Origin of the sequence: Bacillus sp. DJP31 (assembly GCF_049310945.1) — a bacterium.
GTDB lineage: Bacteria > Bacillota > Bacilli > Bacillales > SA4 > Bacillus_BS.
The window spans coordinates 1-45,221 of sequence record NZ_JBMERO010000029.1 but is presented as its reverse complement, the minus strand read 5'-3'; the positions used below and the strand labels follow the sequence as shown (position 1 = coordinate 45,221).

Annotated in this window: 49 protein-coding genes, 7 pseudogenes and 2 riboswitches; of the genes and pseudogenes, 19 read left to right on the top strand and 37 right to left on the bottom strand. The window is 37.2% G+C overall.

Annotated features, from left to right (window positions below; genetic code table 11):
* From ACOI1C_RS19140 to ACOI1C_RS19105, 8 genes and pseudogenes are all read right to left on the bottom strand, one after another.
* A pseudogene (locus ACOI1C_RS19140) lies at positions 1-379 on the bottom strand (hypothetical protein); the annotation flags it as partial.
* Complete coding sequence (locus ACOI1C_RS19135; RefSeq protein ID WP_422512178.1) at positions 327-2,027, bottom strand: DEAD/DEAH box helicase family protein; 1,701 nt, start codon at positions 2,025-2,027, stop codon at positions 327-329. The pseudogene ACOI1C_RS19140 and the gene ACOI1C_RS19135, both read right to left, overlap by 53 nt.
* Before the next feature lie 495 nt (positions 2,028-2,522).
* Entirely contained in the window at positions 2,523-2,747 is a 225-nt protein-coding gene (locus ACOI1C_RS19130; protein WP_422512177.1) for a hypothetical protein, read from the bottom strand.
* A gap of 356 nt (positions 2,748-3,103) precedes the next feature.
* Entirely contained in the window at positions 3,104-4,102 is a 999-nt protein-coding gene (locus ACOI1C_RS19125) for a hypothetical protein (RefSeq protein ID WP_422512176.1), read from the bottom strand.
* A gap of 96 nt (positions 4,103-4,198) precedes the next feature.
* Positions 4,199-4,849: a YiiX/YebB-like N1pC/P60 family cysteine hydrolase gene (locus ACOI1C_RS19120; protein ID WP_422512175.1), complete on the bottom strand. Its 651-nt coding sequence runs from the start codon at positions 4,847-4,849 to the stop codon at positions 4,199-4,201.
* Between the two features lie 378 nt (positions 4,850-5,227).
* Positions 5,228-5,821, bottom strand: a complete 594-nt coding sequence (locus tag ACOI1C_RS19115) for a phosphotransferase enzyme family protein (protein ID WP_422512184.1) — start codon at positions 5,819-5,821, stop codon at positions 5,228-5,230.
* An 87-nt stretch (positions 5,822-5,908) separates the two neighbouring features.
* On the bottom strand, positions 5,909-6,061 hold the full coding sequence (locus ACOI1C_RS19110) for a hypothetical protein (RefSeq protein WP_422512174.1): 153 nt from the start codon (positions 6,059-6,061) through the stop codon (positions 5,909-5,911).
* Between the two features lie 64 nt (positions 6,062-6,125).
* The gene (locus ACOI1C_RS19105) at positions 6,126-6,992 is read right to left on the bottom strand and encodes a LysR family transcriptional regulator (protein ID WP_422512183.1); all 867 of its coding nucleotides are present in this window, start codon (positions 6,990-6,992) and stop codon (positions 6,126-6,128) included.
* A gap of 137 nt (positions 6,993-7,129) precedes the next feature.
* Here ACOI1C_RS19105 and ACOI1C_RS19100 point away from each other — a divergent pair, with 137 nt between their 5' ends.
* The 3 genes and pseudogenes from ACOI1C_RS19100 to ACOI1C_RS19090 all read left to right on the top strand — a co-directional run bounded on the left by ACOI1C_RS19100 (position 7,130) and on the right by ACOI1C_RS19090 (position 8,947).
* Positions 7,130-7,726 (top strand): DJ-1/PfpI family protein, encoded by a 597-nt coding sequence (locus ACOI1C_RS19100; protein ID WP_422512173.1) that lies wholly within the window; start codon positions 7,130-7,132, stop codon positions 7,724-7,726.
* A 20-nt stretch (positions 7,727-7,746) separates the two neighbouring features.
* Complete coding sequence (locus ACOI1C_RS19095) at positions 7,747-8,298, top strand: cysteine hydrolase family protein (protein WP_422512172.1); 552 nt, start codon at positions 7,747-7,749, stop codon at positions 8,296-8,298.
* A 4-nt stretch (positions 8,299-8,302) separates the two neighbouring features.
* Positions 8,303-8,947 (top strand): annotated as a pseudogene (locus ACOI1C_RS19090) (LysE family translocator).
* Here ACOI1C_RS19090 and ACOI1C_RS19085 read toward each other — a convergent pair.
* The 3 genes and pseudogenes from ACOI1C_RS19085 to ACOI1C_RS19075 all read right to left on the bottom strand — a co-directional run.
* Complete coding sequence (locus tag ACOI1C_RS19085; protein ID WP_422512171.1) at positions 8,939-9,115, bottom strand: hypothetical protein; 177 nt, start codon at positions 9,113-9,115, stop codon at positions 8,939-8,941. The pseudogene ACOI1C_RS19090 and the gene ACOI1C_RS19085 sit on opposite strands and share 9 nt — an antisense overlap.
* A gap of 17 nt (positions 9,116-9,132) precedes the next feature.
* Positions 9,133-9,783 carry a Panacea domain-containing protein gene (locus ACOI1C_RS19080; protein ID WP_422512182.1) on the bottom strand — a complete coding sequence of 217 codons (651 nt, stop codon included), beginning with the start codon at positions 9,781-9,783 and terminating at the stop codon, positions 9,133-9,135.
* A pseudogene (locus tag ACOI1C_RS19075) lies at positions 9,769-10,068 on the bottom strand (type II TA system antitoxin MqsA family protein); the annotation flags it as partial. The gene ACOI1C_RS19080 and the pseudogene ACOI1C_RS19075, both read right to left, overlap by 15 nt.
* 522 nt (positions 10,069-10,590) lie before the next feature.
* Positions 10,591-10,704, top strand: a riboswitch (SAM riboswitch).
* A 119-nt stretch (positions 10,705-10,823) separates the two neighbouring features.
* On the opposite strand from ACOI1C_RS19075, the gene ACOI1C_RS19070 reads away from it, so the two are divergent.
* The 3 genes from ACOI1C_RS19070 to ACOI1C_RS19060 all read left to right on the top strand — a co-directional run bounded on the left by ACOI1C_RS19070 (position 10,824) and on the right by ACOI1C_RS19060 (position 14,485).
* The gene (locus ACOI1C_RS19070; RefSeq protein ID WP_422512170.1) at positions 10,824-11,930 is read left to right on the top strand and encodes a sugar ABC transporter substrate-binding protein; all 1,107 of its coding nucleotides are present in this window, start codon (positions 10,824-10,826) and stop codon (positions 11,928-11,930) included.
* A 73-nt stretch (positions 11,931-12,003) separates the two neighbouring features.
* On the top strand, positions 12,004-13,509 hold the full coding sequence (locus ACOI1C_RS19065) for a sugar ABC transporter ATP-binding protein (protein ID WP_422512169.1): 1,506 nt from the start codon (positions 12,004-12,006) through the stop codon (positions 13,507-13,509).
* A gap of 1 nt (position 13,510) precedes the next feature.
* On the top strand, positions 13,511-14,485 hold the full coding sequence (locus ACOI1C_RS19060; protein WP_422512168.1) for an ABC transporter permease: 975 nt from the start codon (positions 13,511-13,513) through the stop codon (positions 14,483-14,485).
* Positions 14,486-14,661: 176 nt separating this feature from the next.
* Here ACOI1C_RS19060 and ACOI1C_RS19055 read toward each other — a convergent pair whose 3' ends face one another.
* Together ACOI1C_RS19055 and proA are read right to left on the bottom strand one after the other, a co-directional pair.
* Positions 14,662-15,003: a YppG family protein gene (locus ACOI1C_RS19055; protein ID WP_422512167.1), complete on the bottom strand. Its 342-nt coding sequence runs from the start codon at positions 15,001-15,003 to the stop codon at positions 14,662-14,664.
* A 147-nt stretch (positions 15,004-15,150) separates the two neighbouring features.
* A pseudogene (gene proA, locus ACOI1C_RS19050) lies at positions 15,151-15,405 on the bottom strand (gamma-glutamyl-phosphate reductase); the annotation flags it as partial.
* A gap of 181 nt (positions 15,406-15,586) precedes the next feature.
* Between proA and ACOI1C_RS19045 the strand changes: the two are divergent.
* Positions 15,587-15,790, top strand: coding sequence for a hypothetical protein (locus tag ACOI1C_RS19045; protein ID WP_422512166.1), 204 nt, complete (start codon positions 15,587-15,589; stop codon positions 15,788-15,790).
* A gap of 405 nt (positions 15,791-16,195) precedes the next feature.
* Positions 16,196-16,468: a hypothetical protein gene (locus tag ACOI1C_RS19040; RefSeq protein ID WP_422512165.1), complete on the top strand. Its 273-nt coding sequence runs from the start codon at positions 16,196-16,198 to the stop codon at positions 16,466-16,468.
* 888 nt (positions 16,469-17,356) lie between these two features.
* On the opposite strand, the gene ACOI1C_RS19035 is transcribed toward ACOI1C_RS19040, so the two are convergent.
* The 5 genes from ACOI1C_RS19035 to ACOI1C_RS19015 form a co-directional block, all read right to left on the bottom strand.
* Entirely contained in the window at positions 17,357-17,872 is a 516-nt protein-coding gene (locus ACOI1C_RS19035; protein ID WP_422512164.1) for a hypothetical protein, read from the bottom strand.
* A gap of 13 nt (positions 17,873-17,885) precedes the next feature.
* Positions 17,886-18,032: a hypothetical protein gene (locus ACOI1C_RS19030; RefSeq protein ID WP_422512181.1), complete on the bottom strand. Its 147-nt coding sequence runs from the start codon at positions 18,030-18,032 to the stop codon at positions 17,886-17,888.
* 58 nt (positions 18,033-18,090) lie between these two features.
* Positions 18,091-18,423 (bottom strand): PadR family transcriptional regulator, encoded by a 333-nt coding sequence (locus ACOI1C_RS19025; RefSeq protein ID WP_422512163.1) that lies wholly within the window; start codon positions 18,421-18,423, stop codon positions 18,091-18,093.
* A gap of 228 nt (positions 18,424-18,651) precedes the next feature.
* Positions 18,652-19,293, bottom strand: a complete 642-nt coding sequence (locus tag ACOI1C_RS19020; protein ID WP_422512162.1) for a VanZ family protein — start codon at positions 19,291-19,293, stop codon at positions 18,652-18,654.
* A gap of 440 nt (positions 19,294-19,733) precedes the next feature.
* A complete protein-coding gene (locus ACOI1C_RS19015; protein WP_422512161.1) occupies positions 19,734-19,955 on the bottom strand; it encodes a hypothetical protein in 222 nt (73 codons plus the stop codon).
* A 263-nt stretch (positions 19,956-20,218) separates the two neighbouring features.
* Between ACOI1C_RS19015 and ACOI1C_RS19010 the strand changes: the two genes are divergently transcribed.
* The 5 genes from ACOI1C_RS19010 to ACOI1C_RS18990 all read left to right on the top strand — a co-directional run bounded on the left by ACOI1C_RS19010 (position 20,219) and on the right by ACOI1C_RS18990 (position 23,384).
* Positions 20,219-20,821 (top strand): MBL fold metallo-hydrolase, encoded by a 603-nt coding sequence (locus tag ACOI1C_RS19010; RefSeq protein ID WP_422512180.1) that lies wholly within the window; start codon positions 20,219-20,221, stop codon positions 20,819-20,821.
* A 95-nt stretch (positions 20,822-20,916) separates the two neighbouring features.
* Entirely contained in the window at positions 20,917-21,363 is a 447-nt protein-coding gene (locus ACOI1C_RS19005; RefSeq protein WP_422512160.1) for a hypothetical protein, read from the top strand.
* A gap of 1 nt (position 21,364) precedes the next feature.
* Complete coding sequence (locus tag ACOI1C_RS19000) at positions 21,365-21,589, top strand: helix-turn-helix transcriptional regulator (RefSeq protein WP_422512159.1); 225 nt, start codon at positions 21,365-21,367, stop codon at positions 21,587-21,589.
* A gap of 57 nt (positions 21,590-21,646) precedes the next feature.
* Positions 21,647-22,396, top strand: a complete 750-nt coding sequence (locus tag ACOI1C_RS18995) for a DUF4386 domain-containing protein (RefSeq protein WP_422512158.1) — start codon at positions 21,647-21,649, stop codon at positions 22,394-22,396.
* Between the two features lies 1 nt (position 22,397).
* The gene (locus ACOI1C_RS18990) at positions 22,398-23,384 is read left to right on the top strand and encodes an NAD(P)-dependent alcohol dehydrogenase (RefSeq protein ID WP_422512157.1); all 987 of its coding nucleotides are present in this window, start codon (positions 22,398-22,400) and stop codon (positions 23,382-23,384) included.
* 147 nt (positions 23,385-23,531) lie between these two features.
* Here ACOI1C_RS18990 and ACOI1C_RS18985 read toward each other — a convergent pair whose 3' ends face one another.
* The 5 genes from ACOI1C_RS18985 to ACOI1C_RS18965 all read right to left on the bottom strand — a co-directional run bounded on the left by ACOI1C_RS18985 (position 23,532) and on the right by ACOI1C_RS18965 (position 26,136).
* Positions 23,532-24,134, bottom strand: coding sequence for a hypothetical protein (locus ACOI1C_RS18985; RefSeq protein ID WP_422512156.1), 603 nt, complete (start codon positions 24,132-24,134; stop codon positions 23,532-23,534).
* Positions 24,135-24,192: 58 nt separating this feature from the next.
* Positions 24,193-24,573 carry a hypothetical protein gene (locus tag ACOI1C_RS18980; protein ID WP_422512155.1) on the bottom strand — a complete coding sequence of 127 codons (381 nt, stop codon included), beginning with the start codon at positions 24,571-24,573 and terminating at the stop codon, positions 24,193-24,195.
* Positions 24,574-24,677: 104 nt separating this feature from the next.
* Entirely contained in the window at positions 24,678-24,899 is a 222-nt protein-coding gene (locus ACOI1C_RS18975; RefSeq protein WP_422512154.1) for a hypothetical protein, read from the bottom strand.
* Positions 24,896-25,102, bottom strand: coding sequence for a hypothetical protein (locus ACOI1C_RS18970; protein ID WP_422512153.1), 207 nt, complete (start codon positions 25,100-25,102; stop codon positions 24,896-24,898). The genes ACOI1C_RS18975 and ACOI1C_RS18970 overlap by 4 nt, the downstream gene beginning before the upstream one ends.
* A 194-nt stretch (positions 25,103-25,296) precedes the next feature.
* Complete coding sequence (locus ACOI1C_RS18965) at positions 25,297-26,136, bottom strand: glycerophosphodiester phosphodiesterase (protein WP_422512152.1); 840 nt, start codon at positions 26,134-26,136, stop codon at positions 25,297-25,299.
* Between the two features lie 110 nt (positions 26,137-26,246).
* On the opposite strand from ACOI1C_RS18965, the gene ACOI1C_RS18960 reads away from it, so the two are divergent.
* Positions 26,247-26,498: an alpha/beta fold hydrolase gene (locus ACOI1C_RS18960; RefSeq protein WP_422512151.1), complete on the top strand. Its 252-nt coding sequence runs from the start codon at positions 26,247-26,249 to the stop codon at positions 26,496-26,498.
* Between the two features lie 132 nt (positions 26,499-26,630).
* On the opposite strand, the gene ACOI1C_RS18955 is transcribed toward ACOI1C_RS18960, so the two are convergent.
* The gene (locus tag ACOI1C_RS18955; protein WP_422512150.1) at positions 26,631-27,236 is read right to left on the bottom strand and encodes a TetR/AcrR family transcriptional regulator; all 606 of its coding nucleotides are present in this window, start codon (positions 27,234-27,236) and stop codon (positions 26,631-26,633) included.
* A gap of 179 nt (positions 27,237-27,415) precedes the next feature.
* Between ACOI1C_RS18955 and ACOI1C_RS18950 the strand changes: the two genes are divergently transcribed.
* Positions 27,416-28,243, top strand: a complete 828-nt coding sequence (locus ACOI1C_RS18950; RefSeq protein ID WP_422512149.1) for an alpha/beta fold hydrolase — start codon at positions 27,416-27,418, stop codon at positions 28,241-28,243.
* 180 nt (positions 28,244-28,423) lie between these two features.
* Here ACOI1C_RS18950 and ACOI1C_RS18945 read toward each other — a convergent pair whose 3' ends face one another.
* The gene (locus ACOI1C_RS18945) at positions 28,424-29,863 is read right to left on the bottom strand and encodes a plasmid pRiA4b ORF-3 family protein (protein WP_422512148.1); all 1,440 of its coding nucleotides are present in this window, start codon (positions 29,861-29,863) and stop codon (positions 28,424-28,426) included.
* Positions 29,864-30,075: 212 nt separating this feature from the next.
* Between ACOI1C_RS18945 and ACOI1C_RS18940 the strand changes: the two genes are divergently transcribed.
* Entirely contained in the window at positions 30,076-30,426 is a 351-nt protein-coding gene (locus ACOI1C_RS18940) for a hypothetical protein (RefSeq protein ID WP_422512147.1), read from the top strand.
* A gap of 535 nt (positions 30,427-30,961) precedes the next feature.
* Here ACOI1C_RS18940 and ACOI1C_RS18935 read toward each other — a convergent pair.
* Together ACOI1C_RS18935 and ACOI1C_RS18930 are read right to left on the bottom strand one after the other, a co-directional pair.
* Complete coding sequence (locus tag ACOI1C_RS18935; protein ID WP_422512146.1) at positions 30,962-33,691, bottom strand: MBL fold metallo-hydrolase; 2,730 nt, start codon at positions 33,689-33,691, stop codon at positions 30,962-30,964.
* Positions 33,692-33,719: 28 nt separating this feature from the next.
* A complete protein-coding gene (locus tag ACOI1C_RS18930; RefSeq protein ID WP_422512145.1) occupies positions 33,720-33,941 on the bottom strand; it encodes a hypothetical protein in 222 nt (73 codons plus the stop codon).
* A gap of 77 nt (positions 33,942-34,018) precedes the next feature.
* Between ACOI1C_RS18930 and ACOI1C_RS18925 the strand changes: the two genes are divergently transcribed.
* Positions 34,019-34,612, top strand: a complete 594-nt coding sequence (locus ACOI1C_RS18925) for a Uma2 family endonuclease (RefSeq protein ID WP_422512144.1) — start codon at positions 34,019-34,021, stop codon at positions 34,610-34,612.
* A gap of 168 nt (positions 34,613-34,780) precedes the next feature.
* Here the strand turns inward: ACOI1C_RS18925 and ACOI1C_RS18920 are convergent.
* Together ACOI1C_RS18920 and tnpA are read right to left on the bottom strand one after the other, a co-directional pair.
* Positions 34,781-35,110: pseudogene (locus ACOI1C_RS18920) on the bottom strand (carbon starvation protein A); the annotation flags it as partial.
* Between the two features lie 75 nt (positions 35,111-35,185).
* Positions 35,186-35,621 (bottom strand): annotated as a pseudogene (gene tnpA / locus ACOI1C_RS18915) (IS200/IS605 family transposase).
* A gap of 316 nt (positions 35,622-35,937) precedes the next feature.
* Between tnpA and ACOI1C_RS18910 the strand changes: the two are divergent.
* Both ACOI1C_RS18910 and ACOI1C_RS18905 read left to right on the top strand, forming a co-directional pair.
* Entirely contained in the window at positions 35,938-36,393 is a 456-nt protein-coding gene (locus ACOI1C_RS18910; protein WP_422512143.1) for a tripartite tricarboxylate transporter TctB family protein, read from the top strand.
* 120 nt (positions 36,394-36,513) lie between these two features.
* A pseudogene (locus tag ACOI1C_RS18905) lies at positions 36,514-37,898 on the top strand (tripartite tricarboxylate transporter permease).
* 135 nt (positions 37,899-38,033) lie between these two features.
* Here the strand turns inward: ACOI1C_RS18905 and ACOI1C_RS18900 are convergent.
* The 8 genes from ACOI1C_RS18900 to ACOI1C_RS18865 all read right to left on the bottom strand — a co-directional run.
* The gene (locus ACOI1C_RS18900; RefSeq protein WP_422512142.1) at positions 38,034-38,483 is read right to left on the bottom strand and encodes a flavodoxin domain-containing protein; all 450 of its coding nucleotides are present in this window, start codon (positions 38,481-38,483) and stop codon (positions 38,034-38,036) included.
* Positions 38,473-39,516, bottom strand: coding sequence for a ribonucleotide-diphosphate reductase subunit beta (locus ACOI1C_RS18895; protein ID WP_422512141.1), 1,044 nt, complete (start codon positions 39,514-39,516; stop codon positions 38,473-38,475). Before ACOI1C_RS18895 ends, ACOI1C_RS18900 begins: the two co-directional genes overlap by 11 nt.
* Positions 39,517-39,529: 13 nt before the next feature.
* Positions 39,530-41,821 (bottom strand): ribonucleoside-diphosphate reductase subunit alpha, encoded by a 2,292-nt coding sequence (locus ACOI1C_RS18890; RefSeq protein WP_422512140.1) that lies wholly within the window; start codon positions 41,819-41,821, stop codon positions 39,530-39,532.
* A gap of 133 nt (positions 41,822-41,954) precedes the next feature.
* A riboswitch (cobalamin riboswitch) is annotated at positions 41,955-42,131 on the bottom strand.
* A 402-nt stretch (positions 42,132-42,533) separates the two neighbouring features.
* Positions 42,534-43,808 carry an IS4 family transposase gene (locus ACOI1C_RS18885; protein ID WP_422512139.1) on the bottom strand — a complete coding sequence of 425 codons (1,275 nt, stop codon included), beginning with the start codon at positions 43,806-43,808 and terminating at the stop codon, positions 42,534-42,536.
* A 152-nt stretch (positions 43,809-43,960) separates the two neighbouring features.
* Entirely contained in the window at positions 43,961-44,398 is a 438-nt protein-coding gene (locus ACOI1C_RS18880; protein ID WP_422512138.1) for a hypothetical protein, read from the bottom strand.
* A gap of 23 nt (positions 44,399-44,421) precedes the next feature.
* Positions 44,422-44,610 carry a hypothetical protein gene (locus ACOI1C_RS18875; protein ID WP_422512137.1) on the bottom strand — a complete coding sequence of 63 codons (189 nt, stop codon included), beginning with the start codon at positions 44,608-44,610 and terminating at the stop codon, positions 44,422-44,424.
* A complete protein-coding gene (locus ACOI1C_RS18870) occupies positions 44,561-44,818 on the bottom strand; it encodes a hypothetical protein (RefSeq protein WP_422512179.1) in 258 nt (85 codons plus the stop codon). Before ACOI1C_RS18870 ends, ACOI1C_RS18875 begins: the two co-directional genes overlap by 50 nt.
* A gap of 37 nt (positions 44,819-44,855) precedes the next feature.
* Positions 44,856-45,221: hypothetical protein (locus tag ACOI1C_RS18865; protein WP_422512136.1), on the bottom strand; the 366-nt coding region annotated here is incomplete at its 5' end.

Here is a 45,221-nt window from a genome sequence, read left to right as displayed (position 1 = left end):
ATAATAAGGTGAATGAACTCTTACTGTTTTCTGCCTGCTTAATCGCATATTCTAAGTCTAATTTAAAACTACTTCGGTTCAATAACTCCGTAAGTGAATCTTTATAAGCCAATTCTCGATATTCCATCATTAGCTTCTTATTCTTTTGGGTGATATAAAGGTGCTTTCCAATAATCAGGAAGAAGACTAGTCCTAAACCTACTCCAAGGGTATTGATCTGCCATTTATTGCTGTGAAACTCCAGCACGAACAAAAGTATCGTCGTGATATAAGGAAAGATAGATACCTTATCATCAATAATAGCCTTTATTTCAATCAATCCTTGCTTATTTTTTCGAGCAAACAAACCGGCAAAGCCGATCAATAACTTCAGTGTCAATATTGAATTGACAACCTTCAGGCATACTTTGTTCAATTAATCGAGGCTCTGGTACGCCAACATATGTTGGATTGAAGACGCCCCATTTTATATCAGCATTTCGATAGTTACCAATCAAATCAATAATGACGCAGTGGTCTTTTCCATCGGTAATACGTAACCCACGTCCAATTTGTTGAGTAAAGACTGCAAGCGACTCAGTAGGTCGAACAAACAGTAATGTATCGACACGTGGTATATCAACGCCTTCATTGAATAGATCCACAGTAAAGATAATATCAAGTTTTCCAGTATTCAACTGGTCACGTGCAGCAAGACGTTCTTCATTTGGTGTATTGCCATTTAATGAAATAGAACGAAATCCAGCTTGTTGGAAGTGACGATTCAGGAAGTCAGCTTGTCTGATGGAAGAACAGAATGCTATGGTTCTTGATTGCTTATGATCTATCCATTCCTGCAAGATTTTCTCTGCCATCTCTGTGCGTAATTGCACCCTAGCCAATTCTTCTTCATCATAACGAGTACCAAGCCAGCGTATCTGCGAGTAATCCGTATCGTCATAAATCCCGTGGTAACGGAAGGGGGCAAGCCATTGATTCTTGATGGCATCGAGAAAATGAATAGAAATTGCAACGTTCCCATCACAAAGCCCAAAAACATCTTTATTATCAAGACGATAAGGTGTAGCTGTGATCCCTAAAAGAAATCTTGGTTTGAAGTATTCCAAAATACGCATGTAGCTTGGTGCGCTCGCATGATGGAATTCATCCACAACAATCAAATCAAATGTATCTGGTTTAAAGCGGGATAGATGGTGCTGTTGATTTAAGGTCTGAACAGAAGCAAAGACGAAATTTGAATCCAGCTTTTGATCTTTAGCATTGTAAAAACCAGTAGATGTATCAGGATGTACATGTTTAAAGGAATGTTGGGCTTGAATTAAAATTTCTTCACGATGAGCAACAAACAGAACCCGTTTAAAGTCTTCTGCGAAGAAAGCGGCTAAATAAGTCTTGCCGAGCCCGGTTGCCATAACGGCTAGAGCCTTATCGTAATCGTCTTTTATAGAATCCTTTAAGGCCTGTAAAGCTAAGACTTGTGCAGGACGAGGGAGTAGTTCTTCTTGAACAATGTATGGCTCTTTTGTTTCAACTACTACCGGTTGATCCACTGAAGTTCCATACATGACTTCTTGTTCCTCTTGTTCAGACCATGCCTGACTAAAAGGTCTTTGTATATTATGTATATCAAATTGTTCACGATAAAGAGCTAATGTTTCCTCATTTAATGGTATGGTACGTTCTTCATAAAACTGCTTCATAAATTCTTCTGCAGCCACGTCAAAAAGAGATTCTTCTAAAGGTGTAGGAACATGTAAACTCCACTCTATTCCGCCAGTCAAAGCAGACTTGGATAAATTAGACGAACCGACGATCACATGGTTTTTATCGTTGCCTCTAAATAAATAGGCTTTCGGATGAAAGGATTGTCCTGCACTACGGAATAACCGCAGCTCAATACCAGGAAGCTCCCTTAGAAGTAGCTCCAGTGCATCAGGTTGGGTAATGTACAAATAATCACCAACAAGCATTTTAATCTCGCAACCACGCGCAGAAGCTGCTTTTAACTGTGGCAACACAAGTTTCACACCGGATGTCACCATTTCCAAATTACTAAAAGGTTATTATCCTTTTTATCTGTGTGACGAAGTCAAAAGATTGCTAGAAAGCATTCCTCTTTCTTTGAGGTCGACATATGGGAGGAGGGCATTCCGAATCAGTAGATTTAATCTATAAATCATTGTTTTTATAGCCTATTCGGTATATGCAGTAAAGCATATTTGTTATGAATCGGAAATTTAAACCTCGAACTTTGAATGTGTTTGAGACTAAACCCTCGCTCCAAAAAAATGTTTAGATCTGATTGTATGAAAATGAAACTGAACCCATTCCTACTTCCTTTTCCATAGAAACCAAATAGTTTATTTTGAATCCAAATAAAGAGCCTAAATAATTTAGGCTCTTTGAATTTTATTTCTTTCTTATGAACTAACCTGCTGGGTTAATTCATAAGAAAAAGGGGGTACTTTATAGTTTCAGCTAAGCACTCCGTTATTTTAAGTGTATTATTCTAAATATTCACTTTACTTACCTATAAAATAAACAGTGAAAATTAATCCATTCATTACTAATGCTGCTAAAGGAATTAGGGTGAAAAATGCAGAAATAACTAATTCTCTCTTGATTCTATTTGAATTAGCTTTAACAATACTAAATAACGAAGTTAAAATTAAAATAAATACAGTTATAGTGCTAACTAACAAGATGCTTCGATTCAATTCACCAGTTACATTTGCAATATCTTCCACGAAAAATACTGCTATTAGCCCTACAATCCCCAATATAAATGAAACTATAAACCATTTCATGAATTTATCTATTTTGATCACCCCCTAAACAGTTCTTTTCTTAATTATTGATGTAAAGTACATCTTACCTTCTTATACTAATCTACCCCTTTAGCTATCTATGTAGCTTAAAAATAATAGCTACATCACAGAAAATGAAAGAATATTAATCTCGAGTTGAATAACTATATTTTTTTTATTTTACCTTTTCAAAAAGAATCCTTTTTCATTTTCTTATTTAACATATCCTGATTGAACCGCTGAGTTAGTATAGTCTCTCTCCACAAGGACACTTGTTTAATTCTACTTAAATTAAATTAAACTTTTTTTTCTAAAATCAAATCCGTTGGAGTTTTATTATTTTCATTTAGATAAATGGTTTCAATTAATTCAAATTTTTGATTTAGTTTTTGAACTTGGAATTTTTTGGTTGCAAAATCTCCAGATAGTAAGTAAAAAACTCTTTTCTTTTCGTCGTATTCAAAATCAATAAGTGTCTGATCATTCTTATATTCGACTTTTATGTTTTTTGAGTTATCTATAGATATGATTGAATAGTTATTTAAAATTATGTTATAGCCATCTATTTTTAAAATTTTGCTTACCCATATAACTGGAATATCAGATTTAATAATTAGCTTTGATTCAAAATTTTTAATATTTAAAGAGTAGGTTGTTAAATCTTTTTTAACTTCACTAGAATTACCATAAATTTCAATTGTATCGCCAAATTTTTCCATGTGGAAACCAAAAGTAAGTTCTTCCATTTCAGTAAAATGTAACGTTTCTAAGGTTGTCAAATTAAACACATATACTCCAACAGTTCTATTTTGTTCTAAATCATATTTATTTGCTAAAACATAGATTAAATTATTAATAATTATAAAATTCCTTGCATAACCATCTGTCTTGATACTTTGATTTGTCACATTATAATTGTTGTCATAGACTTGTAATTGGAAAGAATTTATTCCTTCATTATGTAAAGCAAAATTTTTGTTGTTAAATTTTTCAATTTGTAACGGATTTTTTTTAATTTTAAAATTTTTAACTTTTTGATTAGCTATTGTGATTAATTCATTTCCGTATTTATTAAACATTACTTTTTCATTTTTATTATTATTTATAATCTCTACACCGCCTATTTGATAGACGTCTTTATTTACTAAATGGTTGCCTCTATAGGTATATATTTCTGTAATATCGTTAACATAGTCCGTTGCTAGAACCTTAAAACTTGGTTTTGAATCAAATGCAAGCAACACAACAACAATTGTAGATACTACTATTGATAACACTAACATTTTAATTTTCAATTTTATTTCCTCTCAGTTATACCACAAGTTTTTTAAAAATTGCACAAAGTAATCCATAATTGGTTTACTTTATGCAATTAAATATAAATATTCGTTTTAATAGAATACTGTAGTTAATGGTGAGTCTAAAATATCACCTGGAGTTACGTGAGTTCCACGCGTTTCAAGATTTCTGCCTTCAAGATCAAAACCTTGTCCGTACCAAGCGCGCCAGACAAGTTTACTACAGTACCACTCATCTGTAGTCCATCTCCCACTGTATATGTTGTATCCTTCGCCTAACTGGGCTATAGCATAATTTACTGCATTCGTTTTATTTGTACTAGTAGCACCTGAAACTCTCATCCCTTTAATTTGTGTATATCTTTCTTTCCAGTTATTATCACGGTACGCTACATCTCCACCTGGATTATCTGGATGTGATTCTATTAAGATATAAGTATCTTTTACTAAAGCAACATGATCTGTTATTGAATCTAGAGCTATAAGAATGTCACCTTTGCTTCCTATTCCCGTATAACCAGGATCCACCCCAAAGGTTCCCACTTCTTCTTTTCCGTTGCTATTCAAAACTTCCACATTATGTTTTCCCCACATTTGTCTTAATTCAGCTCTTTGTTCAGCTTCAATGTTTTTTGAATCCGAACGATTCATATTTTCTGACGAACTTGAAGATGTTGCTAAGACAGGTTGAGCAGATAATAAAATAATTAGCGCTAATGGTCCAAGGCTTTTTACAACTTTCACAATAATTCCCCCTAATAATAAGTTTTATTTTGTAATAGCTATTACTACATAATTGTAGATTAATAATCTTTTTACGAATAGAGTGTAAAAGTTGAGAAAATTTTAAAAATTAAGTCGCGAAATAACTCAAAACTAAATCTATATAGGAAAATTTTCACGAAAAATCTATTTGTCATATATCTAACATCCTTAACACTTACAGGTCATACCTTGAAGGTGTTCCCCAACCAATTGAGCCACTTCAGGTCCTGTTAAATCATCTATTTTAATCTCCAAAATAATCACTCCCTGGAATCTATCGTTTAATTGCAACAGTTACAGATAAATAGATAAATCGTCAATCCCTGCATACTGCACTTTGTTCTTAATTTTCTCCTGTTAGTCATCTAAAGTAAATCTTTGCCACTCCTCTAATTGATTTAAATCCCACTTTTGAATAAATAATTGATACAAAAAGATTTCTCTCAGTTTTAGAAATATAGGGATTTGTTTAATCATTTCTGGTTGAATCATCTTTTCTGCCTGATACCCTGCAAAAAAACAGCTATAAAACGTCTTGGTGAATCTATCGACATTTACATTGTAAGTTTTATTCTGCCAGTATGCGTGATAGAAGGCTACCGCAATATCTTGGGCAAACCAATTATATGAACATTCATCAAAGTCAATTGTTGTTATCGTTCCCTCTTTAATAATTAGGTTCCCTTGATGAAAATCATTATGGATTAGCCCATATGTCTCAGGGGTGATGTCGAAATGACAAAGACTGATCATCAAATTATCGTATTCTTCCCTTATCCATGGTGCTACCCTCCCCCTAATACCCAAGACATCCGTATTTTCTATGGACCATACAGGTCTATGTACTTCATCCAGATGAAATATTTTGGATAAAGCATGCATTCTACCCAAAATCATCCCCCACTGCTCAAAATTTTCTTCATTCCAGTGAAGTTTGTTAGTTACATCAATCTGTTCACCTTAGATAAATGTAAAATATGCTCTGACCCGTCCATCTTCTTTTTCTAAAGTCATGTCGGGTTTGGATACTGCAAAACCTTACTCATATAAGAAATTCATCCATTCAATTTCTTGATATACCATTTCCATTGTTTTTTCATTATTGGAAAGCCTAACAACCTTTCCTGTCTCCTTGATATGAAACACATCGTTATGAAAACCACCACTTAAACTAGTACGATTTTCATCCATCTTGCTTTTCATCCTTAACACTCAACTTTCATAATAATTTTTCTAAAGGTTTGCCAGGATCTATCTAACAAACTCCCAAAACCATCTCAATCAACTTCTTATGAGCATTCGACAGCCATTTGTTTTTGTGATGAGAGATTTGCGCATAGAAAGTAGGGTTTTCACAACTTGATTCTATGACTTTCAGTTTTCCGTCTCGCAACAGTGCTTCTACACTTATGAATGGCATCAAGCTAATTCCTAATCCACTTACAACACACTGTTTGATGGCTTCCATACTAGTAAAATCTAAATGATTAAGAGTATTGATTCGCTTCTCAATAAGGTACCCTTCGAAAAATTTTCGTAACCCACAATTAAGATCCGCCGTAAAAATAATACACTCCCCGTCCGCCTCCTCTATTTTATTCAAGGAATGGTTTCTTTCCCCAATAAATACTAAGCGTTCTTCCGACCAAATGGCTGTCGTTAGTTGAGAGTCATTTACAATAGTAGGTTCTAAGGTTATCGCAATATCTAATTCTCCTGTATGAAGTCTCTCTCGAAGCGGAATACAATTATCATTAATTAGGGTAATCGTGACCTCTGGATAAAGCTTTTTATACGTTGATATCACTGATCCTAACCTGTATATGGTCATCGTTTCGGATGCACCAATACGAATTTCACCCTTCATTGTATGATCGTCTGATGAAATATGTTGGATCTTTGAATAGACCGCTAGTAATTCATCTGTATATCGATAAAGTTCCTTCCCCATCATCGTTAATTCTATTTGTTTTCCCAATCGGTCAAATAAAGGAAACCCAATCTCCTCTTCAAGCTGCTGAATATGAGAAGTGATGGATGCTTGTGAGTACTGAAGGGTTTGAGCGGCTTTGGTAAAGCTATTTAAATCGGCTACTGTCTTAAAAGATTGAAGTTGACGGATTTCGATTGTAATCCCCCCTTAAAATGTTACCATCAGAAAATGTTACCATCAGAAATTCTGAACATCATATTTAGTTATTTCAATTTTACTAATGTTTAATTTTAACATACAATTCTAGTAAGGAGCTGATTAAAAATATGAAAAAAGTTTGTTTACTTTTACCAAATGGATTTGAAGCAGTTGAGGCAAGCGTGTTTACAGATGTGTTTGGATGGAACCAAGAAGAAGGCGATGGTTCCACTGAACTCATTACAGTTGGAACTCACAAAGAACTAAAATGCACTTGGAATTTTACTATCCTTCCTGAACGGGTACTCTCAGAGGTAACCGCCGATGAGTTTGATGCTTTAGCTATACCAGGTGGGTTTGAGTTTGCTGGGTTTTACGAGAATGCTTTTCGAACTGAGGTGCTTGACTTCATTCGTGAATTCGATAAACAAAGGAAACCCATTGCCTCCATTTGTGTCGCCGCATTAGTGATTGGAAAGAGTGGCGTACTACAAGACAGAAATGCAACGACCTATAATTTAAATGATCGCAAGCGACAGCGACAATTAGCAGAAATGGGAGCCAACGTGATCCCAGATCAACCGATCGTAATCGATAATAATATTATTACTTCCTACAATCCCTCAACCGCATTTGATGTAGCTTTTACACTTCTTGAATTAATGACTTCCAGAGATAATGCAAACGAAGTAAGAAGATTAATGGGATTTAACCCAACAATTTAATGACACTAGGAGGAATTTATATGAAACTATCAACTAACACAGCTTTAATATTGATCGATGTTCAAAATCATTTTGATAATCCGGAACTAGGGAACAGAAATAATCTAAACGCGGAAGAAAACATGGCAACTTTATTACACGTGTGGAGAGAAACAAATCGCCCAATCGTTCACATTCAACACATTAGTAATCCCGCCCTGCCTCATCATCCTGGACGCGATATAAAAGAAATCGTAGCCCCTCTACCAGGAGAACCTGTGATGATCAAAAATGTAAACAGCTCTTTTATCGGTACAAATCTTGAAAATCATTTAAGGGAAGCCAATATTGAAACCCTAGTGATTGTAGTCTTAACAACCGACCATTGTGTTTCCACAACAACAAGAATGGGCAAAAACCTTGGCTTCACTCCATACATTGTATCGGATGCTACCGCTACTTTTGAACGAGTGAGTTTTGACGGAAAGCTCTACAGTGCGGAAGAAATACACACTTTGGCTCTCGTCAGTTTAAGCGATGAATTTGCAACAGTCATTGATACGTTGGGTGTTCTAGAATTGCTAGAAGGTTAATGATTTGGAATTATTAGTTCAACACGTATTTCTTGGTATTACATTAGCCATTTCCATTGGACCAGTTAATTTAGAACTGATTAAGCAGGGAGTGACGAAAGGTTTCGTTCCTTCCTGGCTAGTTGGAATAGGGGCTACGACTGCTGATTTCGTTATTATATGTATCATCTATTTAGGTTTAGGACACTTTTTCACTTCAATACTGCACAGATTATTCTAGGATTTTTTGGTTCAATGATGTTAATTTATATCGGCATTCAGAGCACAAGAAAATAAAAAGACGAATCTAGATCACCACACACCTTCCAATGTAAAAGAAAAGAAATCCTTTACTACTGGTTTTTTTCTTGCCATAGCTAATCCTTTGAATCTCGTATTCTGGACAGGAATTTATGGTTCATTGCTATCCGTAAAAACGACTACCTTCACTTCTCCGTTATGGTTAGTCGTATATATATTTCTAGGAATCTCAATTTCGAACATTACTCTAGCCATCATGTCAGCATTGGGGAAATCCTACGTCAAGCCTTCCAGTCTTAGATTCATATCTAGTACATCAGGTATTATTTTAATCGGCTATGGGGTTTGGATCGGATTTTCAACGATGTCCTCGAATTTACAGATTGATTTACTTTCTTTTCTATCTTAAATAGACTAAAAATAGGAGTGCCAGCCAGCTTCCATTGATTGGTTGGTACGTGGCACTTATTTTCTGTTCTTTATGATGATCCTTCACATTAGGGTAAACTGCATCAAAAACAGCTTCGCGCGCAATAAATGCAGAAGCTGTTTTACCTATTAATTTGAGAATTATCATATTCGAATTGTTTATGCTTAGTCTAGTTTAAGATTTTCAGCAAAATCATAAGGGATAATCTTATTTACCTCTGTATGATTCCAACCATCCTCATCATGGGAAAAATCACTTATCCTTTTAGAACCATAACCATCAAAAAATTCTTGAACTTCATTTAGAACATTCAACTCATGTAACTCAAAAAAATTTGAATCAAATTCCTTTTTTGACTTAATAGTTGTTCGAGTATATTCTTCAAAGTATTCTTCTTCAATCTCAATGTGTCCAGTTTCTTGTAAAGTATCAAGTAACAAGTTATATTTCATTGGTACAGGACCATGTTTATATTTTATATAGGTTAATCCACTTATTGATAGAAGGGATCTTTTAAAGTTCAAAAAGTCTGCATAAAATAAATGTTTTAACAAAACAGTCTTATTAAGACCATCCTGCGTGAAGAATAGAATCATCTGAATGACTTTATCCATTGAAAATGTATTAAATCCTGCTTCAATTGTTTTCTCATACTCATGGTAATATCTTTTAAGAGTATCAATTAAGTTTCGTTGGAAAACCTCAAAATCAAAATCTTGAAAGGCCCTTTCAATTTTTTGTTGTTCTTTTTTAGAAAACTTATGATTACTCTGAAGATAGTAATTTCCTAGCTCTTCCGGATTATCTTTTAGTATTTTTAAAATAGTAATGTGAGAAGATGACGGTACCTTTCCAACTTCATATCTCACAATGGTCGCTTTACTCCAACCAAGTATTTCTGCAAATAGATCCATAGAAAGACCTAACTCAGTTCTGATCGTTTTAATCTCTTCAAAGGATATTCCCATCCGTTCCATATATATCCTTTGAACTTTATGCATAATAGCTCCATCAAGTTGTTCATCAGGTAATTCCGATTCACAATGAGGACAAATGGCTACACTTGCATTTACTTCAATGGACTCTCCTTTATAGGCATATAACTCATTTTTTTTGAATTATGTTGTATGACTGCACCTCCTCCTGGCACATTTCACACCAAATGTTCTTAGACATTAGGATATCTATCCTTCTTACTATTTTATATTAGAATTTTCTTCTTTAACCTAAATTACCAAATTTAACCACCCCTCAGTGATATGATTTTATCCCCAGTCTCTATGAAAAGAAATACAGACACAACCACGTTTATCCGTCTTTAACTTTATGTATGCGTCAAAATTATTTATCTTCCTCTTAAAAACCCACACATCATTACCATCGTCCTTTTACGCCTTTTTAATCTTCATTCTATTTTTCATATATTTTTTGCGCTTATGTTCCCATTTTTGTTTTATGTGAGCGTTTTTTTAGGTTAGTTCATATTCGGTATTATTTGATACCGTATACTCTCATCTTACAAGAACGAATCATTCTTACATGTTATTATTTTTATATTGACATCCACCCCACAACCCATTAAAGTAAGGAATATAAATTTTCTTAATAATTAAATACGTAATCTCTTATCTAGAGAGGCGGAGGGACTGGCCCTATGATGCCCGGCAACCGTTCCATTTCATTATGGAATTGGTGCTAAATCCTGCAAAACATTTATTTGTTTTGACAGATAAGAGAGGAACATCCGATATATTGCGATGAAACCTCTCTTTGAGAGGTTTTTTTACGTTTAAACGCGTGAATCCTCTCCTAATCTAGTAACCACAAAATCAGAAATTAAAGGGAGACAATCAACATGAGAAATTCAATCATTAAAACAGCTTTCACTTCAGCACTAGCATTATCAATACTTTTAACAGGATGTTCGTCAGGTGAAAAGGCAAGTACAAATGAAAAAGTATCCTTTGAAAATGTACCAGAACGATTTGCAAATGGTGAAGGGGCGAAAATTAAGGTGATCCGCAAAATTGGTGGAGATGACCATACGGCTCAATTTTTAGCTGGAGCGAAGGAAGAGGGAGAAGCATTAGGCTTTGAAGTGGATGTGTTCACGGCTAACGGGGATTCAGCTAAGTTCCACGATGCGATTGAGCAAGCTTTAACACAGGATTATGATGGGTTTATTATTTCACACGGTGATGATGCCGCGACGGTTGATGGAGTTAAAAAGCTGACTGAAGCTGGAAAGAGTGTGGTAACTTTTGACTCGAACCCTGACATTGCAACGGTTGAAGGGGTGACGTTGACTTCTCAAAATGATGAAGAGTTAGCCAAATTAGCACTTGATCAATTGGTGAAGGAACATAATGGAGAAGCCAATATCGTGTACTTATGGGTTGATGGATTCCCTCCAATGGTCAGACGTAACGCTGTTTACCAAGATACGCTAAAGAGTAACCCTGGAATCAAAGAAGTTGAGCGTTTCGGTGTGGCGGCTGCTGATACATCTGTCCAAACTCAAAATGCAGTAGCTGCTATGCTAAACAAGCATCCAAAGGGTGAAATTGATGCGATTTTTGCCTCATGGGATGCCTTTGCGATTGGGGCAACACGTGCGATTCAAGAAGCAGGTCGTGACGAGATTAAAATCTATGGAATTGATGTTTCGAATGCAGATCTTCAAGAAATTCAAGCGAACCCAAGTCCATGGAAATACACAGCAGCAGTAGATCCCAAACTAATTGGTGCTGTCAATTTGAGATTACTAGCGAAGAAACTTGCTGGTGAAGAAACGCCCCCAACATATGATTTAGAAGCATCATTAATTTCCCAAGAAGATTTACGTAAATCAGATGGGGCCGTTAACATGGTCAACCTTGCTGACATCGTTGAAGGCTGGGGAACTTCTACTGCTTTTGAAGAAGAGTGGATGAAGGTATTAAAGGATCACTATAAAAAATAGCGTTTACCCGTATCGGGACACTCTCTTTACCTAGTAAAGAGAGTGTCTACTTTTATGAAGGGAGGAAAAAATAATGACGGCTACAGTACTTCGAATGAACAACATCTCCATTGAGTTTCCAGGTGTGAAGGCATTAAACAATGTGGATTTTGTAACAGAGACAGGCAAAGTACATGCCTTAATTGGGGCCAATGGCGCTGGAAAATCTACTCTCATGAAGGTTTTATCTGGGGCATACAGTCACTACAGTGGCGAAATTACTCTTGATGGAAACCTACTTCCCATTCGTACCCCTAAACATGCCCAAGAGTATGGAATTCAAACTGTGTATCAAGAAGTCGATACCGCATTAATTTCGTATCTATCAGTTGGAGAAAACATTATGCTAGGAAAAACGGTAAATGAGAGTAAGCGTAAGCAGTTCATTAACTGGAAGGAACTTCATACAGAAGCAATCAATGTTTTAAAAAGATTGAATATCAACCTATCTTCTAAGAAATTAGTTAGTGAACTAACCCTTGCTGAGAAACAAATGGTGTTAATCGCAAAGTCTATAGCAACAGATTGTAAGTTTCTAATACTTGATGAACCAACTGCCCCTTTAAGCCAAACAGAAACTAAAGAGCTTTTCCGGATTGTGAAAGACTTAAAGAATAGAAACGTAGGCATTATTTTCATCTCTCACCGGCTACCCGAAATTTTTGACATCTGCGATGAGATCACCGTGATGAGGAACGGAGAGTTTGTTTCAAAAGAATTAACATCCGCTACCTCTCAAAATAAAGTTGTTGAACAAATGCTTGGAAAAAAGCTAGAGGAGCAGTTTCCTCCAATTAGCTTTAATATTGGTCAAACGGTGTTGGAAGTGAACAATCTCTATGAATCTTCTAAGCTTAGAAATATTTCCATCACGGCTGCTCAAGGAGAAATTGTCGGGATTGCAGGACTTGTTGGAGCAGGAAAAACTGAACTCTGTAAAACTCTTTTTGGCCTCTCGAACGTTACAGCTGGGGACATCGTTTTGAAAGGGAAAAAGGTAAAACTTAAGAGCCCGTATGAAGCAGTGAGGAATGGACTGGCACTCGTTCCTGAGGAAAGAAGAAAAGAGGGAATACTAGTTACCGAGACTGTTGCTACAAACTTAACAGCTGCGAATTTAGGGAAGTTCACCAAAGCGTTTGGTTTTTTAGACAGGAAATCAGAACAGAAGGAAGCCGTTGAACTCATTAACAGCCTTGGAATTAAAACACCCTCCGCAGATACACTCGTCCAAAATCTCTCTGGTGGAAATCAGCAAAAAATTGCGATTGGAAAATGGTTGATCACGGAAGCTGATGTGTACATCTTTGACGAGCCAACAAAAGGTGTGGATGTTGGGGCGAAAAAGGATATCTTTGAGTTAATTGTTGCCTTAGCAGATCGAGGAAAGGCAATCCTTTATGCATCCTCTGAAACATCAGAAATCATGGGCATCACCAATCGTATGTATGTGTTATATGACGGACAAATTGCACGTGAGCTAGCGACATCAGAGACGAACGAAGAAGAAATATTATACTACTCAGCAGGAGGCCAGTAGCATGGGCGCATCAATAAACTCGAACTCCATCTTCAATTTTTTATATAAATACGGAACCATCTTAACGATCATTGTGTTGATTGTGGTATTCGCAGTGGCCAACCCCTCTTTTATACAAGGAAACAACATCATCAATATTTTACGATCCATCTCTATCGTCACTATTATCGCAATTGGCATCACGATTTCGCTTTCTGTTAATGGATTTGATTTATCTGTGGGATCCGTTGCCTCCTTATCAAACGCCATTGTTATTTCCATGTTTGTATGGTTCTCACAAAATACATTCATCGCGATTATGGCAGCCATTGCTGCAGCCTTATTAGTTGGAGCGTTAAATTCCATACTGATCGTAAAAGTGAAGATTCCCGATATGCTCCTCACACTTGCGATGATGTTTATTATTCAAGGAATTGCCCTTACCTACACAAGAGGTGCAACCATTTCGCAAAACATGGTTATGCCTGATGGAAGCTTTGCTGAGGGTCTCATCTCTCCACTCTTTGGGAAAATCGGCCAGGTTCCTTGGATTATCATAATCATGATTATAGTCGTTCTCTTCGTACACGTTTTTCTAACGTACACAAAGCACGGTAGGTACATGTATGTCATTGGGGGAAATGCTGAAGCAGCCAAGCTTTCAGGAATTCCAGTTAACAGATACAAAGTAGTTGCCTATCTTATGTCTGCCTTCTTTGCATCCATTGGTGGAATTGTATTAGCATCACGGGTCATGACAGCAGAAATCAATGCAGGATCTCCCTACTTAATGGATTCTGTTGCTGCCGCCTTCATCGGATACTCCGTATTAGGCGCAGGTAAGCCAAACGCATTCGGAACCTTCGTAGGCGCCGTCCTCATTGGAGTCCTTCAAAACGGTCTTGTGATGATGTCTGTCCCTTATTATGCAATGGACATTGTTAAGGGGGGAGTTTTAGCGTTGGCGTTGGGGATTACGTATTATAAGTTGAGATAGGTGCCAGAACCCATCCAGATACTACACTTATAGGTACCTGCACCTTTTTTACAGATGTTTTACACAAAGAGGTAACACCCCTCCATTCTTTGGATGTGTGTTACCTCTTTCTTTGGAATCTAGTGCAACAAGCACCTTCCTTGATCGACTGCTAAATTAATTTTAGACAAAGTCAATTATCTTCCGAAAAACTTTGTGATCATTGGAGCAATACCTGAAACTTGGGTATACATTCCTCTCATTTGAGATGCCGTTGAGGTTATTTTTCCAAAATCAATCTTTCCATCTGATTTTCTGAAATAGGACATTAAGTCCCCCTTATTTTGCCCAACAGGTTTAGGTTGATTTTGTAATGTTGGGCCCCTTCTTGATAGTCCAAGAGGTGCCCTTGCTCCAAATGGAGACCTTCCTGGTGGTCCAAAAGGCGTGTTTGCTCGTGCTCCAAATAGTTGCCTTCGCCCTATTGGATTTTCCGGATATCTAGATAAAAATGGATTCGCTCTTTGCTGCGGGAACATTCATTTTCCTCCTTTTTACGTATTTCTACATAATATGTGTTTCGGAGGTTTTGGAATGGACAAAGCGACCATCTACGTGACAAATTGAAAACTGGTCAACCATAAAACACAAAAAAACCTCACCCAATGGATGAGGTTTCTTCTTACCTATCGTATTTGCCCGTCACCTGTCATTAAAAATTTAATCGTTGTTAGTGCAGGTAAGCCCATTGGTCCTCTGGCGTGAAGCTTTTGGGTGGAGATTCCAATTTCAGCACCGTATCCGAGTGCTCCTCCGTCGGTAAAACGTGTTGAGGCGTTATGATAAAGAGCAGACGCATCTACTAAACTCATAAAATAACGTGCGGTTTCTTTGTTTTCCGTAATAGTCGCTTCAGAATGCTTTGTACCATACTGATCTAGGGACGAGGGGACAGGTTCATTGTCCCACCTCAAATCTGGGACGAGGTGCCTGTCCCCTCGTCCTACAAAAATTTTTATTAATGTAAAAATAATCTAAATTTTGTGTCATTAAATCAAGTTTCATGTTAATATATAACTATCTTGTAAATAAAAGGATAAATTATGAATAAAAAAGGTTGTATTGTTATTTTTATCCATAGTACTATTCTTTGTAGGTGTTTCAAGTAGCTTTTCTACAGAAGCTGTAGCAGCATCAAACTCTGCAAAAAAAGAAGACAAATTTGATATTAATAGTATAGACACAGAAGAAGAAGCCCAAGCTGTTCTAAAAGAGTTAGAAAAATATTTAGTGTATGATGATGAAAACAAAGTGTCATTTAATTAGAAAAAGGCATTAAAGAAAGGTGCATCTATTTCAATATTAGAAATTGGTAGAGAGTTAAACACTATATCAGCTTATAATGCTGATAGATTAGTAGATAATAATAATTCTGATATACAGGCTTTAGGTCTTCCTGTTCATGGTAATTGGTGTGGTCCAGGTCACGGCGGAGGAAAAGCAGTAGATGTATTAGATGCCGCATGTATGATGCATGATAAATGTTATGGTTCTAAAGGCTATTTCACATGTAGTTGTGATGATGTTCTAATAAGAAATATTACATTTGGTTTACCATTTATGACATGGGGAGTAAGAGTTAAGGCTCTAGCAGTTATGGCATATTTTAATATTCAACCGTGCATTAATAGGTAGGTAATAGTAAAATTCATCTTTTAAGGAGCGATATAATTGAATCTCAAGAATCCAGCCTCACGGAGATGGACTATTTTATCAATTACTTGTTTTGTGATAGGAATTATAGTTTGGATTCCTAATCTTGTATTCAATCAATCAGAAAGTTTTTGGTTACTAACATTTATCGTTAATCCATTAGGAATCTTCTTCGGTTATCTTGCAAAAAGTCACTTTGGAATAATATCGAATTCAGTTATGACAGCTAGTTTCTTCTTATTGATGTTCTTTGGATATCTAATTTCGGCTCTCTTTGGATTGAAGCCGTAAGTTTTCTTACTCTGTATCTCCTTTCTTAGGGGATTGAAGTGCCAGACACCTCCATTTAATTGGATTTTGCCTGGCACTATTTTTTTATCTATATGATTAACAGTTGGGAAAAGGTACCACTGTTCATAAAAAAGAAGCATCCCTATACAATTCCTAATACGGTCTAGCTTGTGTAAGAACGCATATTATAGTGTAAGTCTGAGTAACTAATGAAGTCTAGAGGAGCTGAATTGGCTAAATGTTGGTGGCAGCGATCTTATTTATAGTGGGTTATGCATTAATAGAATTACTAGTCTATTTCTTATTAATCTTAAATATTGAAGGGATCAGGAATAAGAAGATTGGCTCTTTATACAATTATGCAAAAATGAAGTTAGGGAAGAGATTTTAAGGCAAAGGGTAGAGGGGACAGGTACAGTGTCCCACTTCCTTAACCTTCCAATGTCTTTACAGCCTTTTCAATCGCATATAATACATCCAAGTTCTTGTTATAAATGAAACAAAAATTATTATGAAAAATACAAACATTAAAAAGTTAGTAATATTGAATCTCGTTGGATGATTAAACATATAATCTATTGATGTCCCTATATAAAAGCCATTCATCATTACTATAGGAAGAAACATAAGCGTATAAGCCAGCGCTACCCGCCTAGCTTGTTTTAGGTGAAACATCTTGTCACCGAAAAGAAGTGGTTTATCCGTCCCTTCGGTATATACCTGACTCCATAATGTCCATTTTTGGAATGAGCCCCTGGAGATAAAAACACTTTTCAAGCCTGCCTCTCTGTGTATTTCAAAATAGCCTTCATCCGAGATGTTTTGATAATCTGCGGCATAACTTACTTTCAGGGGGTTGCCAAGAGTAAAGTAGAAAACAGTCCCTATTTAACTGACTCGATGAAGATTAAACCCTTTTTGCTCCATTTTTTCAAGCCACTCTTCCAGCTTATCTGGAGCATACATCCATCCAAATTTTCTTTTTACAACTAATTTGCCTGAACGCTTTAAGTCCTTTTCCTGTTGCTTCCTTAGTTTTTCTTCCTTCTGATTACCAGATTGAGGCTTGGTTTGTTTTTCATTAATCAGCTTCTTCTTCGTTTTATACAATTTACCAATCGAATAGATTGCTAGTAAATAGAGCGCGATGGACATACCCAAAACTGTGTAGGTCAAAATCCACAAAGGACTCTCAACAACTGTCACGAGTACATCTAGAAACTGAGTAGGGATAATCAAAGCCAACATATTAACAGCCATAAATGATAGATAAATGATCGTACCTATGAATATATGGATGATTAGCCGATTACGTTTAATTATGCCTTCACGAACAGAAGAGGTTTTGATTTGTTCATGTGATTTTTCAATCATGATGACATGCCAGTTCCCTCTTTGATACACCTTGCTCCAACCTTCATCTAACTAACGACCTGGACAAAAAATCTCCTACCCTTTTATCGTAAACTAGTCGGTACGTTATCGTTTTGGGCTCGCCCTCTCGAAAGAAAAAGCAACGGGTCCACCGATTTAATTTTACAAAATAGTATCCTTTGCTAGCCATCTCGGCAAGCCAGCCTTCTGTCTTCATTACATCGTAGCTCCAAAAAGGCCGAAATACTTTAATCATAAAAATTCACCTCGTATTTTATTGCATTTTGGTGTAACTCTTTAAGTCTGTTGATCTCGGCAGTGATTAATTTCTTCCCAATATCCGTAACCTCGTATACAGTTTTTCTTTCTTCATCAGCAAATACAGAGATTATTCCATCCTTTTGCATTTTAGTTAGCGTGCCGTAGACAGTTCCCGATCCTAATTTAATTCGTGTTCCTGAAATCTCCTCAACATGCTTAACAATCCCATACCCATGCCGCGGTTCTGATAAGGAAAGAAGTATATAAAAGGCTGTTTCTGTCATAGGCACGTACTTTTTCAGCACTTTTTCAATGTCCAATACAAGACCACCTCTTTCTGTATTGATTTATGTGAATATGTTATGTCACAAATAGATATATCTTAACTCGACTGTATCACGTTGTGATATAGTATTCAAGAGAACTCTTCCTGTTTTTCAAAATTTTACCCAGATGCCGAAGCTCATAAGTTGATTCTTCATTGAAAACGAAATGAAAAAAAGCAGCTTCGCACGAGATAAGTGCTTAAACTGCTTTTCGAAAGTAAATTATCCTCTTCGTATAAACATTTCCTTTGATTTTATCCGTAAGTCTTTAAGCTGATATTTATAACCTACTATTTGAGTAACATTATAAATTAGGTAGCCTATACACGTACCTATCACATTACAAATTACATCATCAACGTCAACCGTTCGGACCCTTCCTCCTGCTAGTAGTTCTAAGAACTGGATAGTTTCAATACTGATTGACGTTAAAAGACCCAATAGCAAAGTATTTTTTATACCTATAAACTTATCGGATAACAGGGGTGCTAATACACCCAGAGGCATTAATAGTAAGATGTTACCTCCTACATTTCTAAGGATTAGTCCAATCATGAATGCCACATCGCCATCATAAGCTATGCCTATTAGTTTAATATCTTTTACAATAGATACAATCGGAATAAGATTTAAGCCCCTTTTTATACTTTCTACATTAAAATCAATCCATAATGCTAACGGAAATAAGGTCACTGAAACAACCATAAGTATGTAAGAAATGAAGAGGAATCTTACAGTCTCTTTGAACCAAGATAATGGACTGTTCCTACTAAAATTGATAGCTAGACTAATCCCACGTCCAAGAATATAACTTATTACCCCAAAAAAAATAATTGTGCTGCCATTAATTAAGTACAATTGCATATTCACTTCTTTCCTAACTATTCAGTGTGCCAAGGAGCCAGAATTCAAAATTCTCTACCTTAGTTGTCCAACCGCCCATACCAAATTTTATATAATTTCCCTGTTAAGACTTTTAAAAATAGTGAGGGTATATTGGACACTGTCCCTTATTTTGGACTCCTTCATCGAGTGACATATTAAAGCAAAAGCCTTACTCCTTATAGAAGTAAAGCACCCGTTAGTAAAAAACTTTATGTTCTCACAATTTTTTTTATGCTTTTAAATAAGTTGGTAAAAGACCAAAAGAAGTCTTTTTAATGTACTCTAAATGTCTTTGTAAGTTCAAATCGGCTTGTCTTAGTTTTTCATCAAACCATATTTGCACCTGAATCAATCCATTCATTTTTTTATTTTTCATTATGAAGAGAACTGACAAATCTTGAGGATTTTTAATAATATATTCAGTCAACTTTTTTTATACTAATGATGCTTGATTCAGGATCTAGTTGAATAGGAGATGGTTTGAAAAAGATTTCTTTAAAAAATACAAAAAGAAAAAGAACAATAAAGAGTAAAGTAGCCATTACAAAAACATCTAAATTGCGACGTTTCCGATCTCCATTTTCTTGAACCAATTCTCTATATTTTATTTGCAGTCGTTTTCTTTCCACATCAACCTTCATAGACACACCACCAAATCAATTTATATTTATTTTACCATAAAACACCTGTTGTTTTGCCCGGAAATGATATAAAAAATAAAAAAATAGTGCCAGAAACCTTCCATTTTATTGGATGGTGCCTGGCACTTATTTTGGCACTTATTTTCAAATCCACGCTTGATTAAACACCACTATAATATTTTCAGGGAGAATCAAGCTCCCCTCCATATATTAAGGTCAAGTGAAACTTCATGAAAAAAAGCTCGGTACTTTAGCAAGCTTACATATGGTGCTTAGCTGAAAATATTGATGCCGTACTCTTAACCCATTTGCATTTTGATCACTTCGATAGAATGGCAAAAAAGGTGCTTTACAAAAGGATCCCCGTTTTTTGTCAACCTGCCGATCAAAAGAAAATTGAATCTTGGGGCTTCCATAACGTCTTTTCTATAGAAGAAACCTTTCAGTGGGGTGAAATCGATTTTAGAAGAATTAGTGGTCATCACGCAAAAGGGATCGTATCTATACTGCTAGGTCCAGTGTCTGGTTATATTCTTAGCACCCCAGAAGATGGTTCACTATACATCGTAGGGAATTGCATTTATACGGAGCAAATCAGTACGGTGATTAAGCAGTATAAGCCCAGAATTTGCATAGTTAATGTCCCAAGGGCTCAGTTGATATTGGGGACTATTATTACAATGACACCTAAAGATATTATTAAAATTCTGAATATATCTCCCTTGACGAAAATTATAGCCGCCGTTCATATGGATGCCATTAGTCATTGTACGTCAACACGAAAAGATCTGTATCAATACCTTGAAACTCATCATGCGCTAGATTCTGTGATCATTCCAAAAGATGGTGAACTAATTTATATTTAGGCGTAAAATAAACTTTACTTTATGTATAGTTTTTAATACACTGTGCATATAATACTTTACAAAGTGTAAAATGGAATGTACAGGAGGAGTAAACCGTGACCTATCAAGAAAAGAAGAGCATCGTATCGTTAATTAGCACCATACTCATTTTTGGATTTTATTGCTTGTACATGTATCCGCAGTATCCCCATGGGTCACTGGAGATGACCGAAACCTTTCACTTTTGGGGTTCCTTCGTCCTCATTCTGACTTTGATTTCAATATCTGCTCATATCATTGTCAGCATTATTTTTAACATCGTTTTTAGAATTACGACCAAAGAAAAGGAACCAAATTTTGCAGATGAACTCGATAAGCTCATTGATTTGAAATCTTACCGAAATTCTTTCTTTGTGTTTATCCTCGGCTTTCTTCTTGCCATGGGATCACTCGTCCTTGATCATCCGTCACAGGTGATGTTCATGATCCTGATCGCTTCCGGATTCATCTCTGATGTGGTCGGCTCCGTTTCGAAACTTTATCACTACCGGAGAGGAGTCTAATATGAGCAAAAAACTTGTCGGCAATCACATCCGAAAATTACGATTCAACCATGATGAAATGACACAACAGCAGTTGGCTGACAAGGTGGGCGTAACAAGACAAACGATCGTGGCCTTAGAAAAGGGAAACTACTCCCCATCTCTGGAACTAGCTTTTCGTCTTGCACTGGCCTTCAACTTACCGCTTGAAGAGGTTTTCTTTTATGGGGACAACAAAATGATGTAAGGACGATGACTGTTATGCTTTACTGTTTTTAAACTTATGTAAAGTGGGGGATAAGAAATGAATCCAAACCAGAAAGCTGCAAAAATTGTAGGAGTACTGTTTATTCTTGCATTTGTTACGGCGGTAGCAGGTCTTACTTTATACGATCCTATCTTAAACGGTCCTGATTACTTGATTAAAGGTTCCATTCACGCCAACCAGGTGATATTGGGAGCATTAATGGAGTTAATTCTCGTTGTATCAGTGATTGGCACTGCAACAACAATGTTCCCAATTTTAAGAAAGTATAATGAAACAATTGCTCTTTGGCACGTTTGCTTCAGGTTTCTAGAAGCGATAATCATAACTGTTGGTGTTATTAGTGTGCTGTCTCTATTGACCTTAAGCCGGGAGTTTGTAGCAGCAGGTGCCACGGATGCCGCATCCTTTCAAGCTTCAAGTATCGTATTAAAAGCAGTACATGACTGGACTTTCATGCTTGGCCCCCTTTTCATGTTAGGAATAAATACAATGATGTACAGCTATATCTTTTATAAATCCAAGCTTGTTCCCAGGTTTATATCGATCTTGGGTATGACCGGAGCAACTCTTGTCTTTATTTGTTCCTTGTTAGTCATGTTTGGTGTCATTCAACAGGTTTCTGCTTGGGGTGCTATTTTGGCGCTGCCAGTAGCAGCAAATGAAATGATTTTAGCCGTATGGCTCATTGTGAAAGGATTTAATGAATCTGCCTTTGCTTCCTTTTCTTCCAAAAACGAACGCGACGAGCTAGTAGTAACACACCCTTCTAAAAAGGCGGGATTCTAAGATGAAAGCAATTGTAGCAACCAAATACGGATCACCAGACGTTCTACAGCTCAAAGAAGTCGAAAAACCAATGCCCAAAGACAATGAAATTTTGGTAAAAGTGCTTGCGACAACCGTCAATGTCGGGGACTGTAGAATGCGAAGCTTTACAGTTCCCCCCCTTTTCTGGCTCCTTGGTCGAATTGCTTTAGGTTTCAGAAAACCAAGAAGCCCGATATTCGGAATGGAACTTGCGGGTGTTGTTGAAGAAGTGGGCAAAGATGTAACGCGGTTCAAGGCGGGTGACCAGGTGTTTGCATCAACTTTCAAGGTAAACTTTGGTGCTCACGCCGAGTATAAATGTCTTTCCGAAGAAGGGGCGGTGGTAGAAAAACCGAACAATATTTCCTATGAAGAAGCGGCCACTCTTTCTATTGGAGCAAATACTGCACTGTATTTTCTCAAAAAAGGCAACATCCAGCTGGGAAATAAGGTTCTCATCATTGGTGCTTCGGGTAGTGTAGGTACTTTTGCGGTACAGCTTGCCAAGTACTTTGGGACAGAAGTTACAGGAGTATGCAGTACCGGGAATGTTGAAATGGTGAAATCTCTTGGAGCCGATAAGGTCATTGACTACACGCAAGAGAATTTTACGAAAAACGGCGAGACCTACGATATTATTTTTGATGCGGCAGGTAAGACTACCCTATCACAATGCAAAAGTTCGCTGAAAAACAAAGGTTATTATCTTCACACTGGAATGGTAGGATCAGAGGTAAAAGTGCTATGGGATCGGGTAACAACAGACAAGAAAGTCATCGGTGGAACAGCAGTTCCAAACAAAGAAGAACTAATTTTTCTCAAAGAGCTTACTGAGACTGGCCGGCTGAAACCAGTTATTGATCGCTGCTATCCGCTGGAGCAATTGGCCGAGGCACACCGTTATGTCGATCAAGGCCACAAAAAAGGAAATGTTGTTATAACTTTGAATCATTCTAACAAAACCTAAGACGCAGCAGGACGAGGTGCCTGTCCCGGGACAGGGGGACAGGTTCATTGACCCACCTCAAATCTGGGACGAGGTGCCTGTCCCGGGACAGGGGGACAGGTTCATTGACCCACTTCAAATCTGGGACGAGGTGCCTGTCCCCTTGTCCTACCCTTGTCCTGGAATAAACAATCCGCCAATCGCCATGGCCGTTAAGCTTTCCCACTCACTTGCGACGAGAAAATGAATCATAGCCCCACTGCCTGTCAAATACTCAAAGATGACTCCAGCCAGCCATAATACGATAAATTGATTCCGAACTGGATGAATGGCTGTGAATATCAATTGATGGGTACGGTAATTAGATTCATTCGTCCCCATCGACGACCAAATGAGAATAGGCCAAATCCATGTAAAGGGTAAAACAAAATTTACTACGTTATCGATTGGCAAAAATAATCCTAGTAGAATTAGGACCAGTGCGATTACGTACCACCATAAACGTAATCCTTTGAGCATAAGACGCAGTTCCATGGATAATGTATTGAAATAATTAGATTGACCTTTTCCATTTGAAAATGGTGTTAACTTTATTTCAATGTTATTCCTATGTACAGGCTTACTATTCAGTTCCGCGTTACCCATTTCTTTGGGTTTACCTTTTTTATTTATTTTGGCAGACCGTGTTAGATCAAATCGATGAAAAAAAACAGAAGCTACTGCTACAATCCCTACTGCCACAGCTAACCAAAGATAACGTTCTAAAAACATCAGTAAAGTCCAATCTACACCGTCCAATCGTATGTTAGTAAATCTCCCTTTAACGGGCTTATACCTGAAACATGGTCACCCTCATTTTGGGAGACCTCGCATTCGCTTCGCTCGTCAGTCTGTTAACGATCGGAGAAAGTCCTAGCATATCCTGGCTAGAATGAATTGCTGTCGTCGAAAATTTAATCACTGATCCCCATAAAATTAAATAAATAAAATTTCCTATTCCATTACGTAACAATGGTACAGATTCAAAAAAGATCGCTATTGAAGCAACTAGAGCCATAGTCGGCAAGGTGGAGTAAATAAACGGAAGCAAGAGTTTCACCAAATCAATCGTATACTCTTCCCCTCTAATCAGTTGCATGGCAAGAGCAGATACAAATAGAACCGCAACAAGCGACATCAAGAGAACAAAGTTACTCCACATTTTGCCCATGGCGTATATCCACTTGCTGATCGGGGTCGTTGCAATTATTTGTCCCACTCCAGTTTGCACATCTCGTTCAATTGTATTTTTCGCGAGATAAAATGCAGGTAGACTTAAGAGCATGCTAATACGGCAATCGCACTGCCTATCCAAGCGGAGTTATATATGCCACGTATATCGTGTAGTGATAAAGTTAAATAATTGTCACTACTTGAAGGAATGTACTTAAACACAATAAAAACCGATAGAAGTACTGTAATCAAAAAGCTGTATCTACGAACCCTTTCTAAATAATCAGCCTTCATCATATGGTAAAGTATACGAAGCGATGTCATACCGTTGTTCCCTGCTTATTTGCGGAAATGTAATACAAATAGGCATCCTCCAATGTCGGTGTCACCAAGCGACTTTCTGCTGAAGGCTGAATATCGGCAATAACCCTCAAACGCACACCTTCACTACTTTGAATGGTGCTGCTAATTAACAATTGATTGCGCACTTTAAGCCATGTATCATTCGCGATCAACCACTCCCACACTTTCCCCTCCGCCGCAGCTATTAATGTGCTTGGAGCAGCCTGGATCACGAGCTGTCCTTTATTAACAATCGCGATATCAGTTGCGGTTGCCTCAAATGGTTTGTGGGTGTTACCTCTATTAATTTGTTTCTAAACTCAGTGGGTCAAGGTACCTGTCCCTATGGTCTTCCTATGGTCTTTAAGAACTCTGTAAGCTAATAAATACGTTGAAAATCGGTACCAGGATGGTCGGTGACTATACCATCTACGTTTAATTGCTGTAAATATATAACCATTTCACGAGACGAAACGGTCCAGGTAAAAACTTGCCAGTCCATTTGTTTTGCTAATTTCATAAACTGAAAGTCTACTGCATGTTTATAAATGCATACAAACGTGGCATATTCATCTATCTCTTGTATTTTCTTTTTAGATAAGCCAGTAGTGTCGCTTATAATAATTCCTTTAGGAATAGAGGGGAGAAGGGTGTGGAGCTCTTGAATTGCTTGATGATCAAAGGATTGAACAAGAATAGGAGCATTTGTGGAATTGACTATGACCCGTTTAGTTAGTACACTTGCAAGTTGTTGCGTGATTCCGGGATAGAGAGAGGGCTCTTTCAGTTCGATTAAGATGCCAATTTTTCCTTCGTAGCGATCTAATACAATACTAAGTGTTGGTATTCTTTCTCCAGCAAAACGTTCACTGTACCAAATTCCCGCATCGAGCTTTGCTAATTCTTCATAGGTGAAATCCTTCACCATCCCCTTACCGTTTGTGGTTCGGTCTACCGTAACATCATGAATGATGACCAGCTCTCCATCCTTTGACATTTGAACGTCAATTTCTATATAATCTGCTTTCATTGTAATAGCCTTGTCGAATGCCGCTACCGTATTTTCTGGCGCTAATGCCGACGCCCCTCTATGAGCAATGAGCAACGTATTTTTAGTGATGTCAACCTTATAACTTTTACCTTGAAAAGTTACACCACTCAAAACAATAAATAAGGAGAGCGCCAGGAATATTAAAAGGAATGTTCTAATAATAACCATCCTCTCAATTTGACATATGATTCATGGTTCTATAGCCTGTTTTGATTGTCTTTTTTCTGGAATAACTCTTAATGAGATCGCACATCTTTAGGGGGGATTACTGCAACAAATTGCGAGTATTTTCATCAAGAAATTCATCCTATAATCATCTATATGCATGCCCTCCTACAAAAGTTCGATATTTAATAGGTAAAAAGAACGAGCACGATTCCTATATACATCCAGAATATGGGCTAAAGTTAAAAAACGAGGAGTTGCCGCATGCGTCTTATCACCTTATTCCGGGCGTAGGTCATTTCACACCTTTGGCAGCTACTAAAGAATTCATTGCCATTCTTACCCAACATCTAAACCATACGTAAGGACTAATCTTTTTCGTGTCTGTTTCACAAAACACAGTCAAAACAAAAAGGTAACACCCCCTCCATTCCATGGTTTGTGGGTGTTACCTCTATTAATTTGTTTCTAAACTCAGTGGGTCAAGGTACCTGTCCCTATGGTCTTTCTGTGTTTAACATCTGATCATCAATATATTGGATTACATTATTTGTGCAATGTCGAATGTACTTGCTATCATCAAATAATTTACTTAGCATTATGCCTCCTTCTATCACAGCAATCATATAGCTACACACCTCTTCAGGATCTATATCTTCTCTAAATTCTTTATTCTCGATTCCTTCAATAATGATTGCCGTTAACTTTTCCATGAATATTCTCATTGCATGTTGAGCGCGTTTTTTTAGGAGTGGGTGTCCATCATCGCTTTCTATGGCTGTATTTAACATCGGACAGCCTCCTTCTAAGGAGTTCCCTTCAATAATATCTATATAAACGTCACATATTGACAGCAGTCTCTCTTTTGAGTTTGAGGCAATTTCTAGTGCTTTGGAAAGAGAAGCGAGAATTAGCGAAAATGAATAGTCAAAAGCTGCTAGGGCAATTTCATCTTTATTTTCAAAATGATTATATATTCCGCCTTTGCGAATACCGCAACGATCTATAATGTCAGATAGGGAAGTGCCGGTGTATCCCTTTGTATTAAATAATCCAGCAGACTCACGTATGATGTGTTCTTTGGTTATCTGTCCTTTATTCATGTTAAAACCTTCTCTCAGAAAAAGTACCATTTGGTCTTAAATAGTATACTACTTTTTGAAAAGCAAGCAAGAATACATAGACTTGGTCATTTTAGTATGAAAAAATAGATTGCAGAATGGTTTTAAATATGTTATTTTAAAACAGACCGGTCGGTATTAAAAATAAAGAGGAGCTGTTCATGATGCAAAAAAAAGGCATTACTGTTCGAGGAAAAGAAACGTACTATCTGGATTCTGGCAAGTTGGATTCTCCAACCGTTCTCTTTTTACATGGTTTCCCTGAATCCTCATTGCTTTGGGAAGAAGCCATGATGGCACTCCAGAAGGATGGCTACAGAGCTATTGCCCCTGATCTTCCTGGTTTTGGACAAAGCGAATCCTTCGATGAACCGTCTACTTGGGAGCGTTATATGGAATTTATAAGTGATTTCACTGCAGAACTCGCCATTGAACAGTTCCATCTTGTCACACATGACTGGGGGGTCCTTATCGGAACAAGGTGGGCATGCATACACCCCGAGCGTGTGCAAAGCTTAATCATTTCAGATGCTACCTTTAGTCCTGATTATTTATGGCATAAAGATGCATTAAGTATTCGTTCTCCTTTCGGAGGGGAGCAATGGGTTGCCTATCTGCAAAACAAACCAGTATTTAAAGGTTTTATGGAAAAATCCGTTCCGAATGTATCTCAAGCCATTGTTGAGGATTTTTATCAGTTGTTTTCAAATCCTAGTAAAGGCAAAATCATTCTAGAATTATATCGCTCAGGAGATATGGAGAAGCTCGAAACGTATCGTGGACGCCTAGCTGAAGTTCTTTCCATGCCAATCACCATTATTTTCGGGGAGCACGATTCCTATATACATCCAGAATATGGGCTAAAGTTAAAAAATGAGGAGTTGCCGCATGCGTCTTATCACCTTATTCCGGGCGTAGGTCATTTCACACCTTTGGAAGCTAATAAAGAATTCATTGCCATTCTTACCCAACATCTAAACCATACGTAAGATATCCTGGATGATGGACTAATCATTTTCGTGTCTGTTTCACAAAGCACAGTCAAAACAAAAAGGTAACACCCCCTCCACTCCATGGTTTGTGGGTGTTACCTCTATTAATTTGTTTCTAAACTCTCAGTGGGTCAAGGTACCTGTCCCTATGGTCTTCCCTATGGTCTTCTCCCCCTGCTATTCATCTTCAAAATCATCTTCTCGATACTGCACAGGCGCTTTCCCTTTTCCAATCTTTAGATAAGGCTGAAATGGCACTGATTCTAGCTCGCGAATATGTTCCATTTCAACAGTAAAGGTCCATTCATCACCATAATCGAATAAATACAAAAACCTTTGACCTGATTCTAATCCAATATCACCAATTCTTATTTTAGACGCATTAGGGTGCCCAAAATTATCATATTCACAAGCAATACAGTCATTCGACCACTTTATTCCATCCATAAAAAATGAATAAAGATGATCATTATCAAAATTAAATGAATCAATGATCACTTTGTGTAAGTGATTCATCGTATGTTGACCGGATAAAACAACCTTTCGCCATATCCCACTCGTTAAAGACACCTTAAAGGTATAGTGACCATCAACAAACATCCACTTCTTCCTTGGCAGAGTTCTTTGAATTGATTCATTTGGAAAAAGGCCAGTAAAAGGCTGAAAAAAAGATTCGGAACTTTGGTCCTCCTCCATCATCTCAAAGATAGCATCGACCATTTTCTGGGGTATCTCTCCAAACATCATATCTTCCAATTCAGCTCCAGGAATCGGATTAATCTCTCCACTCTCTCGTCTATGAGGAATATTCCATAGTCCAAAATTCCGGTTCAGTAGTAAAACCGGGATAACTTTTGCTCCAAACTCTGTTAACTGAATTGATTTCGCAAAATATTGATTCTTTAACCAATACGAAGCAATACGTTCTTGATTAATCTCGCACACCCATAATCCTAACCATTCAAAATAAAGCAGAAAATAGCTCCAACTATCTAACTGGTAGTCTTGATTCACTCTTGTCATCTTTTCGTCATCATATAACAGGAGAGAGTATCCGGATTTCTTTTTGCTTAATACGTAGAGTACCTTCTGAAGTGAGAAGAATCGTGTATTAGTACGTTCATTGAGAATCCTTGCCCAATTCACATCTACCCAAAAAGTTTCAAGTAAAAAGAAATATTTCTCAATATCTAGTAATTCCTTGAATTGCTCTGCTCTTTCCGATTCTTTTAATTGTAATTTCCCCGCTTTACCGGGTACTTTCTCCAATATCCTTCCGCCTAGGGCAATATAATAGAGAAAGTGTATGTATGGGTAATACTCTTGATCCATATAGGGTGTTGCATCCTGATTCTTTACAGATAGCTGATCATTAATAGCAATCAAGTGCTTTCTTGAAATATACTCATTCGTTTTTGTTAGCTCTACTTTATGACTTCGAATATAATCGACAAACCGCTCAAAATCCTTAACAAGAGAGATTGGAAAAAAGCTAGATTCTATAGGGTGTACTAACTTCGTTTCTTTTCCAATCTCACTTTTCTTTTCCGAAGCTCCAAAATCACCCCATAGATCTTCCAAAGACATCTGTTTCGTATTCTTATTATTGTTATTCATCTCAATTCCGCCTCTCAAACGGTATTATAACAAATGAACCTGTCCCCATGTGCGACGAAATTAGAAATAACAGGTTTATAAAAACCACACTTAAGTAAAAAAAGAGAGTATTGGTAATTAACTCACAAATAAGTGGTGACCTGTTAAAATATGTTATATACTGAACAAAAAATGTGTAATAAGAAATAAGTAATCAATGAGGAGGTAAAAAAATGTATTGGGAGACTCTTCCTACCTGGTTTTGGATCATTTACTACTTATGTTTGTTAACTTCCTTGGGAACAGCAATTTTTAGTGTTATTCGAAAGAAAATTATAGGTTTGTCTATTATCGCCATTTTTCTTACAATGACTGTCCCCCTAATTAGTTTTCTCAACAGCATGGGACGAGCGGAGGGGCTCAATGAATTTGAACATTTAGTTAATCATTTACAACAGGGATCTGTTTGGTCTTTTTATACAATCTTAGGTTACGTTTATTTACTTATTTGGTGGGTCTTGCTCTTAAACAAAAGCAAAAACGTGGCACCCTTGGTTAGGAGCGAGATGAATGACCGTCAATAACTCAACCTGCTGCGGGCCAAGCTGCATGTCAGCTACTTGTTCACCAATCGGCCCATCATGAACAAGTCCTGTATTTCCAACGATTTGAACGGGCATTTCAGTGAGGGGAGATGGATTAAACAGAACCTAAATGTCCCTGTTTTATTTGGCCCGACTGAAAATGCCGTTTTTAATCAACTCTTTTCCGCTTTAATGGCTTATGTTCTATTCAAAGACATCTAAAGGTAGAGTATTCGACAAATTATCGTTTATCTCTTTTCAAAGACAGCTACTAAAAGACAACTTGCCTATTGACTGGCGTTTTAAAATGGCTCTTATTTTGATTAAATACAAAAAATCCCAAGTTATAAATCTGTATAATTCCGGATAATTAACACCCGTGACATATTATTATACTTGAAATTGATGACTATTGGCATCGAATTAGTCGAAGATTAATAGATTTTTTAGAGTGCGGAGGAAGGGCTGCATTACCTATCAATCCTGTCCTCCGACTTTCTATAAAACAGAGTGATAAGCACCAAAATCATTCTATTTACCCGACAATTTCTAATGAATACCCTGTCATTTTCTCGATTTCTGTACTTACTTTCAATTTTTCAGCTTCGCTGGGAATCGAAGTTACTTTGACAGTAACCAGCGATTTACCAATATGGATGGAAGGGTTTTTTACCATTTTCCAACTTTCAGGGATGAATTCTGTCGTTATACGGATGATTTCATTTTGCTTCGGTTGTTGAGCAAACGTTACAGGCATTCCAATTCGATATGAGAGTTCTTCTAAGTCAGGTTCGTGGTGCATGGCAACTTCTGGCGAGATGAAGTGAACTTCCATGAAAATTTCCCCATTTTGATCCCTTATTCCTGTTTTATAGATCGTTATTCCCCTATCTAGAGCCCACATCTTCGCTTCTTCAATGGCCTTATTATTTTCCATTCGTTTTGAGGGAGTATTTGCTTGGTATGCATGCTTGTTGGTAGAAGTTTGTATGGATAATCTTTTATCCTCTTTAAAATGCAAATCAAACCCTGTGTCCTTTTTAAACTGATCAATAATTGTTTGAGCATCTGTTGTTGGTCGAGACACAGGAATCACAACTGTTCGTTCATTTAGGTGAATAGATAGAGAACCTAACGATTTACCTAACATTTTAGAGAGCTTTCCTTGTAATAAATCCTGACGAACGCTATCAGAAAAGTCGATCTCCCAGCCTGTCGTCTTCCGAATAGCCACAGCAGCTTCGATCCGCTCCAGCTCAGATACTGCATCTGGAAAGTCAAAGTAAATCGTTATCCTTTCCTGTGAAGTCCCAAGGGAGTCAACTCCACAACGGATAAATCTTGCGTGATCTCCCATATACACACGAACAGCATCCATTGCAAGGTTTGGATTTACCTTAAGCCCTTGAATAGGAAGATTCAAGTCCTTTACTAATTGCTTAACTTTTATGTTGAAGGTATAAAGTCCAAATCCACGCTCATCTGTAATTCGATATTCATTAGGCAAACCTTGTAAAACCAAACCAACTGCCAGTTGTTCCTTTAGTGATTCTACCTGTAATCGTTGGAATACTTCTTGAAGTGAAAGGGTTTGTTCAGGCAATACACTCCAATCTATCACCTCGAGATAGGGTCTACTAAACGTAAATACTTGATCAGCCGCCTGTTTTAACTCATCCATTGAGCGATTCCAGCTTCCGAATGTTTCTACGACTTGTGACAAATTTAACTTCACTTGTTTTCCTTTTAGAGTCTGGCAAAATAATATGCTTGCTTTTAAGTTGAAGCCTGTACAAATTGCAAGTTTAAATGTATTTTCACTTTCAGGGCGATACAACAATAGATGACCAACCTTTTCCTGGAGTTTTGCGTTTGATTGGTTGCTCTGATAACGTTTCCCTTTTACACCTTTTCCCGAATCTCTTTTCTCAAAAGGGTACGTTTCTCCGTTTTCTACTAGAATAGGATGATGTTTCGGGTCAATTTGACTTGCTAGTTGACTTCTAGCTTCATCATCACCATGAACTAGCAATACATAGGTTGGATCTAGTGACTCAATAAAGCGTTTGATCTCGTTTGAATCAGCATGTGCCGAGAGACCGTATTTCCCAATTCGGCACTTAACTGGGTAACTTGTTCCATTTAACTCAAGAAAATCCCCATTCCCTTCAGCAATGTTTAATAGTCTCCGCCCAGGGCTCTCCTCATCCTGATATCCCGTTATAAAAATAGCATTCTTTTCATCCGATATAAGCCTCTGTGCATACCACGAGCTTGCTCCACCTATTAACATTCCGGATGACGCAACAATACATCCTGGCTTCCCCTTTAGAATTTCATCTCGTTCCTTTGGGGACACCGCCTTACACCTTCCCTCGGTTAAAAAAGCATCACCGTTGTTTTTAATACGATGGGCAACAGGCCCTTTCAGGAAGTGAGGATAATTTTTATAAATTCGGCTAATCGGTGTGACAAGTCCATCCACATAAATAGGAAACTCCGGAATAAGTCCTTTATCCATGTAATCTTGTAGCACTAATAATATTTCTTGTGCACGCCCAAGAGCAAATGCTGGAATAAGAGCAAATCCACCGTCAGAAATCACCTCAGAAATATGATTAGCAAGATTTCTTTCCTCTGTATTTCGATCCGTGTGAATTCTATTTCCGTAAGTAGACTCCATCACAACCACATCAGGGTTAATTCCGTGTGGGACTTGAGCTCCTGGGATGGTTCGACCCGCATTAAAGCTTAGATCACCCGTAACTAGAATGGTTTCACCATCGCCCTCAAGAAGAATCATAACGGCACCCAAAATATGTCCTGCCCGGTAAATAGTAACGTTAACATTCCCAATCCGTAGAACTCCACTTGCAGGAAAAAGGAGAAGAGACCCAAGTAAGCTGTTAACCTGATCTTCCGTGTAAGGAATTAGTGTATTTGTTTGAATACAACGTTGTTCCAGAATTTTATATGAATCCTTCATCATAATTTTCATCAAATCAGCAGTTGGTGGCGTAGTATAAACAGGCGCTTTCGGATAGAGCGAATGTATGACTGGAAGTGCTCCAATATGATCGGCATGTGCATGAGTAACAAGGACAGCATCAGGATCACCAAGATTTTCTAGCATTCCAAGAGCTGGCATCGGATCATCCGCATGCATTCTCATCCCCGCATCAATCAATAGGTTCGTCCCCGCTATCTCAATGTGCAAACAAGTTGCACCAACCTCATTTCCGCCACCTAAAATACTTACCTTCAAATTCCTTACCCCTTTCAATGATCAAATTTTATGTCTTATGGTAGTGTATTTCCAGCCGTACGATAAGCTCGTACCATTCTTCCCTTGTTAATGTAATTTCATAAGCTTTCGCGATGTCTCTTAAACGCCCTAGTTTCATGGAACCGACAACAGGTTGGATTTTTGCAGACCTGCCATCCTCATGCAACCTAATGAAATTTCGCCTACCTCTATTTGACGCTCGACTCTCCTTTTCTATAAATCTCGACATGTAACTTAACACAACCTTTTTCTATTTTCAATAGTTTTTATGATATAGTTAAGTTAAATCAAAAGGAGGTTTGACATATGAAAAAATCAAAGGATCCAGCCATTACTAAGCAAGTTAATGAACAGTCCCAGCCTTATTCTGACATAAATACTGACCCCAGCCGTGCTTTGATTGATGAGCAATATGAAATCATAAACGGAATCCGCTATGACTTACTACCATCCCCTACCGTTAAACACCAACTTCTTGTCACGGAAATTTTGAATGCTCTCCACATCACGTGTCACTCAAATGGGATACTCCTTGTCGCTCCAATCGATGTTTATTTAGACGAAAAAAACACATTTCAGCCTGATGTTATTTTTATTATGAATGAGAACATATCAATCATACAAGACGATAAAATAAGCGGTGCACCAGACCTTGTTGTTGAAATTCTTTCACCAAGCACAGGCAAGAGAGATAAAACAACGAAAAAGGAAACCTATGCCCGCTTTGGTGTGAAAGAATATTGGATTGTTGATCCGATTCATCAGACCCTTGACCAGTTTCTTCTAAACAACCAAAGCTTAAACCTGTACGCGACACTTATTCCTGGTGACTCGTTGAGATCTCCACTCTTTTCTTGCATCAATATTGACATTGATACACTCTTTCAAGATTTACTTTAACGGATATCCCTCCACTTAATTTTCATTAAAAAATTTGGAGATGGGCTATCAAATGGGGAGAGCAAGACAAGATTAATAGAGAATAAGTCAATTTTAATGGATGATGGTTCAATCATCGGCGGGTAAACATAAAAGAGCTTGGGAATCCCAAGCTAATTTATTTATTAATTAGGAAGATTTTTCCAATACATCTTCATCTAGCTGTACGTTATTATTACGAGCTTTGATTGCTGCTTTGAAGAAGATCGCAACAATTGCTACAGTAATAATTGCAGCAGCAATGTATGAAATGGTCATTGATAAGCCAAATCCAATTTGTGCGTTTAGGATATAAGTGAATACTGTCATGGTCATGAAGATTGCTGGGATCATGGCAATCCAGTATTGTTTCTTCGCGATGAATAAGTACATTGCACCAACCCATAGGGCAATAACAGCCGTTGACTGGTTAGCCCATGAGAAGTAACGCCATAAAATCGTAAAGTCAACAAATGTTAAACGACTAAAGTCGTATATCAAGACTGAAGTCTTCTCAAAGTCCTTGTGCTAAAAGCATACTAAATTAGACTAAACTCATTCTTCAATCTTGAATATTTCATCTTTTCCCTCACTAAACTGGTTAGCTATATAGTTTCTAATAATTTCCTCAGTGACATTGCCAACTGTTGCACAGAAGTACCCTCTTGCCCACAAATGTTGTCCCCAGAATCTTTTCTTTAGTTCTGGAAATTCATCTTGTATAAGCCTGGATGATCGTCCTTTTAGGTACTGCATAATCTTACTTGGCGCAAGGCTTGGAGGACACGATAATAACAGGTGGATGTGATCTTTGCCCACACTTCCCTGCAGAATAGTGATCCCTCTGGCTTCGCATCCTTGCCTTATTAGCTCTCGTGTTCTTTTGGCAATTAATTGGACCATGCAAAACCTTATACCTATATTTTGTGACCCAGATAACGTGGTATTTTATATCAAATACAGCATGACTACTTTTTTGATAACCGTCCATACTTCACCTCTATTGTAGTATGGACATTTAAAGATAAGGCTAAAAGCGTATACCGTCTAAAGACGGTGGATTTAAACCACGCATTTGTAAATTAAAGTATAAGCGAATTTATGTTTTATCTAGCATCTTGATAAATTTCAAGATGCCTTTTTTGTGAACAAAATGAACAAAAAACACTTTACGATTTTTATACGATTAATTTTGAAAACGGTTACATTTCTATGTCGAAACTTTTAGAATACTTATAAGAGCTTTAGTTACAGAAAGGACATGGAGGTTCTTTATTAAAAATAAAGAAAGGAAGGAAGATGATAGCATGGGGTTTAAAAGATTGATAATACCGATTGTATTTATTTTAATTACCCTTTTATTTTTTATCGGAACACTTAATTTACCTAAAGCAAGGCTTGGGGATCCAGAAGGTCCTATGTATTTTCCAATGATGGTTAGTATATTTTTATTTATTGTTAGTGTCATCTATCTCATAAAGGAATATAAAAATTCGTATCCTCAAAATGAGGAAATACAATTGCTTTTTAAAGGTAGAGCCCCTTTATCTTTATTAATTGTTTCAACATTAGTATTATCCTTTATTTATGCACTTATCTTTGAAAAATTAGGATTTTTAATTTCTACGATACTATTTTTGATGGCCATATTATTTATCGTAAATGGAAGAAAAAAGTGGATTGTAAATATAAGTGTATCTGTGCTTTTTAGCTTAGGAACGTGGTATGCGTTCGGTACACTTTTAGGTGTTAGTTTACCATAGTATAGGGGGGAGAACATGGGTGTAGAATTTCAACAAATACTTGATGGTTTTGGCACGGTGCTTCAACCAGAAAATATTTTATTCATCGTTTTTGGAGGATTTTTAGGAACAATCGTTGGTATGCTTCCAGGATTGGGACCAGCAACAGCGATTGCTGTTTTGATTCCTGTTACATTTGGAATGGATCCTACTAGTGCACTAATTTTAATGGGAACCATCTATTATGGTGCAATGTATGGTGGGTCATTAAGTTCCATATTAATCAACACACCTGGTGATGGATCCGCCATTGCAGCCACATTTGATGGTTATCAAATGGCAAAACAGGGACGAGCCGGCCCAGCGATTGCTATTGCTGCAATTGGTTCACTTATCGGTGGTACGTTTGCCATTATCGGCTTTATGTTACTCGCAAAACCACTTTCTGATCTAGCTATACAATTTGGACCTGCTGAATACTTTTTATTAATGTTGTTCACCCTTTCAGCTGTCGTATCTTTATCAATAGGTAATATGACTAAGGGATTTATTTCTATGGCGTTAGGATTGTTACTAAGTACAATTGGGATTGATTTGCAAACTGGAGTTTATCGATTTTCATTTGATATCGTCCACTTAACTGACGGAATAGACTTTTTAGTTATTATTATTGGAATTTATGCTGTAGGTGAAATACTCTACAACTATTTAACCATTGATAATCCCCTGGGTGAGAAAAATAAACTTGGACGAATCTGGATTACAAAAGAAGATTGGAATCGTACTACAAAGTGGCCAATGCTTCGTAGCTCGCCTTTAGGTTTTTGGTGGGTATTTTACCCGGTGCTGGTGGGGCGATTGCTTCGTTACTTGCTTATAGTACAGAAAAGCAATTATCAAAGCATCCTGAAGAATTCGGGAAAGGTGCCATTGAAGGTGTTGCGGCGCCTGAAACAGCTAACAATGCGGCATCAGTTGGTGCATTCGTTCCACTTCTAACAATGGGGATTCCTGGTTCTGGAACAACAGCCGTCATGCTTGGAGCCCTTGTTATGTTAGGTGTAAAACCAGGACCTCTTTTGTTCGAGAGTGACCCAAATATGGTATGGAGTTTGATTGATAGTATGTTTTTAGGGAAAATATTCCTAGTTCTTATTAATATTTTAATGGTTGGCGTTTTCGTGAAAATTTTGGATGTTCCACCGAAGGTTCTTTATCCAATCATTTTAGTCCTGGCGTTCATTGGAGCCTATACAATGAAATACAGTATGCTAGACTTCTACATTTTAATTATTTTTGGAGTTATTGGATTGTTTATGAAACTCTATGACTTCCCAATTGCCCCTCTCATTCTTGCATTAATTGTAGGAACTGATATGGAGCAAAATTTCAGAAAAAGCATAGTAGCTTCGGACGGCGGTATTGGAATTTTCTTTGAATCGCCGATTTCCATTATTTTATTGATTCTAACTGCGCTGTCACTTTTCTATCCTCTTATCGTCAATAAAAGAAAACAAAGAGCGTGAAGAAACCAATAGAAAGAGAGCGACTGCCCAACTGGACGGTCGCTCTCTTTCTAAATTTATCTTCAAGTACCATCTTTTTTTCTTCTTCATAAGACTATCTATGAACACTGGTATTCTTTCTTAATGAACGAGTATCTAGTATCTTACCTTTACTCGCTGCAACACTTTTTCCACAAACCTCTTACAATTTTCCTTATCCTTTTGCTGAGGCATTAGCTCTATCTTTAGGGTTACGGCCAAATTTGAGTGGACATGAAGCATATCTCTAAACAGGTCGACTGCACCACAATAGTAGGGATAGCATTTATCTCCTGTGCCAAAAACTCCCGTGACGGAACGAGTAAGCTCTCCCTTTTCAAATTTCTTATAAAGAGGCAGCATGTCCTTTGGTATTTCTCCGCTTCCCCATGTGTACGATCCGATGAGAATCATATCATATTTCTGCAAATCTACCATTGTAAGCTGATTGATAGGGAGCATGTCTGCCACCAGGTTCTCTTCTAGTAAGGAATCATAGATCATTTGTGCTAGTGTGTAAGTGTTTCCTGATACAGATGCATAAATAACAACAACTCTATAGCTCATCGAATCCATTTGCTTGGGAAACCTTTGTATAATTCCTTGACTTTTGCTCAAAGAAATCTGACTTTGTTCCATTTATCATCTCGTCACTAAAAACTTGAATCCACGGCATCGGGTTGTCACGATCCTCATAGTAATTCGCTAGTCCAAGCTGACGAAACCTTTTATTAGCCAAATACTCGAGATAACCTTCAAACTCAGTTAAATTAATATCGGTCATATCCTTTAAAATATGCTTCGACCATACCTTCTCTAACTGGACGGATTGGTCAATTGTTCTGTAAATATATTGGATGTTAGCTCGACTATTTAACTTTGGATTTTCCGTTAAAAGAATACGGATAAATTGAGAGATGAAATAGGCATGCTGCATTTCATCCCGCTGAATATAGCTAATCATCGTACTGGTTTTAAGCATTTTCTGCTTTCGGGCAAGGCTATAGAAAAAGGCAAACCCAGAATAAAAGTAAATTCCTTCTAAATTAATTGAATTAACAGCTAGTTCAAATAAATGCTGAGGGGATGGTTGCTCCCTGAACCTTTCATAGGCATCTAAAATTAATTCATTACGTTTTTGTACGATTGGATCATCTTTCGCCTCGTTAAATCGCTCATTTTGTTCACTTAATGGGACAAGTGAGCTCAGAACATAGGAATAGGATTCATTGTGTACAGCTTCCTGCTGTGAAATGACAGCAAATATCGCTTTGAAGCTTGGGTCGGTCACATAATCCATCACCTGACTCATCATTGGTGTTTGCAAGCTATCAAGTGAGGCAAGCTGTGTATTTATCCGTAAGAATACATCCTTTTCCACTACAGATAATTGATCCCATTCCTTTACATCATCTTGCATATTAATTTCTTGTGCTTTCCAAAAGTTTGATAACAGAATTTGGTAAAAGTCGTACATCTGGGGGTAAGCAATATCGTTCCAATTCAGAATACCTGAAGCTTGTCCATTTATAATCCCCGTTGATTTATTTGGAAACTCTGGGTTCAGTAGTTTTATTTTTGATAAAATGCTTGAATTCATATTAACCTTCTCCTTAGCTATGACAAGATTCACATTCTTCTATTTCTGATTGGGATGTACTTCTGACGTAATACGTCGTTTTCAGTTTTTCCTTCCAAGCAAGCATGTGTAAATGTAATAGATCTTTTGCCTTTATATCATGGCGGACGTACAGGTTAAAGCTAATCCCTTGATCAACATGTCGCTGTCTCGCTGCATTTTGTCTAATACTCCACGTTTGATCTAGTTCATGTCGGGCTCGTCGATAATAGTTATATGTGACATGATTTAGATCTGGTGCAGTTACTTTAAATTTAAAGTTCTTCTTTTCTTCAGCATATTCAACAGCATACAATGGGTCGATTCCATCAGTGGATCCTCCAATCTTTGCCGTTGAAGAATTAGGTGCAATGGCCATAAGCCAGCCATTTCTTATTCCATATTGGCTAACATCTTGTTTGAGATGATTCCACCTTTCTGATTCATATCCTTTCCGATTAAAATATTCACCCGTTTCCCACTCTGAACCCTTAAATTGGCTGTAGGCTCCTTTTTCGTTAGCTAGATTCATAGAGGAAAGAATCGTGTAGTAGGCAATATCCTCTGAGAGCTTATCTGCATACTCAACCGCCACGTTAGACTCCCAATGGATCCCTTCTAAAGCTAATAGGTGATGCCAACCAAAAGTACCTAATCCTACTGCTCGAAATTTTTTATTAGTTACCTCGGCTTGCCCAACTGCTATCGTGTTTAAATCTATCACATTATCTAGCATTCTTACTTGTACCTGAATCAATCGTTCTAGAACTCTAGATCGAACAGCTCTCGGTAGATTAATAGAAGACAAATTACAAACAACAAAGTCTCCTGGCTTCCTCACCATTACAAGATTTCCCTCTTCATCCTGATACTCTTTCACAATGACAGTTGGGGACATATTTTGAGCGATTTCCGTACACAAATTACTACAGTAAATAGATGTTCTACCTTTAGTAAGTAAATGCTTATTCGGATTTTGCCTGTTTACTTCGTCTCTGTAAAACATATACGGAGTACCTGTTTCTAGCTGAGCTACCATGATTCTAGACATGATATCCATGGCTCTATAGGTTTTTCTAGGCAGAAATGGATGATTCACCGCTTCTTGATACTTGATTGAAAAATGCTTTTTATCGTTTTCATCATAGAAATCCTCAAGACCCAGTGGTCTCCCTTGTTCATCCTTCCAACCCATGACCTGTTTCACCTCATGTGGACAGAAGGTATGCCATACGCCCATACTGCGTCCACTTTCATCCTGCACCTCAAGCGTTTCCATGAACAAATCAGGTATTGAAACACCCGTGAATATATCATGAGCTTTTCTTCTTTCATCTCCATTATTCGTTTTTAGCTCAAGGAAACCATTCATGATATCTTTATGAAAAATATCCAAGTAAACAGCAATGGCTCCCTGTCTTTGACCAAGCTGATCCACACTTACAGCTGTATTATTGATGAGGCGTATCCAAGGGACAACTCCAGATGAATTAGCCTTAAACCTTTTAATATCAGACCCTAAAGCTCTTACTTTCCCAAAATAAATACCGATACCCCCGCCGTCCTTACTAAGTCTTGCCGTATCAAAGTTATTTAAATAAATACCTTCAAGGGAATCGTCAACCGTGTCAATGAAACAAGATGATAATTGGCCGTAGCTTTTACCTGCATTAGCCAAGGTTGGGGTAGCCACGGTCATATACAAATTACTTAACGCCCAATAAGCCTCTTTAACAAGGTTTATTCTCAGTTCTTCTGGCTCATTCATCATCAAAACCATTGCAATAATCATAAATCTTTCCTGTGGCAGCTCGTAAATATTTCTCTCATAATCCTTTGCTATGTAACGATCAGCGAGCAAGAACAAGCCGATATAGTTAAATAAATAGTCTTTTTCTGGATCTATTTCATCAGCTAAACCGGCAATCTCCTGTTCAGAATAAGAGTTTAGTAGCGCGTCTGAATAAATTCCAATCTCGGTTAGCACTTTGAGTAGCTGTAAGAAATCACCATACCTTTGCTCAGGCTTATAGCCTCTATTTTTACTAGCCTTCAAATATAACTCGTTAAGGTAAAGATGAGCAGCTAAATACGTCCAATCAGGCTGACCCATCGAAATATGATGTAACGCAAAAGTCATTGCCTGTTTATTCAATTCTTCCTCAGAAAGAGTGAGTTTTGATAAATGCTCTCGCAAGCTAGAAGTATCAATACTGTACTTTTCCTCCGCTTTCCAAATAACAGTCTTCACTGAACTTAATATTAAATCCTTAACTTTAGTATCCATACCCATCTCCTCCTATCTTCTTATAAAACAAAAAAACCACTCAGCAGAGTGGTAATAAACGATAACAAAAAATAGAAGGACCGAATCTTCTCCTAAAATGCCACCGTTTAATTTCTCCAACCCCGAAAAAATTAAAACTTATAAAGTTAAGACAGGTCTCCTGACTCGTGCATCGTCCTACTTTGAGTCCTTCCCGTTAAAAAAACACAGTGGGTTACTCATTTCGTCCACACTTACAGTTGCGGGGGCAGTTCTGGCTTTTAACCAGATTCCCAATTAAGCCTATGGCATCTTAACTTAAGGCGAATACAATATGTAGTTATAAATCATTATTAAAACAACGATATATAGTACTGTGTCTAATAATAAAGAATGCCGACATCATTTTCAATATAAAATTTTGTTTTGTCGAGTTTTTTTCTAGAGGTGTAGATAGTAATTATCCATATCCAGTCATTATAAATAGTGCGACAACAGAAATTGTTGGAATTGCTCAATGTCATAAAGATAAGATTACAAAAAATAACATTTAACAAATCAATGATGAAAACTTGTTAGTATGGAAATTTATCATGGCACAATTTTATGGAAACCATGAAAAAAGACAAAAGGATGCCCGGGAGTGCGTTTCCATTTTTTTACACACCCCTAGGTATTCTATTCTTTTGAGATTACACGGTATTATAAACGATTAAATTTTCCTTGTTAATTATCAGATACAAGGTCTTTGGTTAAAACAATTTTTATTCGCTCTTAATCTAGTCTTACTTCGATTAAACTTTCTTTCTTTGCGTATCGGACTTCTGTTTCGACTTACTTCTTCCATTAGCTTTTTATACAACGCCTTACGTTTCCTAGGGCTTTTTTCTAAAATGATTTGTACCAACGTATTTTTCAATTTACCAATAAGTATGTTCGTGTTGACTGTGTACTCATACTTTAAATTTTTGTGTTTCTGTTCTTCGGCTATCAATTCATCTGCCTCTTGTTTAACTAGGGAGGCCATGTTAGATAGAAAGATAGACGCATAAAAGTCTTGTTCAATTGAAACAGGTGTATCCCCAGTAAATTTTTGAATTTGCAGCTTATTCTTTAATTCATCATACTTGGTCTCAATCCCCCAACGTTTGAAATATAGGGATTTGAAAGCTTTAACATCCATTGCTTCGTCCATTAGGTTGGTGATTAAAATTTCCTCAATGCCTGAATCTAACTCGAATTTCAATACACGTAAACATATGCTTTTTCCTTTTCTATCAAACCTAATGGTTTGATCAGATAATGACGGTTCAATCATCTTCTTATATGAGTTGGTAGGAATTCTGATAACAAATTTTATGTTAGATTTATCGAGATAAAAAAAGAAATCAATTGAAGGATAGCCACGATCAAAGAGGAGAAGATCATTCTTTGAGCCACTTTCCTTCAACATTTCAATCAGTTGCACAGCTACACCACGCTCACCAGTCGAAAATTTTGTAATTATTGCTTTGACAATCATGTTATTTTCGATATCATATATACAGGATGCCATAGCTCGTGCAAGCTCGACCGACGTGCCTTTAGCGCAGTTATAAGAATCCCTTAATCTTTTAGAGTTGTTTATTTCAAAGATTGAAGCATCAATAGCACATAAGCGATACCCCATAAATGTTTTGTAATCATTTCGGTTATAGAACCAGTCAACGATCGTACGATTTAATTCTATAAATGCCTCTGGTTTAATCTTCTCCCTGGCTGCAGAAAAACCTTGTTTACTTATAGCCATTTCACCTTTATGAAACAATTCGAAGAATTGGTCTAGTTCAAACTGAAGACTTCTTCGAACAAAATTAAGCATAAATAGGATTGTGCTCTTAAAATTAACCTTGTTATTTCCTTCTCGAGTGAAATAAGTTGGTTTCACTCTTGAGTCGCACATGAAAATGAAATCATCCAGTTGCTTTTGTATCACCTCTACCGCTTCTAAAAACTTACTTTTTCCCATAAAAAATCACCACATCTCGATTGATATACCTAAAAATTGGTATTCAAGTCGATTATTGTGGTGATTTTGAAATGTCAAGATAAAATTTAACGATATTCTGAACATTTACGCACAAATTAGTAAATTTCATCTATAAAGTACATAAACCCATTTTATGGAATACTAAGTTTATGACATTGTGGAATTGCTGACAACAAGATTAGCCCCATAAACATATATGTGTTAACTATATGTTTTGATTCATGAGAAATTTCATCAAAAGACATTGTATTTCTTCTACTACTAAGAACGCTAACCAAGCAGATTAGAAAGACTGCACCAATAATGACCAAAGGGATAAAGATATTAATGGGTGCGACTAATTGTTCAATTGGGGTAAAGCCTACGACAATTAATAATATTGGGATCGCTTCTACAACAGCGACCTTAATAAAAAAACGAGTCTGTTCTTTTTGAAACGACTCAATGTTAATTTCCTTGCCTTCTTCCACTTTCGAATGAATATGTGACATCAATTTATTGAAAGAGACCAGTATCCCAACATCAGCAATAACGGTTGCGCTGACAAATAACCAAGCAGGATTTATCATTTAGTACCTCCTGAATAAAAGTCTTAAATTAGTGGATAATCTTCCAGGTTCACAAATCGAAATCCTCTTTGTTTAAGTACTGGTATGGCAAGCTTTATTCCCTCTGCTGTTTCACTATCTGGTTTATTCATATGCAGTAACACATTGGACCCAGGTTTTGCATTAAGTATGGCATCTCTCACTTGTTCCTTTGAAAAAAGTTGCCCCAGCATCCCCCAGAACATTGTAGTTAACTACTTGCTCGCCTATCTCATTGACAAATCTTACCCCAACTTCGTCATAGAAGGCAGTTCCCGAGCGAAAAAATTTTGGTGCCTTACCCGTTAATTTCTCTATACTACGATAGTTAGTAAGCACTTCATCTACAATTTCACTTACTTTCTCAGTTCCTTTAATTCCCCATGCAGAATTTCCGTTTATAGATAAAGGCCGATGTTCTGTGCCATGATTTTCGATTTCAAATAATGGAATACGATTTAATGAACAGGCCGTCCAGCGTTAATGCAATCACCTTTTCATTAGTTTCTAATTTTGTCTTCACCCGTGTCACCCGCTCACCCCATTCCCTTCGAACTTGATACTTATTATCTTGGTCAGACGTGTAACTTATAGGAACTGGAGTAGGGCTTGAATCTGTTTGAATAACCGTATACCCTATCATTTGTATTCCATCTTTAGGTTGAGTAGTATTTTCGTCGTCGCCCTGTAGCAATGTTCTTTGAGGTTCTACGCTGTTATCAAAGGGTCGATTTTGTTCTTTATGGGGTCCTACCAACAAAACGCGGAAAACATACGCTAAGCAAATTTTGAGGAAGCATGGGAC

Coding starts and splice junctions, on each gene's coding strand:
- ACOI1C_RS19110 (WP_422512174.1), bottom strand. CDS start 6,061: ATGGATGAAAATCGTACTAGTTTAAGTGGTGGTTTTCATAACGATGTG.
- ACOI1C_RS19100 (WP_422512173.1), top strand. CDS start 7,130: ATGAAAAAAGTTTGTTTACTTTTACCAAATGGATTTGAAGCAGTTGAG.
- ACOI1C_RS19095 (WP_422512172.1), top strand. CDS start 7,747: ATGAAACTATCAACTAACACAGCTTTAATATTGATCGATGTTCAAAAT.
- ACOI1C_RS19085 (WP_422512171.1), bottom strand. CDS start 9,115: ATGATAATTCTCAAATTAATAGGTAAAACAGCTTCTGCATTTATTGCG.
- ACOI1C_RS19070 (WP_422512170.1), top strand. CDS start 10,824: ATGAGAAATTCAATCATTAAAACAGCTTTCACTTCAGCACTAGCATTA.
- ACOI1C_RS19065 (WP_422512169.1), top strand. CDS start 12,004: ATGACGGCTACAGTACTTCGAATGAACAACATCTCCATTGAGTTTCCA.
- ACOI1C_RS19060 (WP_422512168.1), top strand. CDS start 13,511: ATGGGCGCATCAATAAACTCGAACTCCATCTTCAATTTTTTATATAAA.
- ACOI1C_RS19055 (WP_422512167.1), bottom strand. CDS start 15,003: ATGTTCCCGCAGCAAAGAGCGAATCCATTTTTATCTAGATATCCGGAA.
- ACOI1C_RS19030 (WP_422512181.1), bottom strand. CDS start 18,032: ATGGCTAGCAAAGGATACTATTTTGTAAAATTAAATCGGTGGACCCGT.
- ACOI1C_RS19020 (WP_422512162.1), bottom strand. CDS start 19,293: ATGCAATTGTACTTAATTAATGGCAGCACAATTATTTTTTTTGGGGTA.
- ACOI1C_RS19015 (WP_422512161.1), bottom strand. CDS start 19,955: ATGAAGGTTGATGTGGAAAGAAAACGACTGCAAATAAAATATAGAGAA.
- ACOI1C_RS19000 (WP_422512159.1), top strand. CDS start 21,365: ATGAGCAAAAAACTTGTCGGCAATCACATCCGAAAATTACGATTCAAC.
- ACOI1C_RS18995 (WP_422512158.1), top strand. CDS start 21,647: ATGAATCCAAACCAGAAAGCTGCAAAAATTGTAGGAGTACTGTTTATT.
- ACOI1C_RS18990 (WP_422512157.1), top strand. CDS start 22,398: ATGAAAGCAATTGTAGCAACCAAATACGGATCACCAGACGTTCTACAG.
- ACOI1C_RS18985 (WP_422512156.1), bottom strand. CDS start 24,134: ATGTTTTTAGAACGTTATCTTTGGTTAGCTGTGGCAGTAGGGATTGTA.
- ACOI1C_RS18980 (WP_422512155.1), bottom strand. CDS start 24,573: ATGGGCAAAATGTGGAGTAACTTTGTTCTCTTGATGTCGCTTGTTGCG.
- ACOI1C_RS18975 (WP_422512154.1), bottom strand. CDS start 24,899: ATGACATCGCTTCGTATACTTTACCATATGATGAAGGCTGATTATTTA.
- ACOI1C_RS18965 (WP_422512152.1), bottom strand. CDS start 26,136: ATGGTTATTATTAGAACATTCCTTTTAATATTCCTGGCGCTCTCCTTA.
- ACOI1C_RS18955 (WP_422512150.1), bottom strand. CDS start 27,236: ATGAATAAAGGACAGATAACCAAAGAACACATCATACGTGAGTCTGCT.
- ACOI1C_RS18950 (WP_422512149.1), top strand. CDS start 27,416: ATGATGCAAAAAAAAGGCATTACTGTTCGAGGAAAAGAAACGTACTAT.
- ACOI1C_RS18945 (WP_422512148.1), bottom strand. CDS start 29,863: ATGAATAACAATAATAAGAATACGAAACAGATGTCTTTGGAAGATCTA.
- ACOI1C_RS18940 (WP_422512147.1), top strand. CDS start 30,076: ATGTATTGGGAGACTCTTCCTACCTGGTTTTGGATCATTTACTACTTA.
- ACOI1C_RS18930 (WP_422512145.1), bottom strand. CDS start 33,941: ATGTCGAGATTTATAGAAAAGGAGAGTCGAGCGTCAAATAGAGGTAGG.
- ACOI1C_RS18925 (WP_422512144.1), top strand. CDS start 34,019: ATGAAAAAATCAAAGGATCCAGCCATTACTAAGCAAGTTAATGAACAG.
- ACOI1C_RS18910 (WP_422512143.1), top strand. CDS start 35,938: ATGGGGTTTAAAAGATTGATAATACCGATTGTATTTATTTTAATTACC.
- ACOI1C_RS18900 (WP_422512142.1), bottom strand. CDS start 38,483: ATGAGCTATAGAGTTGTTGTTATTTATGCATCTGTATCAGGAAACACT.
- ACOI1C_RS18895 (WP_422512141.1), bottom strand. CDS start 39,516: ATGAATTCAAGCATTTTATCAAAAATAAAACTACTGAACCCAGAGTTT.
- ACOI1C_RS18890 (WP_422512140.1), bottom strand. CDS start 41,821: ATGGATACTAAAGTTAAGGATTTAATATTAAGTTCAGTGAAGACTGTT.
- ACOI1C_RS18885 (WP_422512139.1), bottom strand. CDS start 43,808: ATGGGAAAAAGTAAGTTTTTAGAAGCGGTAGAGGTGATACAAAAGCAA.
- ACOI1C_RS18880 (WP_422512138.1), bottom strand. CDS start 44,398: ATGATAAATCCTGCTTGGTTATTTGTCAGCGCAACCGTTATTGCTGAT.
- ACOI1C_RS18875 (WP_422512137.1), bottom strand. CDS start 44,610: ATGCTGGGGCAACTTTTTTCAAAGGAACAAGTGAGAGATGCCATACTT.